50 protein-coding genes (1 of these 50 running past the window's edge) are annotated in these 57671 nt (G+C 55.1%); 30 read left to right on the forward strand and 20 right to left on the reverse strand.

The annotated features are described in order from the left end of the window. Positions 1–203 precede the first annotated feature (203 nt). The 4 genes from ACYX34_RS16525 (at position 204) to ACYX34_RS16540 (ending at position 5032) form a co-directional block, all read left to right on the forward strand. Positions 204–836 carry a DUF1353 domain-containing protein gene (locus tag ACYX34_RS16525; protein ID WP_462077679.1) on the forward strand — a complete coding sequence of 211 codons (633 nt, stop codon included), beginning with the start codon at positions 204–206 and terminating at the stop codon, positions 834–836. A gap of 85 nt (positions 837–921) precedes the next feature. Further along, entirely contained in the window at positions 922–2655 is a 1734-nt protein-coding gene (locus ACYX34_RS16530; protein WP_462077680.1) for an SUMF1/EgtB/PvdO family nonheme iron enzyme, read from the forward strand. Positions 2656–2789: 134 nt separating this feature from the next. Further along, the gene (locus ACYX34_RS16535; RefSeq protein ID WP_462077681.1) at positions 2790–3140 is read left to right on the forward strand and encodes a 4a-hydroxytetrahydrobiopterin dehydratase; all 351 of its coding nucleotides are present in this window, start codon (positions 2790–2792) and stop codon (positions 3138–3140) included. A gap of 41 nt (positions 3141–3181) precedes the next feature. Beyond that, positions 3182–5032 (forward strand): RiPP maturation radical SAM C-methyltransferase, encoded by a 1851-nt coding sequence (locus tag ACYX34_RS16540; protein ID WP_462077682.1) that lies wholly within the window; start codon positions 3182–3184, stop codon positions 5030–5032. A 15-nt stretch (positions 5033–5047) separates the two neighbouring features. Here ACYX34_RS16540 and ACYX34_RS16545 read toward each other — a convergent pair whose 3' ends face one another. The 3 genes from ACYX34_RS16545 to ACYX34_RS16555 form a co-directional block, all read right to left on the reverse strand. Next, positions 5048–5380 carry an arsenosugar biosynthesis-associated peroxidase-like protein gene (locus ACYX34_RS16545; RefSeq protein WP_462077683.1) on the reverse strand — a complete coding sequence of 111 codons (333 nt, stop codon included), beginning with the start codon at positions 5378–5380 and terminating at the stop codon, positions 5048–5050. Positions 5381–5462: 82 nt separating this feature from the next. Continuing rightward, complete coding sequence (locus ACYX34_RS16550) at positions 5463–5744, reverse strand: hypothetical protein (RefSeq protein ID WP_462077684.1); 282 nt, start codon at positions 5742–5744, stop codon at positions 5463–5465. Between the two features lie 96 nt (positions 5745–5840). Continuing rightward, entirely contained in the window at positions 5841–6731 is an 891-nt protein-coding gene (locus tag ACYX34_RS16555; RefSeq protein ID WP_462077685.1) for an inositol monophosphatase family protein, read from the reverse strand. Positions 6732–6857: 126 nt separating this feature from the next. On the opposite strand from ACYX34_RS16555, the gene ACYX34_RS16560 reads away from it, so the two are divergent. After that, on the forward strand, positions 6858–7373 hold the full coding sequence (locus tag ACYX34_RS16560; RefSeq protein ID WP_462077686.1) for a winged helix-turn-helix domain-containing protein: 516 nt from the start codon (positions 6858–6860) through the stop codon (positions 7371–7373). Between the two features lie 223 nt (positions 7374–7596). On the opposite strand, the gene lpxC is transcribed toward ACYX34_RS16560, so the two are convergent. Further along, the gene (gene lpxC / locus ACYX34_RS16565) at positions 7597–8526 is read right to left on the reverse strand and encodes a UDP-3-O-acyl-N-acetylglucosamine deacetylase (RefSeq protein WP_462077687.1); all 930 of its coding nucleotides are present in this window, start codon (positions 8524–8526) and stop codon (positions 7597–7599) included. 576 nt (positions 8527–9102) lie between these two features. On the opposite strand from lpxC, the gene ACYX34_RS16570 reads away from it, so the two are divergent. From ACYX34_RS16570 to ACYX34_RS16665, 20 genes are all read left to right on the forward strand, one after another. Then, positions 9103–11007 (forward strand): sensor histidine kinase, encoded by a 1905-nt coding sequence (locus ACYX34_RS16570; RefSeq protein ID WP_462077688.1) that lies wholly within the window; start codon positions 9103–9105, stop codon positions 11005–11007. Then, positions 11004–11879: a response regulator gene (locus ACYX34_RS16575; RefSeq protein WP_462077689.1), complete on the forward strand. Its 876-nt coding sequence runs from the start codon at positions 11004–11006 to the stop codon at positions 11877–11879. Before ACYX34_RS16570 ends, ACYX34_RS16575 begins: the two co-directional genes overlap by 4 nt. Before the next feature lie 39 nt (positions 11880–11918). After that, entirely contained in the window at positions 11919–13802 is a 1884-nt protein-coding gene (locus ACYX34_RS16580; protein WP_462077690.1) for a response regulator, read from the forward strand. Positions 13803–13841: 39 nt separating this feature from the next. Beyond that, positions 13842–15107 (forward strand): ATP-binding response regulator, encoded by a 1266-nt coding sequence (locus ACYX34_RS16585; RefSeq protein WP_462077691.1) that lies wholly within the window; start codon positions 13842–13844, stop codon positions 15105–15107. Continuing rightward, positions 15091–16392, forward strand: coding sequence for a diguanylate cyclase (locus ACYX34_RS16590; RefSeq protein WP_462077692.1), 1302 nt, complete (start codon positions 15091–15093; stop codon positions 16390–16392). The genes ACYX34_RS16585 and ACYX34_RS16590 overlap by 17 nt, the downstream gene beginning before the upstream one ends. Positions 16393–16613: 221 nt before the next feature. Next, entirely contained in the window at positions 16614–17291 is a 678-nt protein-coding gene (locus ACYX34_RS16595) for a succinate dehydrogenase cytochrome b subunit (RefSeq protein WP_462077693.1), read from the forward strand. Next, positions 17291–19204, forward strand: coding sequence for a fumarate reductase/succinate dehydrogenase flavoprotein subunit (locus ACYX34_RS16600; protein ID WP_462077694.1), 1914 nt, complete (start codon positions 17291–17293; stop codon positions 19202–19204). Before ACYX34_RS16595 ends, ACYX34_RS16600 begins: the two co-directional genes overlap by 1 nt. 66 nt (positions 19205–19270) lie before the next feature. Beyond that, positions 19271–20059 (forward strand): succinate dehydrogenase/fumarate reductase iron-sulfur subunit, encoded by a 789-nt coding sequence (locus tag ACYX34_RS16605; protein ID WP_462077695.1) that lies wholly within the window; start codon positions 19271–19273, stop codon positions 20057–20059. 152 nt (positions 20060–20211) lie between these two features. Next, the gene (locus ACYX34_RS16610; RefSeq protein ID WP_462077696.1) at positions 20212–20736 is read left to right on the forward strand and encodes a PilZ domain-containing protein; all 525 of its coding nucleotides are present in this window, start codon (positions 20212–20214) and stop codon (positions 20734–20736) included. A 177-nt stretch (positions 20737–20913) separates the two neighbouring features. Then, complete coding sequence (locus tag ACYX34_RS16615) at positions 20914–21516, forward strand: LemA family protein (RefSeq protein ID WP_462077697.1); 603 nt, start codon at positions 20914–20916, stop codon at positions 21514–21516. A gap of 33 nt (positions 21517–21549) precedes the next feature. Then, a complete protein-coding gene (locus ACYX34_RS16620; protein WP_462077698.1) occupies positions 21550–22443 on the forward strand; it encodes a TPM domain-containing protein in 894 nt (297 codons plus the stop codon). Further along, the gene (locus ACYX34_RS16625) at positions 22430–23092 is read left to right on the forward strand and encodes a TPM domain-containing protein (RefSeq protein ID WP_462077699.1); all 663 of its coding nucleotides are present in this window, start codon (positions 22430–22432) and stop codon (positions 23090–23092) included. The genes ACYX34_RS16620 and ACYX34_RS16625 overlap by 14 nt, the downstream gene beginning before the upstream one ends. 115 nt (positions 23093–23207) lie before the next feature. Continuing rightward, on the forward strand, positions 23208–23729 hold the full coding sequence (locus ACYX34_RS16630; RefSeq protein ID WP_462077700.1) for a bactofilin family protein: 522 nt from the start codon (positions 23208–23210) through the stop codon (positions 23727–23729). Between the two features lie 611 nt (positions 23730–24340). Further along, complete coding sequence (locus ACYX34_RS16635; RefSeq protein WP_462077701.1) at positions 24341–26761, forward strand: S8 family peptidase; 2421 nt, start codon at positions 24341–24343, stop codon at positions 26759–26761. Between the two features lie 250 nt (positions 26762–27011). Continuing rightward, positions 27012–28625: a murein biosynthesis integral membrane protein MurJ gene (gene murJ / locus ACYX34_RS16640; protein WP_462077702.1), complete on the forward strand. Its 1614-nt coding sequence runs from the start codon at positions 27012–27014 to the stop codon at positions 28623–28625. 13 nt (positions 28626–28638) lie between these two features. Then, positions 28639–29163 (forward strand): methylated-DNA--[protein]-cysteine S-methyltransferase, encoded by a 525-nt coding sequence (locus tag ACYX34_RS16645; protein ID WP_462077703.1) that lies wholly within the window; start codon positions 28639–28641, stop codon positions 29161–29163. Between the two features lie 3 nt (positions 29164–29166). Then, positions 29167–29616: a D-aminoacyl-tRNA deacylase gene (gene dtd / locus ACYX34_RS16650; RefSeq protein WP_462077704.1), complete on the forward strand. Its 450-nt coding sequence runs from the start codon at positions 29167–29169 to the stop codon at positions 29614–29616. Between the two features lie 117 nt (positions 29617–29733). Continuing rightward, a complete protein-coding gene (locus tag ACYX34_RS16655) occupies positions 29734–30300 on the forward strand; it encodes a hypothetical protein (protein ID WP_462077705.1) in 567 nt (188 codons plus the stop codon). Beyond that, a complete protein-coding gene (locus ACYX34_RS16660) occupies positions 30297–31181 on the forward strand; it encodes an isoaspartyl peptidase/L-asparaginase family protein (RefSeq protein WP_462077706.1) in 885 nt (294 codons plus the stop codon). Before ACYX34_RS16655 ends, ACYX34_RS16660 begins: the two co-directional genes overlap by 4 nt. Further along, positions 31178–31621, forward strand: coding sequence for a VOC family protein (locus ACYX34_RS16665; protein WP_462077707.1), 444 nt, complete (start codon positions 31178–31180; stop codon positions 31619–31621). Before ACYX34_RS16660 ends, ACYX34_RS16665 begins: the two co-directional genes overlap by 4 nt. 16 nt (positions 31622–31637) lie before the next feature. Here the strand turns inward: ACYX34_RS16665 and mtgA are convergent, their stop codons facing one another. After that, positions 31638–32447, reverse strand: coding sequence for a monofunctional biosynthetic peptidoglycan transglycosylase (gene mtgA, locus ACYX34_RS16670; protein WP_462077708.1), 810 nt, complete (start codon positions 32445–32447; stop codon positions 31638–31640). Positions 32448–32463: 16 nt separating this feature from the next. On the opposite strand from mtgA, the gene yihA reads away from it, so the two are divergent. Then, complete coding sequence (gene yihA, locus ACYX34_RS16675) at positions 32464–33078, forward strand: ribosome biogenesis GTP-binding protein YihA/YsxC (RefSeq protein ID WP_462077709.1); 615 nt, start codon at positions 32464–32466, stop codon at positions 33076–33078. A 148-nt stretch (positions 33079–33226) separates the two neighbouring features. Here yihA and ACYX34_RS16680 read toward each other — a convergent pair whose 3' ends face one another. From ACYX34_RS16680 to rfaE2, 4 genes are all read right to left on the reverse strand, one after another. Next, positions 33227–34183, reverse strand: a complete 957-nt coding sequence (locus ACYX34_RS16680) for a peptidylprolyl isomerase (RefSeq protein ID WP_462077710.1) — start codon at positions 34181–34183, stop codon at positions 33227–33229. An 85-nt stretch (positions 34184–34268) separates the two neighbouring features. After that, the gene (locus ACYX34_RS16685) at positions 34269–35123 is read right to left on the reverse strand and encodes a peptidylprolyl isomerase (RefSeq protein WP_462077711.1); all 855 of its coding nucleotides are present in this window, start codon (positions 35121–35123) and stop codon (positions 34269–34271) included. 67 nt (positions 35124–35190) lie between these two features. Further along, the gene (gene mfd / locus ACYX34_RS16690; RefSeq protein ID WP_462077712.1) at positions 35191–38661 is read right to left on the reverse strand and encodes a transcription-repair coupling factor; all 3471 of its coding nucleotides are present in this window, start codon (positions 38659–38661) and stop codon (positions 35191–35193) included. A gap of 3 nt (positions 38662–38664) precedes the next feature. After that, positions 38665–39147 (reverse strand): D-glycero-beta-D-manno-heptose 1-phosphate adenylyltransferase, encoded by a 483-nt coding sequence (rfaE2, locus tag ACYX34_RS16695; RefSeq protein WP_462077713.1) that lies wholly within the window; start codon positions 39145–39147, stop codon positions 38665–38667. A 215-nt stretch (positions 39148–39362) separates the two neighbouring features. On the opposite strand from rfaE2, the gene ACYX34_RS16700 reads away from it, so the two are divergent. Beyond that, positions 39363–42530, forward strand: coding sequence for a response regulator (locus ACYX34_RS16700; protein WP_462077714.1), 3168 nt, complete (start codon positions 39363–39365; stop codon positions 42528–42530). Between the two features lie 32 nt (positions 42531–42562). On the opposite strand, the gene ACYX34_RS16705 is transcribed toward ACYX34_RS16700, so the two are convergent. The 3 genes from ACYX34_RS16705 to ACYX34_RS16715 are packed head-to-tail and all read right to left on the reverse strand — an operon-like array spanning position 42563 to position 44797. Next, positions 42563–43249 (reverse strand): SprT-like domain-containing protein, encoded by a 687-nt coding sequence (locus ACYX34_RS16705; RefSeq protein WP_462077715.1) that lies wholly within the window; start codon positions 43247–43249, stop codon positions 42563–42565. Next, positions 43246–44235, reverse strand: coding sequence for a GSU2086 family protein (locus ACYX34_RS16710; protein ID WP_462077716.1), 990 nt, complete (start codon positions 44233–44235; stop codon positions 43246–43248). The genes ACYX34_RS16705 and ACYX34_RS16710 overlap by 4 nt, the downstream gene beginning before the upstream one ends. Next, positions 44219–44797 (reverse strand): D-sedoheptulose-7-phosphate isomerase, encoded by a 579-nt coding sequence (locus ACYX34_RS16715; RefSeq protein WP_462077717.1) that lies wholly within the window; start codon positions 44795–44797, stop codon positions 44219–44221. Before ACYX34_RS16715 ends, ACYX34_RS16710 begins: the two co-directional genes overlap by 17 nt. Positions 44798–44905: 108 nt before the next feature. Between ACYX34_RS16715 and ACYX34_RS16720 the strand changes: the two genes are divergently transcribed. The 3 genes from ACYX34_RS16720 to ACYX34_RS16730 all read left to right on the forward strand — a co-directional run bounded on the left by ACYX34_RS16720 (position 44906) and on the right by ACYX34_RS16730 (position 49387). Continuing rightward, complete coding sequence (locus ACYX34_RS16720) at positions 44906–46162, forward strand: TIGR02710 family CRISPR-associated CARF protein (protein ID WP_462077718.1); 1257 nt, start codon at positions 44906–44908, stop codon at positions 46160–46162. A 54-nt stretch (positions 46163–46216) separates the two neighbouring features. Beyond that, a complete protein-coding gene (locus ACYX34_RS16725; protein WP_462077719.1) occupies positions 46217–46630 on the forward strand; it encodes an acyl-CoA thioesterase in 414 nt (137 codons plus the stop codon). A 432-nt stretch (positions 46631–47062) separates the two neighbouring features. Then, positions 47063–49387, forward strand: a complete 2325-nt coding sequence (locus ACYX34_RS16730; protein WP_462077720.1) for an RICIN domain-containing protein — start codon at positions 47063–47065, stop codon at positions 49385–49387. Positions 49388–49533: 146 nt separating this feature from the next. Here ACYX34_RS16730 and ACYX34_RS16735 read toward each other — a convergent pair whose 3' ends face one another. From ACYX34_RS16735 to ACYX34_RS16770, 8 genes are all read right to left on the reverse strand, one after another. Continuing rightward, positions 49534–50430, reverse strand: coding sequence for a methyltransferase domain-containing protein (locus tag ACYX34_RS16735; RefSeq protein ID WP_462077721.1), 897 nt, complete (start codon positions 50428–50430; stop codon positions 49534–49536). Then, positions 50427–52607, reverse strand: a complete 2181-nt coding sequence (locus ACYX34_RS16740; protein ID WP_462077722.1) for an OmpA/MotB family protein — start codon at positions 52605–52607, stop codon at positions 50427–50429. The genes ACYX34_RS16735 and ACYX34_RS16740 overlap by 4 nt, the downstream gene beginning before the upstream one ends. Positions 52608–52964: 357 nt before the next feature. Further along, a complete protein-coding gene (locus ACYX34_RS16745; protein WP_462077723.1) occupies positions 52965–53291 on the reverse strand; it encodes a hypothetical protein in 327 nt (108 codons plus the stop codon). A gap of 634 nt (positions 53292–53925) precedes the next feature. Beyond that, positions 53926–54102 (reverse strand): hypothetical protein, encoded by a 177-nt coding sequence (locus ACYX34_RS16750; RefSeq protein WP_462077724.1) that lies wholly within the window; start codon positions 54100–54102, stop codon positions 53926–53928. A 142-nt stretch (positions 54103–54244) separates the two neighbouring features. Beyond that, on the reverse strand, positions 54245–54637 hold the full coding sequence (locus tag ACYX34_RS16755; RefSeq protein WP_462077725.1) for a hypothetical protein: 393 nt from the start codon (positions 54635–54637) through the stop codon (positions 54245–54247). A gap of 324 nt (positions 54638–54961) precedes the next feature. Beyond that, a complete protein-coding gene (locus ACYX34_RS16760; protein WP_462077726.1) occupies positions 54962–55582 on the reverse strand; it encodes a hypothetical protein in 621 nt (206 codons plus the stop codon). A gap of 46 nt (positions 55583–55628) precedes the next feature. Beyond that, positions 55629–56369, reverse strand: a complete 741-nt coding sequence (locus tag ACYX34_RS16765; RefSeq protein WP_462077727.1) for an N-acetylmuramoyl-L-alanine amidase — start codon at positions 56367–56369, stop codon at positions 55629–55631. A 142-nt stretch (positions 56370–56511) separates the two neighbouring features. Then, positions 56512–57671: the 3' portion of a phospholipase D-like domain-containing protein gene (locus tag ACYX34_RS16770; protein WP_462077728.1), read on the reverse strand. Its footprint extends 532 nt past the window's final position; the window shows 1160 of its 1692 coding nt (coding positions 533–1692); the start codon falls outside the window, past its right edge; its stop codon occupies positions 56512–56514.

Consider the following 57671-nt stretch of genomic DNA (forward strand, 5'->3'; position numbering starts at 1 on the left):
GGGTGAGTTGCGCCCAATTCTCAAAGAGTGACGACTAGTGAGATGCAACAACTAATTTATGTCTCGTCAGACCCTTGAACAGGTCGGATATTTTGGTATTGGCATGCTGAGTGCGCAGTGATGAGAGTTGAGGTTCGAGGTGAGTCTGGAACCCATCTTTCGCATGAGCTTCATCTGATCATCCATCACGAGGATCTGCAATCATGCTGACACGACGTAACGCACTTAAGTGGGCTATAGGGGTGAGCAGCTCTCTTCTCAGTGGGGTAGATGTGCTTTCGCGAGCTAGCTATGCCCAGGAGCCAGGCCTGCCTGCCACTGAGATGTCCATGGAGGACTGGATGACCGAATGGATGAGTAATGAGAAGGCAGTCAGCGGAATGCTCAAGATATCCAGATTCCGGGAACCGATGTACTTTCTCACTGCCCCGATTTCGTGGACACCCAATCCCGGGCAAGAGCGCTATAAAGCGGTGACCGTCCCTAAGGGGTTCGTGACCGATTTGGCCAGCATCCCACGGATATTTTTTTCGGCTCTGCGTCCTGATGGGGAATATGCCTATGCGGCAGTGGTCCATGATTATCTCTATTGGACCCAGACACGATCACGGGACGAAGCCGACGACATTCTTAAGATAGCGATGGAAGATTTTAAGGTTGGAACGGTGACGGTCGGTGCGATCTATACCGCAGTTCGTGTAGCTGGGAAGACGGCCTGGAATGGCAATGCTGAGAAAAAGGCGCAAGGGGAACAGCGCATTCTCACTCGATTCCCTCAGGATCCTCGGATCACATGGGAAGACTGGAAACAGCGTCCCGAGGTGTTCGGCCCGTAAGTGCAGGGAAATGCGACATACACTGAGAACTTCCACTGGGTATAAAATGTGGGTCCACGCGGTCTCTCTACTGGCATTTCTTGTTATGTCGGCACCGTTATTGGGGGCGGCAGAAGGCAAGCGAGTCGCCTTTGTCGTAGGGATTAGCAAGTATGACAATCTTGCGGCTGACAAACAGCTCAAGAATGCAGTGAATGATGCGGAGGGTGTTTCAGCCAAGCTGACGGAGATCGGATTTCAGGTGACGAAGGTGCCAAATCTTACTCGCCCAGCCTTCAATGAGAAGTGGCAAAATATCCTCGATGCCCTCACCAGAGACGACACGTTCGTCCTGTTCTTCTCCGGACACGGCGTCCAGATAGACGGCCAAAACTATCTATTGCCACGGGATATTCCGTACATTGAGTATGGTCGGCAGGAACAACTCAAACGGGAAGCGATCAGTCTGAATGAGCTGTTGGCCGACCTGTCTACTGGCGACCGGCCCCACCCCAAGAGTTCAGTTGTTATTTTAGATGCGTGCCGGGATAACCCGCTCATCCCTCCAGGCTATACAAAGAGCGCATCGACTCCTAAGGGCCTTGCGAATGTGCCGGAATCCGATGGAATTTTTGTCATGTATGCTGCTGCAAACAACCAGACTGCGCTCGATCGCCTTTCATCTGTCGATAAGGCCCAATACTCCGTGTTTACACGAACGCTACTCCCACTCATGGGGCGGACAGATCTGAGCATTCAAGAATTGGGCACCCAACTGAAGGATCAAGTTTGGGAACTTGCCCAAAGCGTAGGACGTAAGCAACGGCCAACGCTCTATGATGGAATTATTGGGCGGTTTTGCCTTCCTGGCTGTGCGGCGAAGGCCAATAAAGGAACTGCGGGAGTTAACGAAAGCTTCACAGCGACTGTTCATCCTGCCCTGACGAGCGCAATCACCGGCAAGGATGGTGTGCCGATGGTGCTCATTCCGGCTGGAAGCTTTCTGATGGGCAGCACCAAAGACGAAGTGGATCAAGCGATCCGCGCCTGCGTTAAGGAGCTGCAGAAAGATCAGCAGACCTGCGAGAGCTGGTATAAATCTGAACTTCCTCAACACAAGGTCCGAATCGACGCGTTCTATATGGATAAACACGAGGTGACCAACCGGCTTTTCCAACAATTCGTTCAGCAAACCGGCTACCGAACCACGGCGGAGCAGAAAGGCAGCGCATGGGCGTTCGTGGAGAGCAAAGGATGGGAAGACGTGAAAGGCACCAGTTGGCGGAAGCCGGAGGCCGGCGCAACCATCTTTGAATCGAACCGGGCGGAGCATCCAGTGGTGGTGGTGTCATGGGACGACGCAGAGGCATACTGTCGATGGGCGGGGCAACGGCTCCCGACCGAGGCGGAGTTTGAATATGCCCTCCGCGCCGGCACCACGACGAAGTATTGGTGGGGGCCTGGGAATCCAGAATCGCGGCGTGTCGAGAATATCGCCGACGAGTCGGCGAAGCATCTCTTGAACGTGATTATGTCGGGATATACTGACGGCGCGGTTCGGACGGCCCCTGTCGGTAGCTATGAGGCCAATCCCTGGGGGCTGCATGACATGAGTGGGAATGTCGCAGAGTGGACAGCGGACTGGTATGGCGACACCTATTACGCCAAGAGCCCGGAGCGCAATCCCACAGGGCCTTCAAGTGGTGAAAAGCGCGTGGTCCGCGGTGGCTCCTGGACCGATGAACCGGTCGGCGTACGCTCCGCATTCCGGAACAGGTACCTTCCGACGCAACGGACCGACGATATTGGGTTCCGTTGTGCCCAGGACATTCCGAACTAACCTTTTCGCTTTGACCCTGTTCCCTTTTCTCCCGATTTATAGATTTTTATCACACAGGGTCGATTGGTCCACCTTGCCCTTGCGCACAACGCCCCTTTAGAATGTGACGGTGATTCTGTTTGTAGGGAGGAATTATGAGTCTTGCCGATAATAAATGTATCCCTTGCCGTGGCGGGGTGCCGCCGGTACCGAATGATCGGGCGCAGGCATTGCTGAAAGAACTCGGTCGCGGGTGGGCGTTGAACGAACAAGGCCACCTTGAGCGGCTCTACACATTCAAGGATTTTGCTCAGGCGTTGGCCTATGTAAACAAGGTTGGTGCCATTGCCGAGGCGGAAGGCCATCATCCGGATCTCTATCTCGCCTGGGGTAAGTGCAAGGTCGAAATCTGGACACACAAGATCAACGGCTTGACCGAGAGCGACTTTTATCTGGCGGCCAAGGCGGACCGAGAATTCGAGCCGTTCCGATCCGCTGCCGAGTAGCCTGTAGCATTGTTCCCAGCCATGAGCTTACGAGGCAGTAGATGAGCGAAGGAACACAAATCGCGCTCGTCAATATGCCGTTCAGCTATGCCAAGTATCCCTCCATTCAACTCGGTACGCTCTCCGCGCTGCTGAAAGCCAACGGCATTCCTGTCGACTGTCACCACTTAAACGTCCGGTTTGCTCACCTGATCGGCGTAGAGTTGCATGAGTCCATCTGCGAGAAGCGAGCGCTCTTTGGTGAGTGGCTGTTCTCTTACTTACTCTTTAGGGAGAATCCAAACCGAGCAGAGTATCCGCAGATCTTCAAGCCGGTCTTTGAGCAGGCCGCTCAAGAGAGCGGGAAGCCGATCGGCTATTTCGAGGAGATGGCGACACGCATCGCGCCGCAATTTTTGACGTGGGCGCTACGGTCAATCGATTGGGGGCAGTACAAGCTAGTTGGGTTTACCTCGACGTTTGATCAAAACGTCGCGAGCCTGACCATGGCGAAGTTGATCAAGGATCTCTATCCGGAGGTCGCGATTGTGTTCGGTGGTGCGAACTTCGATGGAGAAATGGGACTTGAACATTTGCGAGCCTTTCCCTTTATCGATTACGTGGTGATCGGGGAGGGTGAGCAGACCTTTCTCCCGTTTGTCCGACAGATTCTGGACGGCCGCACGGACCACATTCCTGATGGTGTGGCATATCGACAGGATGGCCAAACCCGGTTCACGCCGAATCCGGCGCTCTTTTCGGATTTCGCGAAGACTGGCCCACCTGATTACGACGATTACTACCACCTGCTTGCCGAACTCGGTCAGACGGCGCAGGGGTTGGATCGTATTCTCCTGTATGAAGGCTCACGAGGCTGTTGGTGGGGTGAGAAGCATCACTGCACGTTTTGTGGACTCAATGCGCAGAGCATGCAGTTCCGTGCGAAGAAGCCAGCGCAGGTCTTAACAGAGATCGCCGAGCTCTCGCAGCGGTACGATGCTGTCCGCTTTCGGTTGGTCGATAACATTATCGACATGGGGTACATCGAGAATCTATTCGGCAGGCTGGCAGAAGATCATTGTGATCTGGATGTCTTTATTGAAACCAAGAGTAATCTGCAGAAGCGCCAGATCAAGACCTTGGCTGCGGGTGGTGTGAAGTGCATGCAACCGGGTCTGGAAAGTCTCAGTCTCAACCAACTGCGTGCGATGGACAAGGGCGCCACACCGATGCAGAATATCGTCTGCCTCAAGTGGAGCCAGTACTATCATGTGACGGTGCTGTGGAATATCTTGCTGGGGTTTCCGGGTGAGACGAACGAAGATTATCAGCGCCAGCTCGACCTAATTCCGTCTCTGCTCCACCTCCAACCACCAGAGGCGACCGGCAAGTTCTGGCTGCAGCGCTTCAGCCCCTACTTCACCAGACCGCACGAGTATGGTGTCCGCATTACTGGGCCTGGGGTGGCTTACGAATATGTGTATGATGCGCGGCAGGTTGATTTGAAAGAAATCGCCTACGATTTTGAGTATGAACTCGATAATTGGCTGGTTGATCCACATCGATATCAGGCATTGGTCGCCACGATCGAAAGTTGGCAGCGGATGCATACGTCTGACGACAAGCCGTTCTTCTACTACTCCAAGGCACCGACCTACATAACCATCTACGATGGACGCAATTCAAAGCAGCCCACTCGTCGACGATATGAAGGTTTAGCGGCGATGGTGATCGAGATCTGCAATGAGGCAGCCAAGAGTGTGGAACAAGTCAGAACGGCAGTGGCGGGCCGAGTCGATGCAGGCCATGAACAGCTTACTGCCACCTTGAGCGAACTTACGGCAGCACGAGTCCTCTACGAAGAACGTGGCAAGTACTTCACGCTGGCAATTCCAGAAAATCCGTACCTTTGATTTTCTCAACTCTGGTTACATCGACAACTTCTCTGCTGCGTTCCGCATCTGCACGCCGTGGACGAGTGAGGCTCCGCCGCGGATGGCGCAGGCCACATGGACGGCTTCGGTCATCTCTTCCACGTTTGATCCCTTCTCCAATGATGCCTGTGTATAGGCATCGATGCAGTAGGGGCATTGCACGGCGTGGGCAACGGCCAGGGCAATGAGGGCTTTCTCCCGTTCGGTTAGGGCGCCTTCAGTAAATACGGCGTCGTAATAGCTCTTGAACTTCTCCCATAAAGCTTTGTTGCCTTTGCCGATCTCTGCAAACTTTCCCAAATCATGCGAGTGATAATACGAATCCATAGAAAGCTCCCTCCTCAATCGTGGTTGGTACGGAGTGGTAGAAGTTGGATCGAAACGCTATGGGTTATGGGTAGGGAAGTACTCAGGCATTGCCAGGAGGAATCGGATCGATTTGAGCCAGGGATTTGGAGAATCGCTCACCGACGATGTCGGTCGCTTTGGCCATGAGATCCACCACTTCTTGCCATTCCGTGGGCAGCAGGTCCTGCTTCAACTGCGGATGGATGGCCCATTGGGCTTCAACCTGTGTACCCTTGCGACTGACGAGCACACGGAGTAACTCCACCTCCCAGCTCTGGTCGCTCGGAGCGTCACTGGATGCTGGTGTGTTCGGTTGTTCAGACGGAGGAACGGCGCGTGCCATAAGATCCCTTGTCGATAATTGTCCGAGTAGCATACCGCATCTTCTGTCGGATTGTATATCCGCGTTATGGACAAGCGGTGTAGGTTTCTCGTAGCTTCATGTTTGGGAGGGAGCTTGATTCAAGACGGCAAGCATTGCTTCGTGGATCCGCCCATTGCTGGCCACGAGTTCCTGTCCATAGATGGAGAGGTCTTTTCCCTCAAAGTCGGTCAAGTGCCCACCAGCCTCACGTGCGATGACTGAGCCGGCTGCCATATCCCACGGATTGAGCCGCACTTCCCAGAATCCGTCAAAGCGTCCAGCCGCCACATAACACAGGTCCAACGCAGCCGACCCTGTTCGTCTGAGCCCCTGGGCCTTCAGGGCAAATTTTGCGAAATGATCGAGATTGTTCCGTTTTGTTTCTCGGATGTCATAGGCAAAGCCGGTGACTAGAAGACTGCTGTCGAGTGTCTTTGTCTCGGATACATGGAGAGGTCGATCGTTTACGTATGCCCCATGATGCTCGATGGCCGTGAACAATTCATTCCGTGAAGGATCGAAGACGACACCGAGGATGCACCGCCCATCGTATTCGAGACCGATGGAAACACAATAGGCTGGATAGCTGTGCGCAAAATTAGTGGTTCCATCGAGTGGATCGATGATCCATCGATAGGGAGAGGAGCCGTCCTCGTAGCGACCTTGCTCTTCGGCCAGGAATTGATGGTCGGGAAAGCGACTCCTTAGATGGTCGACAACGCACTGTTCAGCGGCACGATCCGCGTCGGTGACCAGATTGATGGGGTTCTTGTATTCAATTCGAAAGCCGGTTTCTGCATATCGCAGTAACAGGGCCCCAGCCGCTTGACCAGCTTCGACTGCAGCCTGGAGAAGGGTGTCGTGTGAGTGTGATTTGCAAGGACTTGGCACGCCCGATTGTAACACGACCAGACTTGCCTCCAGCAAAATTCCTGCTACTCTTGTCAAAACAAGCCTTATGATCATCGATCATTCAAGGATTACTTGCTTGCAAGAGACACAACTGAATAGACAATGTATTATTCAAATACTGAGTCTTGACAAGGTTTCTAAGCAATGATATAAAGCAAGCATGCTTTATGTGAGGAGATTGTGGAGGAGTTAACAGACATTCTCGTTGGTCTGGAACAGCGGATCAGCGCCTATAAGAGTCGGTATCAGGAACTTGAGAAGAAGCGTCGCCGGCTTGATGACGAGATTGCTACTATCAAGAAATATCTCGAGCTTGCAGAAACTCTCTATCGAGTCGAGGCAGATAAGGCCAAGCTTGCCAGTCTTTCGAATCAAATTATTACCACAGATGACGCCAAGGGGATTCGACCGGTTCCGGTTATGGATGTAACCGATCAATCTCGGGAAATTCTCCTTGGGCGGAGTAAGTACGTGGGAAAGAGTGTGCCTCAGGCTGCCTACGAAATACTTCGTGAGTCAAATCGATCCATGCACGCAAAGGAGCTCGTTCAGCGGCTAATCGAAGGTGGGTTACAGATTAAAGGAAAAACGCCGCTGACGTCGATTGCCACCTCGCTCAAGCGCGACAAACGTTTCAGAAAAGTCGGTCCTAATACGTTCGAAGCGTTAGACGATATGTTGATTCAAGCCGTCTAGTGGTTGGTGTTCACGGGCCAAACTTGACAATGCGAAGGGGGGTGAGGCTCTTGGCAACGAAGAAGGCAGCAAAGAAGAAGAAGAAGTAAACCCCATTGTGATGTGATACGCCGGGGGTGGGGTTCCTCACCCCCGGCGTACCATCCTGCGCTGGCTCTGATTATCCTGCGTGGGTCCTACCTGAAAGATTGCAACTCGTTAGACACATGAAGAAGTCTGTGCGTTAGGAAGCCTGAAGCGCCACGGCTGGTTGGAGTGGAGTGCTGTACGGGGTTGAATGCACTTCCACCTCAGAAGAATCGGTGTTCAGCAACATCCATTTGTCTGGCTGGGCCAGGACTTGCTGGACGAGCCTGGTATGGAGTGCATGCCCTGACCGATCTGCGACAATGTGTCCAATGAAGGGCATCCCTAAGAGGGAAAAATCACCAATCAGATCCAGGATCTTGTGCCGGACAAACTCGTCATCAAACCGAAGCCCAGATTGATTGACGATGCCATCGCCGGAAAGAACGACGGTATTGTCGAGTGTCCCGCCTTTTCCGAGTCCGCGAGCCCATAAGGCTTGAACCTCTTGGAGGAACCCAAATGTCCGGGCCTCTGCAATCTCATTTTCGAACGTGCCAACCGAGCAATCGTAGTCATACGTCTGCGTCTTGATCAGTGGATGCTCGTAGTGAATCGAATAGGTGATGCGCGGGGTAGGCGAGGGCTCAATTCTCACTCTCTTCGACCCGTCAGTGATTTCAATCGGCGCCATGATTTTGAGAAACGGCTGTTTTCGGTCTTGCGACACCACGCCGGCAGACTGGATGAGTCTGACGAAAGGCGCAGCGCTTCCATCCATGACCGGCACTTCAGTGGCCGTCACCTCGATGAAGGCGTTATCGATATCCATGCCGGACAGAGCCGCCAGTAAATGCTCAATGGTTTGGACTTGAAATCCATTCCCTTTGATGGCGGTGCATAGTTCCGTTGGGATTTTATGCTCGATGGAAACAGGTAGATACGCATCAACGTCGGAGCTGCGGTTAACGAAAACGATACCGGTGTCTGGCGGTGCAGGCCGCAGCGTGATTGACGCCGATTGACCTGAGTGGAGCCCTACGCCGGAACAAGTGACCGTTGATGCTAAGGTTTGTTGATTCCGCACAAGCCCTCCCTCGTTAGAATCTCATTCCCAAGGCACCATTCGCCCAAAAAGATACAAGCAATTAAAGTGCCATAATTCAATTAACATAACAGCATGATTTTAAATGTAAAGTGTTAAATCAATAAAATGTCACCCTGTATCAAAAAAGGCACATCTGTGTATTTCACAAACCTTGCAGTGTAGACAAACGTGAATTTTGTCAATGAATGGACAAAGGGTTATCAAGTCCCTGTCACGGGAGCTGATGACCCAAGCAGAGACCGCATGAAGGATAAGCTGATTAGATGGGAGGAGAGAGGTTTTCCATCTCAAGGCTGACGTCAGTCTTTCCTCTGCAAGATATTCAGGCTCTCAATCAATCTACCCAATTCGACCGGTGCCCAAAAAGGAAAAAACAGATGACAGTTGAGGAGGGTGGGGTACGCTCATCGGGGAATCAATCAACGTAGGCTCTGGTCAGGCTCAATCGGAGAATGCTAAGGCAGCATGTGCTGGGTAGGGATCTGGCCTTAACTTCTTCAGGCAACAAACCGAATAAGAATCGGAAAATCGCCTAACGGGTAAGCCACTATGAATGTGAGTCCCTTAGTCTGGATCAGTTTCGGTCTCATGAGTCTCACGCTCAGTATCATGCTGGCCGGCGATGCGTTGGTTGATCTTGTCCCCAACCATGATCGTCAGGACTTTGAATATCGTCGTGACGTGGCTGAGGCCTTAGCGGTTCAATACTCTGCCCTGGCGGAGCATGATCAAGTTGAGACCATCAAATTGTCGATGGAGCGCTTGATTCAACGGAATTCTGAGATCCGTTCGTTGGCGCTGATTCTTAAGGGGGGGGAGGTTCTTGCGCAGATTGGTGACCATACCCACAGTTGGGTGCAGCCCTCTGGGGATGCATCATCACTGGAGTTTCTCCAAGTCCCGATCTTTGCTGGAGATCAGCAATGGGGGGTGCTCCAAGTCGCATTCCGCAAGTCGGATGTGTCAACGGTAGAGCGCTTTCTGCATGATCCATGGATGCGCTTCCTCGCCTTCGTCAGTGTAATGGGATTTATCGGCTATCTTGTTTTCATGAAGCGCACCCTGCGTCAGCTGGATCCCTCCGGCATTGTTCCATCCCGAGTGAAGGCTGCACTGGATGCTTTGACACAGGGTGTGGTCATGATCGATACCCGAGATCTCATCGTGCTTACCAACGATGCATTCAGTCAAGCGGTTGGCAAATCGGTGCAGGCGTTGATCGGATCAAATCTTGGGTCGCTCTCCTGGAAACCTGTTGATTCAGCGGAGGTCCTTTCTGTGTATCCATGGACCCGAGCGGTCATGGACCGACAGCCTCACGATAATATTCCACTCCTGTTGACGCAGTCGAACGGGGGGGGGCGGAAGTTTATCGTGAATACCGTGCCGATTATAGACGAGGGGACAACCGTAAGAGGGGCGTTGGTCTCGTTTCACGACGTCACGGAGTTGGATCGGGCCAATTCGCAACTCAAGGAGGCAAATAGTGAATTGGAGGCGTCCCGCGTTCAGATTCTGCAAAAGAATCAGGAGCTCGAGGTAACCAACACTAATTTGCACCTCGAGATGAATCACCGCAAGAAAGCTGAAGCGGAAAAGGAAAAGCTGTACCAACAACTGATGAATGCCTCCCGACAAGCGGGTATGGCGGACGTGGCGTCGAGCGTGCTTCATAATGTCGGGAATGTGCTCAACAGCATCAACGTTTCGACGGATACCTTGCTCAAGACGCTCAAGAAGCCAATGGTGGGTGATGTCTGCCGCATTGCGGCAATGTTCAACGAGCATCAGGACAATCTGCAGTCATTTTTAACGGCTGATCCTAAGGGGAAGCAGATCCCCTCTTACCTGGGGTTGGTCGCCGAATCGCTCAGTGGAAGCCATCAGACCATCCAACAGGAACTCGACTCGCTGGTGAAAAAAGTCGATCACATCAAGCAAGTGATCATGTCGCAGCAAGATATTGCACGTGCGGGGAGTATTCGGGAGCCTGCCTCGGTCGAAGACATGATGGAACAGGCGTTGGTGATGGCGATGCCCGAGCCGGAGAAGTATCACATGCAGGTGGTGCGGGAATATAGTCCCATCCCTGCCATCATGACGGATCGGCACCAGGTGCTGCAGGTGTTGGTCAACCTCATCACCAACGCCAAGAATGCCATGGTCGAGCACTCGGAGAGCACGCGCCGCCTCACCCTGCGGGTTGGTGTGCCGACCGGCAGCGCATTCGCGCGATTGGAAGTGATCGACACCGGAGGGGGAATCAAGGCCGAAAACCTTCCTAAGCTGTTTGCACAGGGCTTCACCACGCGAAAGGCTGGTCATGGGTTGGGGTTGCATAGTTCCGCCATTGTCGCGAAGAACCTGGGCGGCGCGTTGCAGGCGCAGAGTGCCGGTGAAGGACAGGGTGCAACATTCACGTTGGACCTGCCGCTCGTCCTTGTCGAGGCTGCGGCATGACCTTCGACCAAGATGCCCTCAATCGTCGGATTCTCGTCATTGACGACAATGTCAATATTCACGAGGACTTCAGGAAAATACTGTGCCCGCCGATAGAATCTGGAGCACTGGACCATGCACGGGCGGCCCTGTTTGGGGAGACCCCGACCATTCCGACGCAGCTGTCGTATGACTTGGAGTTTGCGACTCAAGGACGAGAAGGATTTGGCTTGGTCCAGACGGCGCATCAGAGGGGGACGCCCTATGCGGCGGCCTTTGTGGACATGCGTATGCCCCCTGGCTGGGATGGGCTCGAGACCATTGAGCATCTTTGGTATGTCGATCCTGAGATTCAGATAGTGATCTGTTCGGCCTATTCGGATCACCCATGGGAAGATGTCAGTCGTCGCATCGGCGATACCGATAAGTTACTCATCTTGATGAAGCCGTTCAGTAGTATCGAAGTCGTTCAGATGGCCAATGCCTTGACCAAGAAGTGGAACCTGGCGCGTGCGGTGAAGCAACAGATTGAGGGCCTGGCGCAAGACGTGAGCCGACGAACGACGGATGTACGCACTGTGAATCAACGACTGCAGGAGCAAATTGCCAACCGAATGACCGGTACGAGTTCCGGTGAGTCACGGGAGCCAGTTGGGGCAACTCTTCGCCAGAAAGAAGAGTTTCTCGCCATCGTGAGTCACGAAATCCTGACGCCGATGAACGAATTGATTACGAAGGTGACTCTGCTGCTCGATAGCCCGCTGAATCCTGTTCAGCGTCAGCATGCATCGACCCTTGAACACTGTGCACAGGACCTGCTCTCCTTGCTTAAGGATATGAATGAGTTTTTGACCAGTCGTAGACAAGAGCCTGGCGCGTCGGATCACTCCTGAAGGTGAGAGACTCTCGATAGGGAGCAGGCAATCAATCATATGGGTAACCACAGTAAGAATACTCGTGTCTTGATCGTCGACGACAATCAGGAGATCCACGAGGACTTTCGCCGGATCCTTCAAGTTCAACCAGAAGACGAAGGTCTGAATCAGGCACGCGCGGATTTGTTTGGTGAGGTGCCGCTTGTCGAGGCGCTGGATCGCTTCGAGTTGGACTACGCGGCTCAAGGGCAGGCTGCTCTCGCATTGGTGCAGATGGCTCGGCAGGAGGGGCGCCCGTATGCCGTGGCATTCGTCGATATGCGGATGCCGACGGGGTGGGATGGTTTGGAAACGGTTGAACGACTTTGGCAGGTCGATGGTCGGATTCAGGTCGTGATCTGCACGGCCTATTCGGATCATTCGTGGGCGGAAATTGCGGCACGATTGGGCATGAGCGATCGGTTGCTGATCTTGCGCAAACCGTTCGATGCGATCGAGGTTCAGCAGATCGCCGCCGCACTGACGCGCAAGTGGGAATTGGGGCGCGATGTCAGGTTACAGATTGACGACCTTGTGGCACAGGTCAACGCCCGTAATCGGGAACTCCTTGCGACCAACCAGCGCCTCGAACAGCAGGTTGCCGAGCGGACGGTCGAGCTGCAACAGCGCAATAGCGAACTGCAGAAAACCGTGGAAGCGCTGAAAAAAGCAAAACTAGTTGCGGACAACGCCAACCAGGCCAAGTCTCAGTTTTTAGCACATATGAGCCATGAGATCCGAACCCCCATGAACGGGATGCTCGATATGAATGAGCTGTTGCTCTTCACCCCCTTGAACGATCAGCAGCGGCATTTTGTTCAGACCGTCCACAACAGCGGCGAGCAGCTGCGTCAAATCATCAACGACATCCTCGACCTGTCGAAGATCGAGGAGAACAAAATGGAACTCAATATCGCAGCGCTCAACTTGGTCGCAACGGTACAGGATGTCGTCGACCTGTTCCTTGAGCCATCACGGAGAAAAGGGCTTAGCTTGGAGTATCACCTTGCCCCTGACTTGCCTGCCCTATGGCGAGGGGATGCCGTGCGCCTCAGGCAAATTCTGACCAATTTAGTAGGGAATGCGGTGAAGTTTACGGAACGAGGCAGCATACTGCTGCACGTTGAATGTCTTGAGGATCGCCTTGATGATGCGTTGTTCAAGATAACGGTATGCGACACAGGAATAGGAATTCCACTCGATGCCCAGGAGAAGATCTTTGATCCATTTGCTCAGGCCGATGGGACGATGTCGAGGCGGTTTGGGGGGACGGGTTTGGGACTTGCCATCGTGCAACGTCTCGTCCGATTGATGGGTGGTGATATCGGTCTCACGAGTATCCCAGGACAAGGGTCGACATTCTGGTTTACGGTTCGCCTTCAGAAGCAGAGCGCACAGGATACCGCTGTAGTGGAGAATCAAGCGTCTGAGCAGCCCATCCCATCCGTTACATGCAGTTCGAGTCTTGCGAAGCATTCCGGCGGCTTTCTCTCCCAACCTCGATCGCGCGCGCGTATCCTCTTGGCGGAGGATAATGCAACCAATCAAGAGGTGTTCTTGCACATGTTGAATCTCTGCGGCGAATCAGTCGATCTGGTCAGTACGGGCAGGGAGGCGATTGAAGCGATGGAGCGAGTTCAATACGATCTGGTTCTCATGGATTGTGAGATGCCGGAAATGGATGGATTAGCAGCCAGCAAAGAGATTCGCCGACGTAACTTGGCCAGGCCGGACGGTACCCCTGTTCGGATTGTCGCGCTGTCCGGCTACGCTGTCAGCAGTTATCAAGAGGCTTGCCTTGCTGCCGGCATGGATGGGTTCCTCGCCAAGCCGGCGGGGCTGAAAGAGATTCGCAAGGCGCTGAGACAGTGGTTGCCAACCACCGAATCACTAGCGGCGTAAGGAACGGGATCGATCATCCCGTCTTGATCGAGTCACACTATGGCGACGAAGATCACGGATCGCTCAGAAAATCGTCGACTCTTGGTCATCGATGACAATGTACTGATCCACGATGATTTTCGAAAGATTCTACAGCCTGGGCCTGAGATGCAGCGTTTGGATGAAGCGCGCATCGCAGTGTTTGGTGATAGTCCGCGTCCGAAGCCGCTGATGGATTTCGAATTAGATTGCGCGGATCAGGGACAAGCGGCAGTAGCCTTGGTTCAGAAGGCGTGTCAGGAAGATCGACCCTACGCCGTGGCGTTTGTGGACATGCGCATGCCCCTGGGCTGGGATGGGTTGGAGACGATCGAACATGTTTGGGCTGTCGACCCAGAGATTCAGACGGTCATCTGTACGGCGTACACGGATCATTCCTGGGAAGACATCATCCATCGATTGGGGTATGACGATCGCCTGCTGATTTTGCAAAAGCCATTTTCCAGTGTGGAAGTCTCGCAATTGGCCACTGCCTTGACTGCCAAGTGGAATTTGGCACGCCAGGCACAGCAACGATTGGAGGTTGCTGAGGCAGCCAATGTCGCCAAGTCTCAGTTTCTGGCCAATATGAGCCATGAAATTCGTACGCCGATGAACGGGATTCTGGGTATGAGCGAACTCTTGATGCAAACACCACTGAATGACAAGCAGCGGCGGTACGTGCAAACGTTGCAGAAGTCCGGTCAGACGCTCATCCAAATCATCAATGACATTCTGGATATTTCAAAAATCGAAGCTGGAAAGCTGAAGCTTGAACACATCTTGTTCGACCTTCGTCAGTTGGTAGCGGAGGTGCAGGAACTCTTTACGGGGCCGGCAGAGAGCAAGGGACTTCGGTTGATTGTGACCCTCTCGGAATCCATTGGTCAAATGTATGTCGGCGATCCGGTACGCATTCGTCAAATCCTTACGAACCTCATCGGGAACGCGATCAAATTTACCGTACATGGCCAGATTACTGTTTCTGTGGTGGTGACCGATGATGTTGTCGGGCAAACGGCGGTGTGTCTGAAGGTCCAAGATACTGGGATTGGTATAGAACCTGAAGTTCACGGCAAGCTCTTTGCCCCGTTCACTCAGGCCGACGGCAGTACCACGCGCAAGTACGGTGGCACGGGGCTTGGGTTGGCCATTGTGAAGCAGTTGGCAGAGATGATGGGCGGAAGGGTGGGCGTTGAGAGTGTCCTCGGAAGCGGGTCGACGTTTTGGTGTACGATGCAGCTCAGGAAGCCGGCCGCGACGTCGGTGTATGCAAAAGCGAGTTAATGCATCTTTGGGAGAGTTGTCGGAGGAGTTTCGAGTGACAAGTGAGGAGATCAATCGGCGTATTCTCGTCGTGGACGACAATGTCTCGATCCATCAGGACTTCCTGAAAATTCTACAGCCGGAAAGGGGATTGGAGGGCCTGGAGCAGGCACGGGCCACTCTATTCGGTGAGCCCACGTCGGTTCGTGTCAGCGATCAGTTCGTAGTCGATTGTGCAGATCAAGGGGTCGTCGCGCTGGATTTGATTGAAGCGGCGGGCAGGGAGGGGAACCCTTATGCGGTGGCATTTGTCGATATGCGGATGCCGTCGGGGTGGGACGGGCTGGAGACCATCGAGCGTCTCTGGGGAGCTGATGCTGCCTTACAAGTCGTGATTTGTACCGCCTATTCCGACCAACCTTGGGATGAGATCAGAGACCGAATTGGGCGAACTGATAAGCTGCTGATTCTCCACAAGCCGTTCAACAGCGTCGAGGTTTTGCAGCTGGCTACCGCATTGTGTTGGAAGTGGGACCTTGCAAAAAAAGTTTCAGGACGAGTGAGCGAGTTGAGACACCTTGTTGACGAGCGGACCACGGAGCTCCGACACGCAAACCGACAGCTCATGGAATTCAATGACGCACTGATGCGGTCTGTCGCGAGCCTGGAGGCCGCACAGACCGAAATCTTACGGCAAAACGGGGAGCTAGAGCGTCTGGCTACACGTGATTCGCTGACAGGATGCCTCAACCGTCGCGCATTTTATGCCCGGTTTGAGGAGGCGTTTACTGTGGGGTGCGAGCAAGGGAATGAGCTCTGCTGTCTCATGGTCGACATCGATCTTTTTAAACGCGTGAACGACGAATTCGGGCATGCCGTCGGGGATCAAGCGATCCAAGCCGTTGCGGATTGCCTTCAGTCAGGGGTCCGGTTGACGGATATGGTCGGACGTTATGGAGGGGAAGAGTTCTGCCTGATGTTCCCACGGACGACATTGGATGAGGCGACGGTTTTGGCGGAACGTCTTCGTATCCGTGTGGCCGCGGAAGCTGGTAACCGTGTGCGAACGGTGTCCGGTATGACGCTGACGGTGAGTGTCGGCGTATCAACCAGCGCATTTGGAGCACGAGCCCCACTGGTGTTGGTTGATCAAGCGGATCGGGCGCTGTATGCCGCGAAAGAGAGCGGCCGCAACTGCGTCATGGCGATGGATGTGCTGGTCCCAGGGCTCACTCCTTCTGAACAGCTGGACCTTCAGGTCCGTCGAGTCACCCCGCGCGAGTCGACTCCTGCCGTCATCAGATAAGCAGTAGACCCGAAGAATTGTACCGATAGCGCGGACATCGTTGCCTGCGTCTCTTTCATATCCTTATTGAGATCCGTAGAGCGAACAGGGTGTCATGCGGCTTGGAGTGTCGTGTGTGATAGATGGCCAGGTATGGAATGCCATTTGAGTCAAGAGTGTCGGATGTGACGTCGTCCGACGAAGTGATCGTTTGTTCATGGTTCATTGTATAATGCCCGTTGATGATGCGCCTCTTGAGTCATTTCCAATCTTCAGTTGGCAAGAAAATGGTCATAGCCCTGACCGGGCTAGGCCTTGTGGTGTTCGTCATGTTTCACATGCTGGGGAATCTTCAGCTGTTCGAAGGGCCCCACGCACTGAACAGCTATGCCGCCTTTCTCCGGGATATGCCGATCGTGCTCTGGACGGTCCGCATCGGCTTACTGAGTATGGCGGTGTTTCATGTTGGGCTCGCACTCCAGCTGAGTATACGAAATCGTCGTGCTCGTCCCGTTGAGTACACGCTCCATCGCTATCGACAGGCGTCGATCGCTTCCCGCACCATGGCGATATCCGGGATGATCCTGTTGTTATTTGTCGGTTTCCATCTCCTGCACCTCACGGCTGGCGTCATCGATCCCACGTTCTCTGATCGTCGCGACCCCGATGGGTATCGGGATGTCTACGGCAAGGTGATTCATGCCTTTCAAAATCCCTTTATGGTTCTCCTGTATCTTGCCGGCCAGCTGGGGCTTGGTCTTCACCTGAGCCATGCGATTGCCGGTAGCGTACAAACGATGGGGTTTGAGCATGCGGCGTTGACTCGCCTCTTGAAAGCGCTTGGTCCGATGATCGGGCTGATTGTGGTCCTAGGGAATGTTGCGATCATCCTAGCCGTCTTTTTAGGGATCGTGCGCTGATGACGAGACTGGATTCAAGAATTCCGTCTGGACCCCTGGAAGCCAAATGGGATCGGCATCGATTCAGTGAAAAGTTAGTCAGCCCCAACAACAAGCGGAAGCTCACCGTAATCGTCGTCGGCACCGGCCTTGCCGGCGCAAGTGCGGCGTCGACCTTGGGACAACTCGGTTATCACGTGGAGTGCTTTTGTTTCCACGATAGTCCGCGTCGCGCTCACAGTATTGCCGCGCAAGGGGGAATCAACGCGGCAAAGAACTACCAGGACGACGGAGATAGTGTCGGACGATTGTTTTATGACACGATCAAAGGCGGTGATTTCCGCTCCCGTGAGGCCAATGTGTACCGGCTTGCCCAGGTCAGCACACAGATCATCGATCAATGCGTGGCGCTCGGTATCCCCTTTGCGAGGGAGTATGGCGGTCAATTGGCGAACCGATCGTTTGGCGGTGTACAAGTCTCCCGGACGTTCTACTGTCGGGGACAGACGGGGCAACAACTTCTGTTAGGTGCCTATTCTGCGCTCTGTTGGCAGATCGAACGCGGTCAGGTCACGATGCATCCGCGCACGGAACTGCTCGACCTCATTCTGGTCGAGGGGCAGGCGCGAGGCATCGTGGCGCGGGATTTGGTCACCGGGCATATCAGTACTCATACGGCTCATGCCGTGGTACTGGCCACGGGTGGGTACAGCAATGTGTACTATCTCTCGACCAATGCGAGCGGATGTAACGTGACGGCTACATACCGGGCGTGGAAGCACGGGGCGGCGTTCGCCAATCCATGTTTTACCCAGATTCACCCGACGGCTATCCCACCGGGTGGGGCCCATCAGGCTAAGTTGACTCTGATGTCCGAGTCGCTCCGGAACGATGGCCGATTATGGGTGCCGAGGGTCCCATCGGATCAGCGGTCTCCCGGCGACATTCCTGCAACGGATCGCGATTATTTTCTGGAACGGCGATACCCGAGGTTCGGGAATCTCGCCCCGCGGGATCTCGCCTCGCGTGCGGTGAAAGTTGTGTGCGACGACGGTTATGGTGTCGGGCCAGGCGGTCAGGGCGTGTATCTGGATTTTTCGGACGTCATCGAGCAACAAGGGCTGGAAGTCGTCCGCGAACGCTATGGCAATCTCTTCGACATGTACCATCGGATCACAGGAGAGGATGCCTATCAGGTTCCCATGCGGATTTACCCGGCGCCGCATTATACGATGGGGGGGCTCTGGGTGGATTACAATCTGATGAGCACCATCCCGGGACTCTTCGTCATCGGTGAAGCAAACTTCGCGGACCATGGTGCCAACCGGTTGGGCGCCAGCTCATTGATGCAAGGGCTGGCCGATGGGTATTTCATCCTTCCCTATACCATTGGCCATTATCTGGCGACGGCAACACTCCTCCCTATTTCCGACGATCATGCGGAAGCTCGCGAGGCGATTCAGCGTGTGACGACGCGGATCAACCGTCTGCTGACGGTGAAGGGACGTCGGACCGCTGCCATGTTTCATCGAGAGCTCGGGACGCTCTTGTGGAATTATTGTGGTATGTCGCGCAACGAAGGTGGGCTCACCTCGGCGTTGCGATCGATTCCCACGCTTCGTGAGGAATTCTGGCGGGATGTGATGGTGCCAGGGTCGGGCGAGTCCTTCAATCAGGAACTGGAGTATGCGGGACGAGTGGCGGACTATCTTGAGTTTGCCGAATTGCTCTGTCACGACGCCCTCCATCGTCGGGAGTCATGTGGCGCACATTTTCGGGAGGAGTATCAAACAGAAGATGGTGAGCCACGCCGCGACGATGCTCACTTTGCCTATGTGGCGGCATGGGAGTATCGGGATGGGGCTGTGCCGGTCTTGCACAAAGAGCCGTTGGCGTTCGAGTTCGTTCCTCCGACCCTGAGAAGCTATCAGTAGCCGGTAAACGGTGAGGGGGGAGAGGTTAGGGGTGAAAGGAATAGGAGTCGGATTGCTGCACGCGTCATGAAATTCACCTTGAAGATTTGGCGACAGAATAGTCCGTGCGAACAGGGTCGATTCGTGACCTATGAGGCGCACGATGTGAGCCCCGGTATGTCGTTTCTGGAAATGCTCGATGGCGTCAATCAGGGACTACTCGGCGATGGGGAGGAGCCTGTGGCGTTCGAGCAGGATTGTCGGGAAGGGATTTGCGGGAGTTGCTCACTGGTCATCAATGGGATCCCACATGGCCCGGATCAGGGTATCACGACTTGTCAGTTGTACATGAGGCGGTTTCCTGATGGGACGAGCATTACGATTGAGCCCTGGCGGGCCAAAGCCTTTCCGGTCCTAAAAGACTTGGTGGTGGATCGCAGTGCGTTGGATCGGATCATGCAGGCAGGCGGGTATATCTCCGTCAATACCGGGGGAGCGGTGGACGGGAACGTTCTCTTGATCGGGAAGGACCAAGCAGAAACCGCGATGGATGCAGCGTCGTGTATCGGCTGCGGAGCGTGTGTGGCGGCCTGTAAGAATGCCTCGGCCATGCTGTTTGTTGCGGCAAAGGTGTCCCACCTGGCCACCCTTCCACAAGGAAGGCCCGAGCGAGCGCGCCGTGTGAGTGCCATGCTGGAGGCGATGGACCGGGAAGGGTTCGGCTCCTGCGGTAATCAGTATGAGTGTGAGGCCGTTTGCCCCAAGAATATTAGTGCCCGTTTTATCGCCAATCTCAATCGTGAGTATCTCCGTGCAGGCATCGTCGAATCCGGCCTTCCCAGCGAGCCGGAGTCTCCACACGCAGAGTCCTCATAGCAGAACTCTTTGCAGGCAGTGCCTCTTCTCAAGTCGACCCTCCACTGACGGAAGCTGATTGGCGCCGGAAAGCAATGAGCTTGACTGTGAAGGAAACGCCTTTATAGTGCGATCAAGGGCTGTGAATAGGTTGGTGTATGCCGGAGGGCAGCATGGAACGACAGATCGTGTGTCCTCAGTGTCGACAGGGCGGTGCGCTTCGTGTGCAGGTGCGCTCGCCACGTGAGTTTGTTGCGTCGCTGCTGTGGATGGCACCTTTCCAATGTCAACGGTGTGACTGCCGGTTTCTCGCCCGTCGCATGAGTTCCGCGAGCTTCCCGCGGCTCGCTGAGCGTCGGGAACATATGCGTATTCCGGTCAGGCTCTGCCTCTCATTTTCCGGGGGACGAGTTCGGGGAGAAGGCATTGTATTGGATCTATCGTTAGGGGGCTGCATTATCCAAAGCGAGGCCCATGTGCGGGTTGACGATATCTTTTACCTTGAGATCAGCCTTGCCAAGGACGAGCCGCCCATCGAGGCTGCAGCCATTGTTCGCTCCGTCAGCGCCCGTGGGATTGCGTTCAAGTTCCTGCGCAGAGCGCAGGAGGATAAACGCCTGATGGCGTTTATCCAAACACATGCCGGATCCAACCCTTCGGTCTCGATTGAGGTTGCCCAGTCATCTCTCTCCAACTAGTTTCTTTCTTCGCCGCCATCTGCATCTCCCGTGTGATCCGCCGGTTCGATCGAATGATGCGCTTCTCGGCATGGGGCCCCTTGACCGACATATCTTCATGATTATCCCTCATGGTAGCATGCAAGCAGGATTGGGAGGGGGCACAGCGTCCTGAGGGTATGGCTGAAGGAGGAAACAATGGGACGTAGTTGGTGGCAAACGATGGCGATCGCAACAATACTGGTCACGGCGTTGTCTGTGTCCGGGTGTGGTTACAATGATTTGCAAGGCTTGGACGAAGATACGAAAGCTGCGTGGAGCGAGGTGATCAATCAATACCAGCGCCGTGCAGACCTGATTCCCAACCTCGTGGCGACGGTCAAGGGGTATGCCGCGCATGAAAAAGAGACCCTGGAGGGCGTCGTCAACGCGAGGGCCAAAGCCACCGGGATGCAAGTGACGCCCGAGGTCTTAAAGGATCCGGCAGCATTCGAGGCGTTTCAGAAGGCTCAAGCAGGGCTGGCATCAGCGTTGGGGCGCCTGATCGCGATCGCCGAAAACTATCCCAACCTCAAGGCCGATCAAAATTTCAGAGATCTTCAGAGCCAGCTGGAAGGGACGGAAAATCGAATTACCGTGGCCCGTAAGCGCTACATCGATCGAGTGGCGGAATACAACAAGATGGTTCGATATTTCCCCACGAACCTGACGGCGAAGTTCCTCCTGCATCTGGAAGAGAAGCCCAACTTTACCGTGGCCGATGAAAAAGCCGTGGCAAAGCCGCCGGAAGTAAAATTCTGAGCATAGGGTGAGGCTCGGGTCGAGGGTGAGACTGTGGAACGGAAACAAGCAGTCCCAGTTCTCGGATGGTTGGTTTCGTGTTTGAGCGTTGCCTCAACCTTGATCGCAGCCTCTCACGCATTGGCACTCGATGTCCCGCCGTTGACCGGGCGGGTTGTGGATCTCGCCCATGTCTTGCCACCGGCAACGGTGGAGTCCCTCACCGCTCGTCTCACGGCGCATGAAGGGCAGTCCAGCGATCAAGTCGCCGTCCTAACCATTCCTTCCCTCGAAGGTGATTCCCTTGAGGAATTCACGCATCGTGTGGCCACGACCTGGAAACTTGGTCGGAAAGGGACGGACAACGGAGTGCTGTTATTGGTCGCGCTCAAAGAGCGGAAGGTGCGAATCGAAGTCGGGTATGGGTTGGAGGGTGTCTTGACCGACATTCGATCGGCACAGATCATCAGAAATGAGATCGTACCTCGGTTTCGCACCGGTGATATGTCCGGCGGGGTCATGGAGGGGACCAACGCAATTTTGAAGACGATCGAAGGCACCTATCAGGTGCCCGAGCATTCTCCTCCGCAGCAAGACGGTACGGTTATCGAGCAGGTTGTGATAGCAGTCATTGTCGGGCTCTTCGTCGGACTTCTGTTCACAAATGTTCATCGCTTCATCGGCCCGGTTGCCGGCGCAGGAATCTCGGCGTTCCTTGCGCCTTGGGTGGGGCCTGCACTGCTTGCGAGCGGCGTGACGGTGGTCTTGCTCCTGCTGCTTGGTGCTGCGGGGACGGGAGCTCGAACCGCTCGATCCCGTGGGCTGGATGATTGGATGTGGTATAGCAGCCGTAGTGGCGGATGGGGCGGAGGGTCGTTCAGTGGTGGGGGAGGATTCAGTGGCGGCGGTGGCGATTTTGGGGGAGGGGGTGCCAGTGGAAACTGGTGAGTACCTTGCGCTGACAGAGGAGGAGCGTGAACGGATCAAACGGACGGTGCATGCCGCGGAGCAACAGACGAGTGCTGAAATCGTTCCCATGATCGTCAGCCGTTCCGGACTCTACCGCGATGCCCAGCATCGTGCCGGGTTGTTGCTCTCGTTAGTGGTTCTGACGCTCATGCTCACCACGGAAATATTCTGGCTTCCGTGGGGCTGGCATGGTTCCAACGCAGCCTGGCTCGTCCTGGCGACGATTGTGGCGTATGTGGCTGGCGCATGGCTGGGAACGTTGGCTCCTTGTATTCGCCTGCTGACACCGACGGATCGGATGCATCATAAGGTAAGACTTCGGGCCGAACGAGCGTTCACGACACATGCGGTCTCGCAGACGCGCGAGCGCACCGGTGTGTTGATCATGGTGTCATTGTTGGAACGCCAGATCTATGTGTTGGCGGATCGATCCATTGTCCCACGAGTTCCACCGGAACATTGGTCCTCGGTTGTCGAGGCTGCTGTCAGTCAATTGACCAGGGGAGATATCGTCGGCGGGTTGTGTCAGGGGATTCAGGTGTGTGGCACGTTGCTTGCCAAGGTCTGTCCTAGCCATCCAGGCGACAATCCTGATGAATTATCGAATGAATTGGTCATTGAGTCGTAAACGGTTCATCTCCCTTCCCTGCCACTCAATAAAACCTCGCGATCAGCCGATAGAGAAGAGACTCGGCGGGACTGCGCGTCTGGCTGGACCAATCTCGACAAGGAGGGGGCACACGATGTGGAAACATGAGGAGACCGTAGGGGGCGAGGTGGAGCGGGGGCCGGAGCGAGAACGTGAACAAGAGCGGTGGGTGGAGGACCGGCGGAGTTCGTTCTCAAAACACAACGGCCCGATTCTGCCGGACGAGGTCGCCTTTGTCGGCAAAGATGTCGAGTTCAAGGGCATCATCACCTACTCAGGGACCGTACGAATCGATGGGGCGTTGGAGGGAGAGATTCGCACTGATGGTGGGTTGCTCGTCGGTCCTGAGGCCGTGATTAAAGCCAAAGTTACGGCAGGAGCTGTCGTCTGCCACGGCCATATCATGGGAGATATTGAGGCGACCAGCCAGATCGTGCTCTGTGCTCCGGCGGTTGTGGAAGGCAGCCTGACTACGCCGGTGTTGTCGATGGAGGAGGGTGTGGTCTTCAATGGAACCCTGGAGATGAAACCTCAGGCCAAGGCCGAAGTGTTGCGCGACACGGATGCGAATTCCACGAGTATGACCAGTCGGCCACCTATTCGACTAGCTGCGTAAACGATTGCTCGAAGACTCCTGGCGTGATGTGAAGTCAGCGCCAGGAGTTGTTTGATGGGTTTTGTCGCTCGCCTCTCTCCTTGTTTCAGAACCAGGGATCTGCAGTCGTCGAGGGCGAGTTAGAAAATATAGTCTTCCCTCGCTTCAAATTTTCCACACATTTTTTGAATGCCTTGGTGAAGTAGTTCACTCAACTCGTGAATCACCAGGTTGGAGTCCTATTCTACGACGAGCTCCCTCAATAACTGGTCTATTGAGGACATGTCTCTGGCGAGAAGATATTCATCCCAAAAGGAGTAGATGGAGCCTCACTCGTCAAGGATGAGGTGTCAACATATCAGTTTGGCTTGTATCTTTTTGTCTCTCGGTCGTATCTGATGAGATACGCTTTCAAGCTTCTAATTGCTGGCCTAATCCGCTTTTCGACCGTCCGGTTTTGATCTAGTCATTGAGGAATAGCCCGGGAGAGCATACCGATTAACAGCCATTCGCTGATGGTATGGATGTTGAAGTCGAAAAAACCCAGAGAAGGTCATTGATTTGCCGGTTCGATTAAACACGATCTGAAGCTGGCTCGCGCACTACCTACATTCTTACTAGGGAGGCTAACCATGATCGTAACTCATATCCGCCGCTATTGTGAGCGTTGTAAGGCATGCTCTGCCGGCAATGGGTTTAATGGTGCAACATTACTAGGGACATTCTCATTGCTGATAGGGATGGGCGTGTTATCAGGTCCAATGGCGATAGCTCTGGATGGCAAGCAAGCGGTCATGCCCGACCGCGCTGACCAATCCAGCCAGCCTGGTACGAAACCGAAACTGACGCGTCCCCTCGCGATCAGTAAGTTAAAGGCAAGTGGCATTTCCGGAACAGAACGGATGGCGCTCGCAACGAAATATCCGGTCAAGAAGCCCGTGAAGGCTGAATATAGGAAGGGATTGCGACGCGATGTCGTCATCGTCAAGTTCATCGATGGTGCCAAGGTTCGTGAGGACAATGCCTCAACGGAGCGACTGGCGAAGACCGACAAGGCGACAGTTTTCTCACGTCTCGATGAACTGAAGCCTCAGCTGACGACACTGGATGAATATGATCGTGAACTCCTGAAGCGACGGAATATGACCCCTGCCGATGCAGACGGCCAAATGCACAAGGTGCGTGAGGCGCTCAAGAAGCGCGGCATTCGTCATTGGCGCAAGGTGTTCAGGATTGATGACGACCTGCTCGGCAAGTTCCGCATCAATACAGAAATACGCAAGAAGCGGCAGAGTTCTGACTTGTCGAACTACTACGTCTTTCATCTGGAGGAGGGCGAGCAGGGTGAGTTGCTTGTAGATCGCTTGAATGAACTTGACGTTGTCGAGCTTGCCTATCTCCCTCCGATTCCCGAAGACGCTGACGTCCCACCGGTGACGCCGAGTTTCCAAAGTCGACAAACCTATCTCGATCCATCGCCAGGTGGGATCGATGCGAAGTATGCTTGGACCATTCCTGGTGGCACGGGAAGCCAGGTGAAGATCATCGACGTCGAGTCGGGATGGAATCTCAATCATGAAGATCTGCCCAGTGTGTTTCTGAACGATGGGCGCATCGACGATGACGATTCGCGCCAGCACGGTACGGCTGTACTAGGGGTGATGCTGGGGCGCCAAGACGGCATCGGCGTCAGCGGCATTGTGCCTAATGCCAGCGGCGGAGTGGTTTCCGTCAATCGCGGGCTAGGCCTCTCCTACTACAAGAATGTCGCCGAAGCCGTGCTTATCGCGAGCATGAACCTGTCCGAGGGGGATGTAATCCTCATCGAGCAGCATTCGCGTGGTCCGGGCAACGATGGAGACTGCACGGCATGTATCACGTCCGGCACACCGCGCGATCAGTGCGGTTTCATCGCCATGGAGTACTGGAACGACATCTTCGACGCCGTCAATGCAGCGACTGCGTCGGGCATCATTGTGGTAGAAGCTGCGGGAAACGGAGAAATGAATCTAGACAATGAACGTTACGACGATCGGTTTAATCGGATCATCAGAAATTCCGGTGCACTGTTTGTGGGGGCGGGAGATTCAGTTGCACACAAGCCTTGGTGTTGGTCCAATCACGGCAGTCGTGTGGATGTTCAAGGGTGGGGCGATAGTGTCATGACTGCGGGATATGGCTCGGCCACTATGTTCAAGGTGAATGGTGCCGACGACAATCAGTGGTACACATCTAGTTTCAGTGGCACGTCCAGTGCGACACCCATAGTCGCGGGCGCAGTGGCTGCTATCCAGGGAATACAAATAGAGAGGAACAATCGCCCGCTTGATTGGTACGAGATGGTGGATCTGCTTGTCCAGACTGGTACGCCGCAGACCGGAGAGAAGAATATCGGCCCATTGCCTGACCTCAAGCAAGCGATTGCCAAGCTCAGTCCGCCTACTCCCGAAAACGCAGTTTACGAGACTGTCATCTCATTCAATCCTGCGTCGGTAGATGCTGATCGAGCCGTATCAGGATTCAAGGGCGAGCGCACGAACACCATCGGTAACACCGCACAGGTAGCTGCAATCGAGCGGTTACAGTTCGGAGAGCATAGTGACGAGCCATGTTATGTCAAAGTGGAAAAAGCCGACATGGTCGCGCACTCTATTTCGAAACCGCATGCAGAATTGAATATTTGTGACGGTAACGGTCCGACTGATCGATCGCTGCAATATGTTCCTACCGTAACCCCTGACCACGACACCTTTGTGCGAGGAGTTGCAGCCTGCAACTCGACGACCAAGAACAGTACACGTTTAAAAGGTATCAAGGTCTATCGAGCCCGGGTTGAGGACGATGGTTCCTTCAGCATGATCTCGAATCCTTCGACATTAGAGCGTCCCAACTGCGACGGCACTTGGCATGAACCAGCCATGTGTCCGTCTGGTACGCTGGCAACTGATCTGGTGGTGCATATCAGGCCGGATGGAAAGCAAGATGTCTTTACCGGATTGTCGCTTAAGTGCAGAAAGGTCGAGGTGACGAGGGCATGCATTTCTGGGTGTTAACAGCCGCGCTCTGCCGGGAGCCGATCGTCATCGGCCAGGCGCACGTCTTTCATTGAATGACGTGCGCCTGGTCTGTCTAGTTGAGGGCCGTAGTAATTGGGGCCTCCAAAACGGCGATGACTCATGTTAGCTCGAAATACGGCTAAACATGACCAGGGCGAACCTCTAACTGATGCCCTGTGCTTAATCTACTGTCGGGAAAGGGAGCCTTCCATAGACTGCGTAGCGTCGTTCCGCTAGAATCCGGCCCATGTCAGAGCCGACCGTCTCCCCCGCTGTACCCCCGAAACCGCAGGACGAGAATCAGGCCGTCATCAAATCAGCTGGTATCATCGGCGTCGCCACGTTTTCCAGCCGTATCCTTGGGTTTATCCGGGACATGCTCATCGCACGACTCTTTGGTGCGACTCCAGCGGCGGATGCGTTTTTTGTCGCCTATCGGATTCCGAATCTGCTCCGCGAGCTTTTTGCCGAGGGCTCGATGTCAGCTGCGTTTATTCCGGTCTTCACTGAATACCACACGTTGAAATCGAAACAGGATGCGTGGGAATTGGCGAGTGCCGCCTTCACGACATTACTGACGATCGTGACGGGCATTACTCTCATCGGGATTATGGGATCGGCAGGTATTGTGTGGCTTCTGGCACCGGGATTTCATGACGATCCGACCCGGTTAGAAATGACCGCGATGCTCACTCGCATCATGTTCCCCTATCTCATTTTTATCAGTTTGGCGGCGCTGGCCATGGGAGTGCTCAACTCTCTACGGGCCTTCGCGGCTCCGGCGTTTTCACCGGTCTTTTTTAATCTGTTCATCATCGGGTGCGCCCTGTTCTTAGCCCCGACCATGCCGGAACCCATCATCGGTGTTGCGATCGGTGTGGTGGCCGGTGGGGCTGCCCAGTTTGCCATGCAACTACCAGGGCTCAGACGACGAGGCATGTTGTTTGGATTTATATTCAATCCGGGCCATCCAGGGGTGCGCAAGATCGGTCGGCTGATGATTCCGTCGTTACTTGGGTTGTCGGTGACACAGATCAATATCACCGTGAGCACGATCCTGGGCTCGTTCTTTGTTGGTGGGCCCACATATCTCTTTTACGGCATGAGATTGATTCAGTTTCCGCTTGGCATCTTTGGCGTGGCGTTGGTCACCGCCATCTTGCCTACTTTGTCGGCGCAAGCAGCCAGAGGCGCGCTGGACGAATTGCGTACGACGCTCGGGTTTGGACTACGCATGATCATCTTTATTATGCTACCGGCCATGGTGGGGTTGATTGTGTTGCGGACTCCGATCGTGCATCTGGTGTTTGAACATGGCACCTTTACGGCGCATGATACTGCTGAAACAGCCTTTGCCGTACTTTGCTATTCCGTCGGGTTATGGGCGTTTGGTGGAGTGCGCATCATCGTCTCGGCCTTTTATTCATTGAAGGACACCACGACACCGGTCATTTCAGCGACGATTGCGGTGGTGGCGAATATTCTGTTCTCGTTGGTCTTGATGTCGCGCCTGGGAGCGGCCGGGCTTGCCCTGGCCACGGCCCTTGCGGCGATGGTCAACGGTGGAATCCTCGTGGCTGTGCTCAATCGGAGACTCGGTGGAGTCGACTGGTATTCAGTGCTCCGTTCGGCTAGTCGAGTCGTGATTGGGTGCATTCCAATCATACTGGCCTGCTGGTGGGTAGCCGGGGCGCAGGTCTGGACCGATCCGGGTGAGTGGATTGAGAAAACTGCAATGTTGATGGGAGCCGTTGGAGCGAGTATCGGTGGGTATTTGGGCGTGCATGCCCTGTTTCGGTCGGAGGAACTCGGGGTCCTGTGGTCGATTGTCAGAAAAAAACTGGGTCGAGTATTGGGGTAGCAGGGAGTTGACTATGCGCCAGCTTATCATCTTTCAGTCACCATGGGGTTGGATGGGGATCGTCGAATCTTCCAAGGGGATTCAAACGATTGTCTTGCCGAAGCATTCGAAACGAGCGGTTGAATCAGAACTCATCGAACAATTGAACGAGCCGTTGCCGCGAGGAGAGTCCACAAGACTTGAAGCGGCGCGGTGTCAGCTGCTCGACTATTTTGCGGGCAAGCGACAGACCTTTGATGTGCCGTTGGATCTTTCTCAGGGGACGACCTTCCAGCGGCAGGTCTGGCGGGTGCTCCTACGTGTGCCATACGGTAAGCTCCGTTCTTATCAATGGATTGCTGCTCGTGTGGGCGGACCACAGTATGCCCGAGCAGTCGGTAACGCGGTTGGTGCGAACCCGATACCGATTGTGATTCCTTGTCACCGGATTGTCGCCCAAGATGCCACGCTTGGGGGATTCTCGGGAGGACTGCCCATGAAGCGCAAATTACTCTCCCTTGAAGGCACCTTGACCCAACTCCAGGGAAGCTTGGCCTAATCGATGAAGGCTGTTTTGCAGCGTGTCACCAGTGCCTCGGTCGAGATCGACGGACAGATCGTCGGTCAGATCCAACATGGCTTGATGGTGCTATTGGGCGTCGCGAAAGGCGATGACGAGTCGGACAGTCGCTACCTGATCGACAAGATCCGGAGCCTCCGGATTTTCTCAGATGAGCAAGGGAAGATGAATCGATCACTGGCAGATGTGGGCGGCGCTGTGTTGCTGGTTTCACAATTTACGCTGTTGGGTAGTACTGCCAGCGGACGTCGTCCTAGTTTCGACGAGGCGGCTTCTCCAGCGCTGGCCAAGGGACTCTATGAACAGGTCGCGACCGGATTGCGCGAGAGCGGGACAAGAATTGAAACAGGGATCTTTGCGGCCCATATGCGGGTGGCCTTGATCAACGATGGGCCGGTAACCTTTGTATTGGATAGTAGGGAGGGGCGCTAGGCCAAACTCAAGATCTTACGGCGGAGCGCCGATAGGGTTTGGGACGGTAGAAGGCGGCTTGTCGTTGGTATCTGTTATACTGAAGTGACGGCTCATCGAACTTTCCAGGAGGGAGAGATGAGTGCTTCAGTTCCCCTACAACATCCGCTCCGGCAACTGTTCGGGGCTTTGACCGAGAAGAGCTTTACCGAACATCTCGGTTGGCCTGATGAGAAGGTCACTTCCTACGTCTCAAATCTGCTGGTCGATTTCACCCATACGGATCACCTCTATAAGATCAAGAATCGACAGGACCACGCCGTCGACAGTGTCGTCGATTTGCTGTTTGAGTCGGAGGTGATGTTGGAAGCCCAATCATTGGATCGAGAACGAGACGTTCACCGCCACATCGGGGATTTCACGCTGTTTATGGCCGGACTGTTTCCTGAATATCTGCGTCGGCTCAAAACGGTGGGGCGGATTTACCACAAGGATTTTCTCGTCGATTACGTGAAGACCGGGAAGCGGTCATATGGGATCGTGGCACAGATCGGTCGTGAGGATGCCGAAACCAGCTTGCCGTTGTTCAAAAAACTATCCGAGAATTTTGAACTCTGTGTGACCGGTCTGGGATTTGTGCGGTCCGATCTCGATCGCATGCAGGATCCGGCCTATCGGAGAACCAGGGATTTGCTGTTGAATTGAAACCTATCCACCCGATCATTCTCGCGCATGGAGGAGCCGGCTCTCGTGGCATGACGTCCTCGCAAGCGGCCTGTCTTCGAGCAGCTCTGCAAGTTGGCTATCATCTCCTGGATCGAGGCGGCTCTGCCCTCATTGCCGTTGAACACACGATACGGGTTCTCGAACGTAGCGGGCTTTTTAACGCCGGCAAAGGCGCGTATCTTCAGCTGGACGGAGTGCGAAGGATGGACGCCTCCATCATGGAAGGGGAGGGACTGCATGCCGGGGCCGTGGCGTCCATTGAGAGCATCGTCCATCCAATCAGTGCCGCCCGCCACGTCATGGAGGCAACGGAGCACGTGTTGCTTGTGGGGCCGATGGCGACGAAGTTTGCTCAACATTTCAAACTGGAACCTCAGAAGCGTCCGGCCCCACGACTCACGTTGTCATACGATTTGGTGCTCAAGCGGATGAGAACAACGAAGAATCGTCATGGAACGGTTGGTGCGGTTGCTGTGGATCAGACCGGCACAGTTGCTGCCGGCGCGTCAACCGGGGGGATTGATCAGATGCTTCCAGGACGAGTCGGCGATACGCCGATCATCGGCTGCGGAGTCTATGCTGACAATGAAACCGGTGCGGTGTCCATGACAGGATGGGGCGAGAGTATCATCCGCTTGGCGGTCGCCAAAGAAATCTGTGACCGATTAAGACGAGGGAGCACACCTGGTCAGGTGGTACGAATGGTGTTTCAACGGCTTGTGAAAAAAGTCCACGGTTCCGCTGGTGCGCTGGTCCTTACGCCACAAGGGCGATTTACGATTGTGCATGTGACGCCGCACATGGCAGCTGGGTGGTGGGATGGGAAGGGAGAACCTACCGTGAAAGATAGGTTTCAATGAGCCGCGTGCTCTTCCATCTTGCCTTTCCGATTCATGACCTGGAAGCCACGCTTCGGTTCTATGTTGATGGCCTCGGTTGCATCGTTGGGCGGCGATCGAAGCATGCGTTAACGCTAGGATTGGGAGGTCACCATCTTGTCGCGCATCTCGTGCCGGAGCAGCCTCTTCAACAGAAAGGTATTTACCCGCGCCATTTCGGGCTGGTCTTTCTTTCTCAGGAAGAATGGCAGGCGCTGGCGGATCGTGCGAAAGTAAACGACCTAACTTTCTATCAGCAACCTCGCGTGCGCTTTCCTGGGACCCGCATTGAGCACCGGACATTCTTTTTGGAAGACCCATCGCACAATCTGCTCGAGTTCAAGCACTACACCCACGAATCGGCCATCTTTGGGGAACAGGATCACGGTCAGGTCGGCGACTCTTCGGAGTATGCAGAATAGCCACAACTTGGCAGTTCTACTCTTCGGTGACTGGTACGGGAGCCGAGGACTGCCGATCGATCCATCTGAGAATGCGTTCGTGGCGTTGTGTGAGGAAAGTTGTTTTTCGCAGAGGATCGTATCGACGCGGCGAGGGCAAGATGGCCGCCAGCCAGGCGGCTTCGTCGACCGTCAGTTCGAGCGACGGTTTGCCGAAGTGATGACGGGCTGCGGCTTCAGCACCATAGATCCCCTGTCCCCACTCGGCGACGTTGAGATACAGTTCCAGAATACGATTTTTCGGGAGATGTTGTTCGAGGTGATGCGTAATCAAGGCTTCTCTTGCTTTTCGAAGTAGAGACCGTTCGGAAGAGAGATAGAGATTCTTGGCCAGTTGCTGCGTAATGGTGCTCCCGCCACGCTTGAGTTCGCCCGCTTCGATGTTGTATTTAGCCGCTTCCTTGATTCCTTCCCAGTCGAATCCATCGTGGATGAAAAACGAGGCATCTTCTGCGACCACGACCGCATGGCGAAGGTGCGGGGAGATGCGGGAAAGCGGGACCCACACCCATTGGCGTTTGATGGGACGTCCCTGCTCCTTTGCCTGAGTCTGCCGGGTTTCCATCAGGGCGGTGGATGTCGGGTTGGTTCGTGTGAGATGTTCGACATCCGGCAAGGTCATGAACCAGCTCAACATCAGGATACCCAATGGAAGTCCGATGAAAAGGGTGCCCCACAGAAACATCCGTCGGATTCTGCTGCGACCGGTTGACTTGAGCGGAGGAGGGTCGTATGTGTAAGGACGGAAAAAGATTGGACTCTGACTCGCCTTCTGCTGTTCATCCATCGGGTAGCCTGACAACATGAAAATCTTCGCGGCCGAGTTTATCAAAAGTTGTGTCGATCCAGAACAGTTTCCTTCCGGTGATCTCCGGGAGATTGCCTTTGTCGGGCGCTCAAATGTGGGTAAATCGTCTTTGATCAACTCCTTACTGAATCGTCGAGAACTGGCCAGGGTCAGTCGAACCCCTGGGAAAACGCAAGCCGTGAATGTATTTCTCATCTCCACCTCGGATCCCCATATCTCGCGATTCTACCTCGTTGATTTGCCCGGCTATGGGTTTGCAAACGTGCCGAAAACCGTTCGCATTCAGTGGGGGCCTTTGCTCGAACGCTATCTCCTCGGCCGTGCTGTGCTGCTCCGAGTTGTGTTGCTCGTGGATGGTCGTGTCGTGACCGATCAAGATTGCCAGACTATGGCCTGGCTCCGTTCGATCGGGCACGATCCCCTTATCGTCGTGACGAAGGTTGATAAGCTGAAGTCACATGAGCGGGTGAAAACCCTTCGCCGGATCCATCAAAGTTTTGGACTTGCCGAGGAAGACGCCGTGATTCCCTATTCGTCCGTGACGGGGGAGGGACGAGACAGGCTGTGGGGGGCTCTCCGTGAAACGGCGAGGCAACAGCATGGTGGTTGATGATCTCTGTCTCTTGTCGGAGCGGACTAGGAATGTGGGGGATAGGGTCGTGGGTTGGTGAGCCTGCGTGGCTGCAGTGAACCCGCAGCCAGGCCTGTCGCAGCAGCGTGTCGACGGTTGCGGTAGAAGCGGTTATGAATCCTGCGGGCTAGAATTTAATCTCGATATAGGATTTATTCTTCAGTTCGACGAGCCAGGATTGGAACATGTCCTCACTTTTCTGCCGATAGACGAGTTCTTGGAGTTCTCGATGGACTTCCTCGTACGTCCGAAACCGTTTGGGCTTTCGATCGTCCATCCGAATGATCTGGATCCCCTCAGGACTCTCGATGATGTCGGAGATTCCGCCGGGTACTAAGCGTGCGATGGCCTGATCAATGATGGGGATGAGCTCGCCCTGTCGAACTAAGCCCAGCCGTCCGCCTTGTGCGGCATTGTCGCCATCGGAGTATTCCCTGGCGACATCCTCAAACTTTTCCCCTTGTTTCAGATCATTCATGGCGCGGCGAGCTCTGGTCAGTGCGTCGGCCAGCCCATCTGAGGAGCGAGGGCGGATCAGAATGTGACTCAATTCATACTCCTCGGAGAGGGCGAAACGGTCGCGATGATCTTGGTAGTACCGCCTCAGCTCAGAGTCGCCGACCATGATGTTGCCGCGAATCTGCAGATCGGCTACTCGCATGAGCAAGAGTTGATCGCGCACGATCTGGATGTCGTTGGGGCTTGTGGGGTCGAGAGGGGTCCCTTGCCGTTTCATTTGTTCAATGGCTTGCTTGATCTCGCCGTCTGACACTTCCACTTTTTTGGCTTTGGCTTCCTGGAGCTGCAACTTCCGCTCGATCAGTTTCGTTAAGGCCATGTATTCTGCGGTCTTGAGTCGCTGGGCCAGCTCGGTTCCTCGGTGCACACGGGAGAGACGCTCCTGCTCCGCTGCAAACTCACGCTGGACATCGGACAGCATAATCAACTCGGAATTGACGATCGCGACAATACGATCCTGCAGATGAGCTGAAGCCTGATACGGGGACAAGTTGGGAAATATGAGCAGAAGGAGCACCGAGATGAGGAGAGGATTCCAACGGGATGTGTGAGAAGCGGTGGTCATGGTTCCTGCACTCAGGAGCGGAAAACCCGCATCACTGGTTCGATAATTCTACACGAAGCGGCGGGTTCGTGGAAATGAGCAGAGACTAATGCTTGCCGGTGTCCGTATTAATATATCGAGCGGCTTCAGCGAAACGAACTGCGGCGTTGGTCCGGATGTCGGCGATTACTTCGTCGAATCGCTTGCGCCGCTTATCGGCCAGGAGTTCCTGTCGAAGGCGTTCCTTTGTCGCCAAATCAGTTTGGATAATGGTTTCATCCAGAGGGGACAGCATGACGAGATAGTAGCCATGCTCGGTCTTAATGGGACCGCTGACCATGCCTAGCTTGAGCGTATGAATTGCGGCATCCAGCTCGGGAAGAAGCATTCCCTTCTTATAGGGGCCCAGATCGCCGCCTTTGGACTTTGTCTTCTCGTCAATCGAGTATCGCTGGGCGAACTTGGCGAAGTTCCCGCCTCGATTGATCTGTGTTTCAAGATCCTTCGCGGCATACACGTTAGGCAGCAGCATCACCGAGATATTGGCTTTCAGCGGGTCCAGCAGTTCGGCGGCATGCTTCTCGTAGTAGGCATCAAGTTCAGCTTGCGTCAGTTCGACTTTGGATTGGAGCTTGTCTTTCAGAAGTTCGTCGAGGATGAGCTGTTCCTTATACCGTTGTGTCTTGTCCCGGATGACATCACTATGATCCAAGCCTTGTCGGCGACCCTCCTGCATCAGGAGCTCTCGGGTAATGAGCTCTTCGAGGAATTTCCGTTTGCCGCCGTCCTTCTCATAGCGGGAGCGGGTGGCGGGTGAGAGCTCCCCCCATCGAAGGTCGAATTCGGTCTGGGTAATAGTACGGCCATTGACCAACGCGACGACCGGTTCTTCCTGCCGCTCGCCACAGCCGGAGATCGCCGGCCCGATACAGGCCACCATGCCGGCAAGCAGCCCAGGCATGAGATATGTTCGGCAGAAGGTCGGGAACCGGAAGGATATCATAAGTGGTGGTATATGCGGGTGTCGATCAAGAACCAGTCGCATCCGTCCTGATCGTCTTGGTATCACAGAGATCAAGGCTTTGCAAGATTGCATTGAGTTCTGAAAACAGCGACGGCCAGTCGCTCTGACGCATGGAGATTTCAAAAGAGACGGGACTGAGAAACTTCAGCCGCTTCTTCAGCTGGTCCATCAAGCGATGAACGGCCGATTCAGGGATCGTCGTCTTCGGTTGGATCACGATCGTGACCGATTGGCCGTGTACGTCGAGTGAAGCCAATCGGAGGCGTTTCGCATGGGTTCGGAGCTGCATCACCTCGAGCAGCCGTTCGACCGGTTCCGGAGCGGGCCCGTACCGGTCCTGGATCTCCCCGTGCAGGAGGGCGAGCTCGCCGACTTGGCTGCAGGCCGTCAGCCGTTTGTATAGGGAAAGCCGGTGGTGGGGATCCGTGACGTACGGCTCGGGGATAAAGGCTGAAACGGGCAGTTGCAGAGTCGGGTCCGGTTCTTCCTCGATCACATGCCCCTTCAACCGTTGAACTGCCTGTTCGACCATTTGCATGTAGAGATCCAGTCCGATGGCCGCAATATGCCCGGACTGCTGTTTCCCTAACAGATTACCGGCGCCTCGGATCTCCATGTCTGCCGCGGCGATGCGAAAGCCGGATCCAAGCTCGGTAAACTGCTGAATTGCGATCAATCGTTTCTGCGCATCGCCGGTCAGTGTACCTTCATCGGGAATGAGGAAATAGGCATAGGCCTGGTCACCCCCTCGCCCGACCCGTCCACGCAACTGGTACAGTTGCGCAAGTCCAAAGAGATCCGCGCGGTTCACAATGATCGTATTCGCGGTCGGGACGTCGAGTCCGGACTGAATGATGGCCGAGGCGATCAGGATGTCGGCCTCCCGCTTCAGAAATTTCAGCATCACGGCTTCCAAGGGCTTGGCGTCCATTTGGCCGTGTGCCATGACCATTCTGGCTTCAGGAATCAGCTGATGCAACCAGGCTCCGATCCGCTCCATGGTTTCGACCCGATTGTGGACAAAATAGACCTGCCCGCCACGTCCAAGCTCGCGCAGGACGGCATCCCGTACAGCTTTGTCGCTGAACCGAACCACCTCTGTTTTGATGGCCAACCGACCAGCCGGGGGGGTATCGATGATCGAGAGATCTCGCACACTCGACATGGCCATTTGAAGGGTGCGAGGAATGGGAGTGGCGGTCAACGTCAAGACGTCGACTTGCGTCCGAAGTTGCTTGAGCCGCTCCTTGTGCTTGACGCCGAACCACTGTTCTTCGTCGATGATGACAAGGCCGAGATGGCGAAATATCACATCTTTCTGCAACAGGCGATGAGTGCCGATCACGACGTCGACGGTTCCCGACGCGACGTCCTTCAGAATGGCTTTCGTTTCCCTGGATGATTGGAATCGCGAGAGCAGCGCGACTCGCATGGGAAAGGGCGCAAAGCGTTCAGCGAAGTTTTCATAATGTTGGTGGGCCAGCAGTGTCGTTGGAACCAAGACCGCGACCTGACGATCGTGCTCCACCGCCTTGAAGGCGGCACGCATGGCGACCTCGGTCTTTCCATACCCCACATCACCGCAAACCAGCCGGTCCATGGGTTTCGTTGATTCCAGGTCTCGACTGATGTCCGCGATGGCCTTCAGCTGGTCTGCGGTCTCCTCATACTCGAACGCGGCCTCAAATTCGTGGTAGAGGGTCGTGGTCTCGCCATACGCATTCCGTTTCACCAGCTCGCGGTTGGCGTAGAGGTCGACTAATTCTTGGGCCATTTCTTCGATGTCTTTCTTGACCCGCGCGGTCGTCTTGGCCCAACTGGTGCCGCCTAAACGATCGAGTCGAGGGACATGGCTCTCGGCTCCGCTGTATCGTTGCACTTGATTCAACCGATCGAGCGGAACGTACAGGGTATCGCCGCCGGCAAACTCAAGAATCAAATAGTCGCTCTCGAAGTCTTGCACCGACAGGCGTTTCAGGCCCCGATACTTCGCGATGCCATGTTGCATATGCACGACGTAATCGCCGACGTTCAGGTCTTCCAAGGAGGACAGGAACGTGGCGGTTCGACTCTTGGGTTGCGGCTTATGGCGTGCACCTTTTGCGAAGAGTTCCTCTTCGGTGAGGAGGGCGAGCCGGAGTTCTCCGGACAGAAACCCGACCGAGAGATCGCCGTGCAACACATAAAACGGCAATTTGCCGGTCCGCTGGTTTGACCAGGTCGAAGGGGTCCAGGATTCGGCCGGTAAATCATGTTCTCGCAGGAGGGCGAGCAAGCGATCGACTTGTCCCCGGCTTCGGGCAACGAGGGCGACCCGATGCTCATTGCGAAGACTCTCCAGTAGGCTCAGTGTCTGGCTGAAGGCGGTGCCCCTAATTCCGAGTCCGATGCTGCCTGGAGGCTGGGTGGAAAATGAAAAGGTCGGCTCCCAGGAAGAGTCCTGGGCTGCCAGAGGCTCCAGCGCCATCATCGGGCAGGTGTCAAATCGTTGTTGGATGCCGTCCCACGTGAGAAAGAGACGCTCAGGAGAGGGGTAGGGGCGAGCGATGTCGCGATCGACATGGCGGAGGTATCCGTCATCGATTTTGCTCCACGCGGTCTCACAGGCCTTTTTCAAGCTCTCCGGTTGATCGAGGACGAGGGAAGGATCCGAGCCGAGGTAGTCAAACAATGTGTCCATAGCCTCATAGAGGTCTGGACTCCGCCATTCGGCATCGGGAGGAATGACTGCCGTCGCGTCCTGGGCCTGTAACGATCGAATGAATTCCCGTGCCGGTAAGACCCACCCCTCCTTCAATTTTTCAATCGACGTTTGAGTGGCGGGGTCAAACAGCCGCATCGATTCGACGTGATCTCCCAGAAATTCCACACGGACCGGGTTGGAATAGGCGGTCGAGAAGATATCGACGATTCCACCGCGGATACTGAATTCTCCTGGAATTTCCACCACGGAGACCCGCCGGTATCCAATCCGAAGCAGGCTCGTGATCAAAGATTCCCGTTCGAAGGTTGCGCCTGTCTTGAAACCAATCACCGCCTCCTCAAAAATCGAACGAGGGATCACTCGATGCATGGCTGCGGCGACGGAGGTCACGAGAACGGCGGGTGGATTGACCAGCAGGCGATGAAGCGTCGTCATCCGGTGTGCAATCAACCCGACATGCGGTGCCGTTGCCTCGTAGGGGAGAGTTTCCCATTCGGGGAACCAGGCGAGACCGTCGACAGGTTGCCCCATGAGTGCATGGAAGAAGTGCAAGTCATTGAAGATTCGCTCGGCAGACTCGTCGCTTGGGGTGATCACGACCCATGGGCCGGCGCAGCTGTGAGTAGGACGGCGAAGACGGTCCAACAGTGTGACGGCGCAAGCCGAAGTCGGGCCATGTGCTCCGAGCAGGCACACCCGCGCCTGTTTGTGATCGAGGGCCGATCGAAGCGGGACAAGCCAGGAGGGTATGTGAGCAGTGGTATCAGACACGAATTACGTCGTGGTTGAGCGGATACGTTGAAGAAGTCCTGTGGTCGACAGGCCGGGAACCAGCGGAATTGTTTTGACGATGCCGCCATGGGCTTCGACTACATCACGACCGACGATCCGGTCGATGGCCCAATCTCCGCCCTTCACCAAGACGTCCGGTCGGACAGCCGTGATGAGTGCAAGGGGGTCCGGCTCGTCGAAGATCCCGACATAATCGACGCATGCCAAAGCCGCCAGCACTTCGGCCCGTTGCGTTTCCGGAACAATCGGCCGGTCCGGAGCTTTCTCCAAACGACGAACGGATGCATCGCTGTTCACTCCGACAACAAGGACGTCACCCAGGGTTTTTGCAGCCTGGAGGTATCTCGTATGTCCGATGTGCATCAGGTCGAAACACCCGTTTGTGAACACGATGCGTTTCCCGTTCGCCCGATCCATGGCCAGAACGCGGAGGAGGTGCTCTCGTGGCAGGACCTTGGAGTTCATGGCTCCATCATACCTGGCTGCCGGTGCGAGTGAAAGAGTGATTCCTTCCGTGCGTGGGCGGTGTCTGGCCGGAGATTCCCGGATGGTCGAGAGTCCGATCAGGCGGCGGTCATCGGCTCAAGTTCTCACATAACGAGCCGATACGGCACATAACGGAGTCTAGGGGTCGGCACCAGCCTGGCCGTGGGGATTTAGGTGTGTCCGGAGTCTCACCAATGAGTGATGGTGATGTAACCCTCATCTGGGGGATTGGTCTTATCAATCTTCTGTTGGTCGTTCCTCTGATCGTCTTCCTGGGGAGAATGTTGCGACGGGATCGGGCCCGTCGACTTCAGGCAGAACAGGAAAAGGTTCGGCTCCAAGAAAATGAGCAAAGGCTCAGGAGTATCCTGGAGGCTGAGCCGCAGGGGATTCTGGTGTCGGGGCTCGACCACCGGGTACTCCAGATTAACCCGGCCGGCTGTTTCCTTTTTGGCGCCGGTTTTTCAGAAGAAGTTCTTGGTCGAGATCTCCGAGACTTTGTCCACCCGGGTGATCATCAGCAGCTTGACGTCCTGCACAAGGCCGCACGAGAGGGGCGTGAAACCCGAGGAAGGTGCAGACTGGTCGGATTATCCCGTCAGATCCGCTGGGTCGAGATGACGGCCGTTCCTCTTCCGGCTGAAAATGGGTCAATCGGATCTATCTTGAGCGTACTCCAAGACGTGACCGAGCAAAAGCGTGCCGATCGTCGTCAAGCTCTTCAACATGCAGTGGCAAAGGTGCTTGCTGCATCCTCCATTGTTGAACAAGCCATTCCCGACCTGTTGCAGGCGATCGTGGTTGGTCTGGATTGGCAGGTCGGGCTGTTCTGGAGAGTGCAGGACGATCGGCGATCCCTCACCTGTGCACATGCGTGGTCCGTTGACTCGACGATCGTCCAGGACTTCTTACGCAACAGTCGGCAAACGGACCACGGTCCTGGCTCCGATCTGCCCGGGTATTGCTGGGAACGGGGCGAGCCCTTGTGGATTGAGGATGTTGTAGGAGCTCCTCTCTTTACCCGTGAGTCCATTGCGACACCGGGAGGGCTACATGGAGCCTGTGCTTTTCCTATTTGGCTCCGGGCCAATGTCTACGGCGTGATGGAGTTCTTCAGCCAAGAGGTTCAGGCAGAGGATTGGGACCTGTTACGAGCCTTAGGGACGACCGGAAGCCAGATTGGTCTCTTCGTCGAGCGTGCTGAAGTAGAAGCAGCATTACACCAGAACGAAGCCCGTACCAGCTTGATCATAGACACAGCCCTCGATGCGGTCATGACCATGGATGCAAGCGGCGAAATTACGGAATGGAATGCCCAGGCGGAGGAGGTCTTTGGATGGTCTATGCTTGAGGCTATCGGGCGAGATGCAGCCGACACGCTCTGTCCCCCATCCCATCGCCAGGATTATCGGGAGTATGTCCGGCGCCTTCTTGAGCCTAGAGGTATGCCCATTTCAAATCGTTTGGTAGAGATGATCGGAGTTCGACGAGACGGTCGCGAATTCCCCATGGAAATCGCCATGACTCCATTGACCATCGAGGGGACTACTATTTTCAGTGCGTTCATCCGGGACATTACCGGACGGAAAGAAGCGGAGCAGGCATTGAAGATCTACGCGCAGCAATTGGAGCAAATCAATTACCAACTGGATGGCGCGTTGCGAGAAGCGAAAGCCGCGACCGAGGCCAAGTCGTTGTTTCTTGCCAGCATGAGTCACGAAATTCGAACGCCGATGAACGGGGTGATCGGGATGACGGGACTTCTGTTAGACACCCAACTCACGGAGGAACAGCGTGAATACGCTGAAACGGCTCGGATCTGCGGAGACCACCTGCTGACGATCATCAATGATGTCCTTGACTTCTCAAAGATTGAGGCGGGGAAGTTGGATTTGGAAACGATTGCCTTTGACCTTCGCCTTGCCATCGACGAATCGCTGGATCTTGTGGCGGAGCGAGCTGCCTCAAAAGGATTGAATCTGGCCTGTCTGTTCCATGCCGATGTGCCGAGACACTTGCTGGGTGATCCGGGGCGTCTCCGTCAGATTGTCATGAACCTGACCGCGAATGCCATCAAGTTTACTGACCGGGGGGATGTGGTGGTGGAGGTGACGGTCGAAGCTGAGTCGGAGCAGGCGACCACGATTCGTGTGACGGTGACGGATACGGGGATCGGTATTTCCGACGAGGCTCGTGACCGGCTGTTCCAGTCGTTCAGCCAAGCCGATGGATCCACGACAAGAAAGTATGGCGGGACTGGTCTCGGTCTCGCGATATGCAAACGCCTTGTGGAGTTGATGGGTGGAACAATCGGTGTGACGAGCCAGGTGGGAGGCGGGAGTTGTTTTTGGTTTACCGTGAATTTGCACAAGCAGGTGGGTGGCTGTCGCGTAGTCGATACCGATGCCGTCATGTTGGCCGGTCTCCACATCCTCATTGTGGATGATAAGGCCATCAACCGGAAAATCCTTGAGCTGATGACGAAAAAATGGGGGATGCAACCGACACTTGTCACGAGCGGATCCGAAGCGCTGGCCGCCATGAGTCGGGTACACAGGCAACCGCCCTTTGATCTTGTGCTCTTGGACGTAGATATGGGGCCAACGGATGGAATTGAATTAGCGCGCACGATACGGAGACGAACGGAAGGGGCCGAGAGTCAACTCGTGTTGCTGACCTCGTTTGGGCGACGGGGAGATGCGAAAACCGCCAAGGCTGCAGGGGTCTCCGCGTATCTGACGAAACCGATTCGTGAACGGCAATTACACGATTGTCTCGTGGCGGTTATGACGCAACGCGCTGCGACGGTAGGCGTGGCTGCGACGAATCAAGTGGTTCCCCTGATTACTCGTCATACTCTTGCTGAAACGAAGGCTGAAGCGGACCTTCGCATACTCTTGGCCGAAGATAACGTCATCAATCAGAAGGTGGCGGTTCGTCTCTTCCAGCGATTGGGATATCGCATTGACGTGGTGGCGAACGGGCGAGAGGTGGTCGAGGCGTTGTCCAGGATCCGTTACGATGTCATCTTTATGGACTGTCAAATGCCGGAGATGGATGGTTTCGAAGCGACACGTCTTATTCGGGAACGAGAGGCGGCTGAAATAGGTTCGAGTTTCGAGGTTCGAGTTTCGGGATCAAATGCAGAAACACGTAACCAGAAACACGTAACTTTCCGTCGTGTGCCGATTGTCGCCTTGACTGCGAATGCCATGCAGGGAGATCGTGAGCAATGCCTGGCCGCGGGGATGGATGACTATCTTTCTAAGCCCATTTCAGTCGAGGCCTTGGCTACTGTTCTTGATCGCCTAAAGAAAGTACGGGAGTCGTATCGGCCAGGGAAAAGCCAGGAAGCTGCCTGACGCGGACTGTCGTTTCTGTCGACTCGTTCGTGTCACGGCAGTTCAAGCGTCAATTGCTCCGGCGATCCTGTGAGATTGTTCAGTGGTTCCAGTGGGGAGAGTGTGTCAGAAGTCTGATCGATGAACGGGCTGTGCTGATCTGTGCGCAGCTCTGGTTCTGTGGCGAGCTCCTGCAAGGTTCCTCGACAGGCTCCGCAGTGATGTCGCTGGGGCTGGATCGTTTTCCGTTGTCGCCGGTAGAGACGTCCGCAGTTGATGCATTGCCAGATGAATCTCGACAAGGCGATCACTTCCTTCTCCAGCGAGTGATACGTCGTGACAGCCACTTCTCCCGAACGATTGATCTGTGTCATTTTCCGCAGAAATGCGAGGCCATGATTGGGTCGCCGTCTCAGGATATCGAATTGCCATTGGTGGATCATTTCATGTGCCAGAGTGTTGATCAGTTCCTGCTCCAGCTGCGGCGTGCGCGCGGCCAGTTGCTCAAAGAGTGGACGTGAGAGGCGAATCTCTCGACGACTCGGACTCGTGGGAGCGGCGTAGGACGTTCTTGGTCCACCACGGCAGGTAAACATCCCGACAGAGGAGGTCAGGCGCGTACTCCAGCGAATCGGAATCGGCGGGAGAGCACTGTCGAAGTATAGTGCGTTCAACTGGTGCCACCGAGCCTCGAGCATTTCAGGTGAAAGCGCTGTTGAAATGTGTGAGGCCGGCGTCATCCCAGTTCCTCCAGCACAGCCGCGGCGAGGAGCGGCAACATGATTTCATGGTGACCGGTCAATGAATAGCCTTGGCCGCCTTTTTGTGTAGGACGTCGCACGACGTTGGTCTGAGGGCGGTAATGGATGAAGAAATCCATGTTGGCGGTCGTAATGTTTGAGATCGGATGGCCGAGGTTTCTTCCGAGCGACAGTGTTTTGAGAAAGACTTCCGGAAGAATCACGGCGGACCCGATATTGACGTACACCCCGCCTTCCATCTTGGCAACCACGGCCGTCAGACGCCGAAAGTCGAGCAACGACGTGGCTCCGATAGCGGCCCCGTCCGCTGAGGGGTGCATGTGGATAATGTCGGTTCCGACTGCGACATGGACGGTCACCGGTATACCCAGTCGAACACCAGTGGCGAGAATGCTGGTCTTGCGATTCGGGAACTGGCGGGCCGCTTGGGCCATGTAGTTTCCAATAGCCTCCCCCAATCCTTGGCCTGCGGTTGCACCGCGGATGATGGCATCGTTCAAGATCCGTCCCGTCTCCTCCGCCATGCCGAATCGACCTTCGTCGATCTCTGCATCGACTTCCTCTGAGGTATGCCCCATGAGGGCCAACTCGAAATCGTGGATAATTCCTGCTCCGTTCATGGCGACCGCCGTCACGATCCCTCGTTCCATCAAGTCCGTGATGATCGGGGCGAGCCCTACCTTGATGACATGGGCGCCGATTCCGACGATGACGGGACGGTGCTTTCGATGGGCTTTTACGATGGCTCGGGTGATGGCACCCAATGACTTGACCGCGAGGATATCAGGCAAACCGTCGCAGAACGTCTTGAACGAACCCCCACGTTTCCACGGTGTGGCAAAGTCGGAGACTCGAACCTTGCTGTACCGTTTCTTCAATGGATAGGTCTTGAGATCCGATACATTGATCGGAGCAATCAAGGCAGGACGGCCGGTTGGAGATGTCCGATCAGGACGCGTTCCCAAGGAGATGATCCTCTATCAGCTCACATAGGACATGACCGAGCGTGATATGACTTTCCTGGATCCGAGATGTCAGGGTAGACGGCACGATAAACGGGTATTCAACAAGTCCGGCCAGCGTGCCTCCCGACCCACCGGTCCAGGCAACGGTAATCAGTCCGCATTCACGCGCCGCCGCGATGCCTTTGAGGACATTGGGAGAGTTCCCGCTCGTACTGATGCCGATGGCAATATCGCCTTTTCGACCATGAGCCCGAACCTGTCGAGCGAAGAGTTCTTCATACCCATAGTCATTGGCGATGCACGTAATAGCGGCGATATCCGTCGCGAGGGCGATTGCGGGGAGCGGCACTCGGTCGCGCCTGTATCGTCCGACAAATTCTGCGGCGATGTGTGCGGCATCGGTTGAGCTTCCGCCGTTGCCGAAGAGCAGAACTTTGTTGCCGTTGTTGAACGCGTTTGCGATGAGCTCTGCGACGTGCACGATGCGATCGGCATGCTCGTGTGCAAATTGCTGTTTTACCTTGGCACTGTCTGCAAAGGCCGCCAACACCACTGTTTGCATGGGCGCGATTCTAGGGAAGAGGGCTTAGGGTGTCAAGGTTGGAGGCATCCGTCTGTTCTGCGGGGTGAAATTGAACCGGGATGGGGGCGGTGGTATAGTCGTCCCGCAATGGCGCAAGACCAACCCATCAAGGCACTCGTAGTTGCGATAGTCGATGATGCCGCGGCAGCGGTGTATTCGATCAACCGGCTCAAGCCGGAGGCTTTATGCTTTGTCTTGCCGGAAGGCAGCAAAGCCTTGGTTGAGTCAGCAGTCCAGCCGAACATCGACCAAATGCCGAAGCGGTGGGATTGGATTGTGACGGAAGAGCTGTGTGAGTTCTCTGCGTGCTATCAGGTACTGGCCCGCTCCCTTCCTGATCTGTTGCGGACCTGGGACGTACAGTACGGTGAGCTGGTTGTAGACATGAGCGGCGCCACGCCGGCGATCGCGGCTGCGCTCACATTGGCAGCCGTCCCGTGGACGTCTCGAGTGGTCTCGTTGGTTCCGGCTCGGGAAGGTCAAGAGGATGATCGTGTTGAACTGAACGGGAAGTCCTTTATTTGGGCGCAAAGCAATCCGTGGGATGAACAAGCGGCAGTGGCGCGTCGTGAAGGGTGCGAGTTGTTCAACCGGGGACTCTTTCACGCTGCAGTGAAACTGTTCCGAGAGGTGGAGTTACGTGTCAGTGGCGGGCAGAAACCGCTGTATCGGGCGTTTGCGGATTTGGCTGAAGGCTATGATTTGTGGGAGCGGTTTCATTATCGGCAAGCATGGGAGAAGTTGAAGACCTCCGCAAAGGCGCTGGAGATGGCGTCACTCTGGGGTGGGCCGCCTGGATTAAAAGCCATCATCGCTCCGATTAAAACCAATGCGAGTTTTCTCGAAAAACTTGTGCTCGATCCGGCAGAAGTCAAGGAGTCGCTCACCCTGGATTTGTTGGCCTGTACCGGTAGGCGACTGCATACTCGCCACGATCCCGAAGCAGCCATGACGGCGCTCGTCAGGGTGCTTGAGGCATGCGCTCAAGTTCGTCTGTATAAATCATACAAGATCAAGAGTTGGGACGCGCAGCCAACACAGCTGCCCGCAGCACTTCAGGAAGTCTGTCAGACCTGTTATCTCGAAGATATCGACGGCAAGTACAAGCTGCCGCTCCAGGCGCAGTTTCGTGTCTTGGCCGGGTTGGGCGATCAGCTGGGGCAGGGGTTCTTGCGGGAATGGCCCAAGATGAAGCCATTACTGGACGCAGCGAACCATGCCGTATTAGGGCATGGGTTCGAGCCGATCAAGTCCGAGCGAGTCCAGCAGTTGTATGAGGTCGTGCTCCGACTGACTGGTGTCGCGGAGTCGTCATTGCCAAAGTTTCCTGTTCTGAGCCTCTAAATGAAATGCCCGATGTGGCTCTTCCCGTGGTCCATGCACCGCTAATGTATCGTCATGGAAGTTCGTATTTACTACGAAGACACCGACTGCGGCGGGGTCGTCTATTATGCCAACTATCTGAAATATTTTGAGCGGGCTCGAACCGAATACCTCGAACTGCGTGGGCATTCAGTAGCGGCCTTGATGGAGCAGGGCGTCATCTTTGTTGTGGTGCGGGCCGAAGTGGACTATTGCTCACCTGGTCGGTATGGAGACACGCTGGTCATCGAAACGAAGGTCGGTGATGTGACTCGAGCAGCCTTGACCTTTTCACATGTCATTCGTGAGAAGCTGAGTGGGCGTGTCGTGGTCAAAGGCTCTGCTCGCTTGGCTGCGACGGATGGTCGTGGAAAAGTCAGGCGCCTTGATCGTGGAATGGTCACTAAACTTCAGTCCGCGCTCCACTCTCCTGAATCTGCCCGCTCATAGGTCTTGTCATATGGGGATCTGCTCAGGTGTAGTCTCCTTGCCAACACTTGAGGGTTTCAGCCGGAGTACCAGTCCACAAAGCACGGCTGCCTAGGTTCAGTGATTAACCTGCCGGGTTCTATCCCCAACGGGAGTTGAAGAGCATCAGCCATCGGCTGAGTCCATTCTTGCCATAATGGCTAGACGTTGTACCCTCGTTGGAAGTCTGTGCGTCGCTGCGCTATCATTCACCCGATCTGCGTGGAACTGGACGATGCTCAGCAACTCAGCTCCTAAGGGTAGCGATCCACAATCCAGACGTTCAAGGGGATTGTAAACACGCCGCTTCCAAAATCATGACCGTTGGAATACGATTGGCCTGAGGTTGCAGAAGTACATGCAGGAGAGGCCTTTAAGCCGTTCACGTGTATTCTTCACTTAAGAGGTATCACAATGAGAAGGACCATCGGTTTGTGGTTGTTTGTTGTGTGTGCAGAGGGGCTGTGCGGCCCGGCAGTATCACAGGCGGCCATTGTGAATGGTCCCAACGTCATCAATGCAAAGCATAGCGGGAAATGCCTAACCGTCAGCGGTGGAGCCACCGGGGATGGTGCGCAGGTCATCCAATCGACGTGCGATGATAGTAATCCTCAACAGTTTAGTGTCGTGCCTTCTCAGGATGCCTATCAGATTATTGCGAAGCATTCCGGCAAATGTCTGGGTGTCTCCGGCTCATCAACCGCCGATGGTGCACAGGTCGTTCAGGGGAGCTGTCTCGGCGGCGATAACCAACTCTGGTATGCACAGATACGCACGGATCACTTCCAATTGGTTGCGAAGCACAGTGGGAAATGTCTCAATGTCGATACGGGAACAAAGAAGAATGGGGCGCGTCTGACGCAATGGGCTTGTTTGGGGGCGGATCGTCAACGGTTTGCCATCGCCGCGTTTTCGCATACGCCGATCCTCGCGAAGCATAGCCGCCTATGCCTTGATGTGAACGGAGGATCATCGGCCGATGGAGCAAGGATTACACAATGGACCTGTCATGGTAAGACGTATCAGCAATGGACCTTGATGCCGTATCATGATGCCTATCGGATCGTCGTGAAAGGGTCAAGGAAATGCATGACTGTCTCCGGTGCATCGGTCACCGATGGCGCTCAAGTTGTCCAGCAAACCTGCGGCGGTGCGAATAATGAACTCTGGTACCCGCAGGCGAATGGTCGACAATATACGTTAGTGGCGAAGCATAGCGGCAAATGTCTGACAGTCCAGAACGGGGCTCAGGCAGCCGGTGCAGGGCTCATTCAGTCCTCATGCGGCGGTGGAGATCATCAGCTGTGGCAAATTGATACGGCTTCGACGACCGGAGGGAAATGGAGTGCGGCGATTCCCCTATCCTTGGTGCCGTCGGCAGCCGCGAATTTGCCGAACGGCAAAATCTTGCTCTGGTCATCCGATAGCCGCTTGGATTTCGACCAAAACCTCGGCGGCCACACCTACACGTCCATTTTTGACCCGGCGACGAAGAGTGCCTCGGAACGGCTGGTGTCCCAAACGGGCCATAACATGTTTTGCCCAGGAACCGCAAATCTTGCCGATGGACGTATCCTTGTCAATGGCGGCATAGATAGCACGTTCACCAGCATGTATAGCTCGGTGACAGATAGTTGGAGCGTCGGACAAAAGATGAACACCGGGCGTGGCTATGAGGGCGATACTGTCCTGACGAACGGCGAGGTGTTCACGATCGGCGGTTCATGGAGCGGAGGAGAAGGTGGGAAGGACGGAGAAGTATGGAATGTGACTAATGGGTGGAGACGGACGCCTGGGATCATCGCAAGCGCGATCCTGACCAATGATGCGTTTGGGATTAATCGTTCCGATAATCATCCCTGGCTCTTTACGGTCGGCGAGGGCAAAGTATTTCATGCCGGGCCCAGCAAGCAGATGAATTGGTTCAACACCGGCGGCACTGGTTCCAGTCTGTTCGCCGGGTTTCGCGGAGATGATGATCACAGTATGAACGGCAATGCGGTGATGTACGATGTCGGGAAAATTCTCAAGGTCGGTGGTGCTCCGGATTATAAAGCTAATTTCGCGACCACCCGCGCATATGTCATTGATCTGAATAATGGGGTGACGGTGAATAAAGTTGCCGCCATGGCCTATGCCCGCAGCTTCGCCAATAGTGTGGTATTACCGAATGGCGAAGTCCTTGTCTTCGGTGGGCAATCCTATGCGTTCAACTTTGACGATGTGCAGTCGGTGCTTGCCCCGGAATTGTGGAATCCCGTGACCAAAACATTCACCACCCTGGTAGCGACGGGTATTCCGCGAAACTATCACAGTGTGGCGATTCTTATGCCGGACGGTCGAGTGTTTGTCGGTGGAAGTGGGCTCTGCGGGCCCTGTGAGACCAACCATGCCAATGCCGAAATCTTTACGCCTCCTTATCTACTCAATGCGGACGGTAGTGCGGCAGCCAGGCCGACGATTACCTCCGCCCCTGCCAGTGCCGGATATGGAACGGCCATGACGGTGAGTACTGATTCGCCGATCACTCGATTTGCATTGGTTCGATTGTCCTCGGCAACCCATAGTGTCAATAATGATCAGCGTCGGATTCCGCTGAGTTTTGAGGCTGCGGGGACCAATGTCTATTCGTTGAGTATTCCAAGTGACCGCGGCGTCGCGATTCCTGGCTATTACATGCTTTTTGGTATGAATAGCGCCGGCGTCCCCTCCGTGGCGAAGACAATCAAGATCGGCTAACACAACCTCCTGTGTCTCCTCCATGTTGTATTCAACACGTGGGGGAGGCATCCCATCGAAGATTTATTGAGGCATTTGTGATGGGAGTGAGTGGGGGGTAGTCCGGTCACCGGTATTGTTCGAGGTGCTCGGAGGGACCATCTTGTTTATGAAGTGATGCGTTGGCCTCGACAGCCATGGATCAGTGCCGTGTGAAACCAGAAGGAGGAGTCGGAGAACGAGGGGATGAGGGTCTGATATTCCTCGGCTCGTTCTTCGGTGAGGGTTCCATCCTTCTGTTCAGAGGCACGTATCCCTTCTAAGCTTTGCCGCCACCACTGCCCCCAGGGGCTTCCTCCTCGAACGACGGAGGCACTCGTCTCATGACGGATGTTGGCTAGGCCACACCGTTCAAACAGGAACGGCAGCTTTCGTCCAAATGCGGGATCGTACCCACGTGCTGCCCACCATTCGCCGTTCTTCCAGGCCCGGTGATACGGATCGTAGTGGGAGTGCGAAGGATCTACAGGGGCGACCATGCCCCAATCACCATCCTCGTCAAGAAGCCAGCCTCCTGGCCGTAAACAGTCCACCATGCGGCGGATGGCGTGTTCTTGTTTGCCCGCGAGCCAAAAGAGCAGGAGGCGTGCGCAGACAAGATCAAATGAGCCGGGACCAAGCTCGCCCAGTGGATCGTTCAGAATGTCGTGTCGGCGTATTTCGAGGTTTGGGATAGTGAGGCGTTCAAGATAGGTCGTGTCCACATCGGTGGCCAGCACACGACCTTGGTCACCGACTTGCTGAGCAAGCCACTTGGCCATGGATCCACGGCCTGCACCCACCTCGAGGCATCGCCATCCTGGCTGGACCAAGTCTCGCCGTCGACGGGAAAGCGGATCGAAGATCGCTTCAAGGAGGTTGAGCCGCTCATCTTCGACTCCTTGACGCCCTTGTGCGGACAATCGATAGCGGGGCAGTGCTCGGTCTTTACTCAAGGAGGCTGGATTGCCTGTCAGCTCGCCAATTGAAAGAGGCAGGGGATCCTGCCCTGTAGGGGAACTCATGGCCGACGAGGCGAACTCAGGGAAATGGACTGGGGTGGTTTCTTGCCCGGTTGCAACTTTCCGTGAGTGGAAGTTCCCACTGTTGCGAAGGAGCTCACGACGATTTCAATCCGTCGGTTCTTGTTCCGGCTTTCGTCCGTGTCCATTGGCTTTGTGGTCGTATACACGACGGCTTTGACACGGTCGGCATCCACCCCACTATTAATCAGGGCTTGGCTGGCATGCTCGACGCGGGCGCGTGAGAGCTCAAGATTGTCCCGAAACAGCTTTCGTGAGTCGTTGCGGATCGGCTTGGTGTCGGTATGGGTGGTCACTTCGATAGTTCGATAACGAAATTTCTGCAAGACTGTTCCAATCTGTCCGATTAATGTGTTGCCGCCTGGGGTGATGGTGGCTTCCCCTGGAGGGAACAGTTCACTGCTGACCAATGCGAGCGTCAGCGCGGTTCGTTCCTGTCGCAAGGCCACGGTGCCTCGCTTCATTTCATCTCCGAGTGTGCCGGAAAGCGCTTCGCCGATCTTGGTCAGATCGATGCCTCCCGTGTCCGTCCCGTCTCCAGAAGACGTATTGGGAATGGGGAGGTCGGTCACCGATAAATTCGTGTCGGGGGGGAGCTCGTTGAGCGGATTCTTGGTCACAGGACTCACTTCCAGGGAGGGGAGGGCTTCTTCCGGCTTCGGCAAGCTCCGTTCGAAGTCCTCCAGTACCCGTTTCGTACGGGCAATCTCGGCGTCTCGATCCATCAACATCGGACCGAGATCCGCATACTTTTGTGTCACTTGTTTGAGATTGTCCCTGATCTGCACCAACTCTTGTTCTTTTCCCACCATCTGCTGTTCGAGTTCGGTGACACGGCGTTTGATTTGTGCAGGGTCCTGCTCCTTCCCGGCCATCTGTTGTTCAAGCTCCGCGATGCGGCGTTTAGCTTGGGCCAGCTCTTGCTCCTTCCCTGCCGTCTGTTGTTCCAAGTCGGTAGCCCGGCGCCTGGCTTGGACCGATTCCTGTTCTTTCGCGACCATCTGTTGCTCGAGGTCGGCGAGACGCCGCTTGGCTTGAGTTGGGTCCGGCAGTTTCCCTGCCGCCTGTTGTTCCAGCTCGGTAGCCCGGCGCCTGGCTTGGGCCGATTCCTGCTCTTTCGCGGCCATCTGTTGCTCGAGGTCGGCAAGCCGACGTTTGGTCTGCACCAGCTCCTGTTCTTTTCCGGCGGTCTGCTGTTCAGCTTCGGAGGTCCGGCGCTTCGCTTGGGTCAGGTCCTGCTCTTTCCCGACCAGTTGCTGCTCGAACTCGGTAGCGCGGCGCTTGGCCTGCGTCGATTCGTACTCTTTCCCGACGATCTGCTGGTCGAGTTCAACGACACGACGTTTGACTTGGGCCAGATCTTGCTCCTTTCCACTGATCTGCTGTTCCGCTTCGGTGACCCGGCGTTTGGCTTGGCTCAGGTCTTGTTCTCTTTTTGTCAGCAACTGCTCAAGGTCGGTGACCCGGCGTTTCGCTTGCGCCAAGTCCTGTCCTTTTCCTGCGGTCGCCATTTGCTGTTCGACTTCAGAAACTCGTCGTTTCGCCTGGGTGAGTTCCTCAGTTTGTGCGGCAAGATCGTCTCGAAATTTCTTGGAGCTCTCGTGGGCGGCGGCTCGCAGGGCTGCGATCTCACTCTCCTTGGCATGGAGCTGGATCACCAGTTCGCCGATTCGACGTTTGGCATTTTCCAGGTTGCCTTCAGCAAGTTGTCGCTCGAGCTCATCGATGCGTTGTCTCGCTTGCTGGAGATTATTTTGTGTGGTTGTCAGCTCCTGTGATAACGCTCTTTCTGAATGTCCTCGGGAGGTGCCATCCTGTTCTCGTTGCTGAGGTAACTGAGCGAAGAGTTGGTGAGGCCGGTCCGGTGTCTGCATCGGGGCTGCTCCCCCCACGACGACCTGGATGGGAGAGGTCGGTTCGTCCAACGGGAAGCGGTTCACTGTTCGAGGTACGGGCTGTTCATTGAGATCGAGAGGAACCCCGGCTGCTGGAGCTGGGAACGAAACGACATGAGTTATCGGAGTCTTGTGCGCGCGATCCGATCGTGACGCCGGTGAGGCCTGTATCGCGATTGAGGGAGTGGCAGCAACCGCAAACAGAGGATTCCCATCGAGCAGGACCATGGATCCAAGAATAAAACCGAATATCGTGCTGATCATGTCTCACCCCCAACGGTGCGGTGACGGTCAATGAAGTCAGATCCTGCTGGAGAACGTGTCATGCCACAGGATGTGTCCTGCAAGAGACCAGAGGGCATCACCAGTCATCGTACCTGACACGAACGGAAAAGCGGTGTCGGGTATACGTGAAAATAGACAGATGCTAGGCGATCCTATCGTCTTCCTGATTGGCTTTGCAACTCAGGAACCCTCACACTGTGGTTTTAAGAGAGACCTCTGTCAGCGGCTCTAGGTTGAGCGTGAGCAGCAGCACATTATTTGGTGAGTCGTGACGGGCAGGAATGGTTTGTATGACGCCGGAAGGTATTGGCGCGTTCAGCTCCGATGCCAACACGATCAATCAATAGGGTACAGATTGTCTCGCATGGTCGGACGTTTCCGCCGCTCAACGACCACTCCAGTGCACTGATAGGCTTCTTGATTCAGAAATGGAAAAATCAGCAGGAGCGTGTTGGAGTTCAACGTGACTTCGTCCGGGTTCAAACGAACGCGTTGCTCTCGTGCCGCCAGCTTCAGATTCAGTAAGCACCCTTCTTTCGTGTAGCCATTCGCAGTGACTTTGCCGAGTTGTCCTGCACTTCCTGAGACCTGATCTGCCTGTGAGGCACAGGATGAGAGAAACATCGAAGCGAGCATGCCCAACACTCTGACCGCTGGACTCATAGAGACCTCAACTCAATTTCAATGTGTCCTATGCCTAATGATTCGAGCGAACCGTGCAGAACGTCGGGTCCCGGTTTGGCCTTACCTGGGCTCTCGTACGCGAGGTCTGACGCCCATCTTCAGAAACCCCATATGGATATGGATTCTCAGAGAAAGATCAGGAGGGAGTCAAGCGAAGAAAGACCTTTGCGGCGCAGGGGAGCGGGTTCCTCGTTCAACACTCTTCATACAAGCCAAACATGTTTCAAAATACAGTCCCCACCTTCTGTGGATAAGATTGTGGATATCCTATGATTTTTGGGAAAGATTACGCCTGAGGCAAGTTGATTTGTCATTTTGCCTATTTATTGGGCATCCGCATCAAATTGAAGACCCCACAACTAATTGTGGTTCAGGTCGTGCTTGTGGCGAATTTCACGCATTCCTAGATGTGGAGATGGATGATGCAAGGCTGTCTTTATGTGAGACAAGCGAATACAACCATTCATGAGGCTATCCACAGGATTGCTGGATTTGGGGGGGTCATATGTCTCTTGTATATACCCAGAGCCAAGTTCCCATCTGTCAAGAGCCTGTCAAAAGAGAAACGGCCTCTGCTCGGTCAAGGAGATAGGGCCGGATGACTGAACCAGTCCTACTTTTTCCGATACACATTGAGCCCGATTTTCTCTTGCCGATCTGGGATGGTCACGTTGCCTTCCGTTGACGCGACAATGATAGTTTTACCCGTTGAGGATGGGCCAAATTCTTTCGAAAGATCCACCTTGATGGTTAAGACAGTGCCTTCGACGCTCATCTCGACGTTCTTCATGATCTGATCCTTTCATAGCACGCATAAGGTCTGTTTTCCCCCGTTCTGGGGAATTCGACAGCAGGGAGCTGTCTAGTCTTGTCGTTTCGCTAGTTAGGGGCAAGAGGAGACCTTTTCGTATGTGGTCTGCAGAATCCTCGGGTTAGCGGGCGAACGCCGTGCCGGCGAGTTTCTTGGCGATGCCGGGTAAATGGTTTTGGGCGTCCGCCCCTTGAAAGCTGAACGTTAGGACAAAACCAGTACATTGGGTATAGCCGGTTCCACCAGGACCCTTGCCGTTTCGAAAATCACCGACAACCATGTCGCCCTCCGTACAAATCGGGAAGACCGTTCGTTTGAAGGCCGGATTCTGCAAGTAGGGGGCCATCATTTCCTTGGTCCCTGCCATGGTTTCATTCTGCAGATCACGGTGCACATAGACCGACAGCGCTTGGCCATTGGGCCATTGCCATGCACACCCTTCACCGGTCCCCATTCGAGACTGGACCGCAACCAACTTTGGGGATGAGAGCAGGCTACAGACTTGAGCTGCCATGGGGCTCTCTGCATGGCTCTGGGATGCGATCAGTAATCCACACATGACAATGAACTGTCGCAGCCTCATATTGTGTGTCCCCATGAAAACGTTACCGGATGTGGTGGTGTTGAACGGCGGCCACCAGTCGTGGCACGGGACGAATCATATGTGGATTGTAGTCTCTCGATGCTGCTCGATCAATGGCCGTCTATATGCGTAGCTCCGCGCGTGAGCCGGACTCTGAGCCTGCTCGATTCTAGAAAGGTGTGTCGTAAGCAACGGTCCAAGATCTACCCTCCCTATGGATTTCCCTGGTGATTGGACCACATATGCTTGTGGGTGTTACGGCCTCGGCTTGGAGAATGAGTCCGGTTGGTTTCTGGAGATCAGCATGACCCTGGTGGTCCTAGGCTCGTCGGTGGGCCTCTCTTTCATACTGAGGATGACCTCACGAGGCTCAAATCCCCATTCTGCAAATGCGAGATGAGTGGCGGAACGGTAGTGGGTCCGGGATACCACCAATCCTTCGCCGGATTGGAGATCATAGCCCCGTACACGTTGGTAGCCGCTTGCCGGCCGGTAGTCGTACAGGAATAGATGACTGTCGGGTGCCCAATGAAAATTTAGGACTTCCCCCTCCGTGACCACGTCGATTTCCTGTACCACCATCGTGGAAAGATCGAGGAGCCCCACGAGCGTGTGGTGATCTACCGTGGAAAATGCCGCATATCGTCCATTCGGCGATACCTGCACAAGACCGAATCGCTTTGGACGGAAATACAGGCCAGGTGCAATCGTCGATTCAGGCGGTAGGCTTTCTAACGTGAACCGACGAGGTGCTGTCGGATCAGCGGAGGTGATCACAAGGGTTTGCTGATCCGGGGAAAGATTCACAGGTGGGGAGGTGACGGGAGTCACCGTGCTGCAAGCCAACAAGCATCCCGTGTACACGAAGATGTTCACTGAAGGCCACCTGTAGGGACAACCGGGCTTTGCAAGAGCACGTCGCTCAGAGTCCAGGGATGGGCCGCGTTGTCGCACCAGCCCAAAAATAGTTCCCATCCGCATCCTTGTACCAATGGGCATTGCCGTTGACGTTGAGTCCATTGCTTGTCCAGCCTTGATACGAGAGCTTCTTGCCTCCCTTGACCGTGCGGACAAGGGGAGCTGCGGATGTCGGGGCCATTTCTCGAATATTCACGTCGACGCGAGTCTGCACGATACCTGGTTTCTTCACAAAATTAAACGTAGCCGGACTCTGATGGATGTCATTGGCCATGTCGACGAGCTTGTCGAGATCCACCTCGAGGCCGGGGCAGGTCTTATCGGCCCGGATCTCACGATGGCCGATGATATGATCACGATCGCAGGAGATCGTCCATCGTCGGCAAATCTCCTCGATCAAACCGGCGCTGGCCTGATATAGCGCGTCCGACCAAGGCGTATCCTCCGATCCCTCGTGCTCAATTCCGATTGTATACCAATTAGGGCTCACATCGGCCTTCAATAATCGCCATGTGGGAGAGATGATGCGGCCTGCATGCCAGGCTCGATCACTTTCCCCCACATATTGATGAATCTCCCCCGTCTTTCCGATTCCATAATGAGCGGATACACCCGATTCCTCATTCGTGAACCACGCATCCGTCCCCTTGAGGGTGCCCTCCATGATATGAATAACGACGGCTTCCGGTCTGTACCCCTCCCGCCCCTTGTCTTTGTTTGGACTGCCGATCCAGCGGATTGCCATGGGTTCCCTCCTTGAGTGTTGCCTCATTTTTTCTGCCGACTCCTGCCCTCAGTCTCGATCCAGGGCGGCAGTCACGGTCGAGTGTGAACGAACCTCCCTGCCGGTCTATTCCTTGGTCGGGATATGAAACAACATCGTCGTGCTAGTTCGCTTCATGGCTCCCGACGAAATAGCGCCGTTTGATGTCATGTTCTGAACCCTTCTTGTAATGGATTGGCACCCACTTGCTCCAGTCCTCGTACAGATCTTGTGGTTTCCAAGTATTGATTGCCGCTGACCCGAATTGTTCAATGTGACGCTTGACGGACTCACGGAATCGATGGTGGGCAAACAAGCGCATGAATTCACCGAAGTAGATATCTGCCACGCGTTGATTACCTCGGATCACCACCATGTTTTCGTCGTTGGTACTTACGCTGGCTTCGCTGAAATTTGCGGACCCTGTCAACGTGAGGGGGGCATTGCCCAATGGGTCGATGAGCATGAACTTCGTGTGGATCCAGTTCACATTGACACCGATACCATTGCCTTCCTGATGCCACCCATCGATCCAGTCCACAAATATGTTGTTGCCTAATGCCATGCCAACATTTGGCAAACGGCGGATGCGCTCAATCTCAGCAATAGCTGCCGCACGTGATGCTGCATTACCTCCATTGACGTATTTGTCCAACATCGCGAATCGCAACACGCCATCGTTCTTGTCAAATACCGGGCGAAAGTCCTTAACGATACCGAATGGGAAGGTCATGAATAACGGCTTGGGGGAATTGGCCAGCTCGATCCACCAGTCAAACACTCCGCGGCCATGATGTGGAGAAAAGATGGGTGTCAGCGCATCGGACTCGTCTCTAGGAGGCAAGGCATTGTCGGTCTCCGCCCAATCCTTGAGGTTTTCGGCAGACGGGTCATCTTTGAGTTGGTCCCAATAGGCAAGAAACTGCTTGGCCAACGGGCCATCGTGAATCACGTGTCCGACGTTGAGTTGCCCATACAGTGCATTGCGGCTGATATTGGTTGAGCCGGTCCAGACCGAAGTGGGTCTGCCGTTCTTACTGAGTACGATGAATTTGTTGTGCATCAGTTTCGCATTGACGCGCGGAAAGCAAATGCTCTTGATCTGTGCGTCAGCGATTGCCTGTGCGTTGGTCTTGCCGGTGTCGTCGTCCAACCCGTGATAAACGATCGCAATATCTGCACCGGCCTGCTTGGCCGTTTTGAATGCCGTCAATACGTCTGTCCATGGCTGTTGTTCGGGTCGGTGCAGCTCATAGAAGGCGGCGCGCAAACTATAGGTCCTGT

It is taken from the genome of Nitrospira sp. CMX1 (assembly GCF_054902215.1).

Bases quoted from the DNA above. Each gene is read 5' to 3' on its own strand.
- ACYX34_RS16525 (WP_462077679.1), top strand. From the start codon at position 204: ATGCTGACACGACGTAACGCACTTAAGTGGGCTATAGGGGTGAGCAGC.
- ACYX34_RS16530 (WP_462077680.1), top strand. From the start codon at position 922: ATGTCGGCACCGTTATTGGGGGCGGCAGAAGGCAAGCGAGTCGCCTTT.
- ACYX34_RS16535 (WP_462077681.1), top strand. From the start codon at position 2,790: ATGAGTCTTGCCGATAATAAATGTATCCCTTGCCGTGGCGGGGTGCCG.
- ACYX34_RS16540 (WP_462077682.1), top strand. From the start codon at position 3,182: ATGAGCGAAGGAACACAAATCGCGCTCGTCAATATGCCGTTCAGCTAT.
- ACYX34_RS16545 (WP_462077683.1), bottom strand. From the start codon at position 5,380: ATGGATTCGTATTATCACTCGCATGATTTGGGAAAGTTTGCAGAGATC.
- ACYX34_RS16550 (WP_462077684.1), bottom strand. From the start codon at position 5,744: ATGGCACGCGCCGTTCCTCCGTCTGAACAACCGAACACACCAGCATCC.
- ACYX34_RS16555 (WP_462077685.1), bottom strand. From the start codon at position 6,731: ATGATCATAAGGCTTGTTTTGACAAGAGTAGCAGGAATTTTGCTGGAG.
- ACYX34_RS16575 (WP_462077689.1), top strand. From the start codon at position 11,004: ATGACCTTCGACCAAGATGCCCTCAATCGTCGGATTCTCGTCATTGAC.
- ACYX34_RS16580 (WP_462077690.1), top strand. From the start codon at position 11,919: ATGGGTAACCACAGTAAGAATACTCGTGTCTTGATCGTCGACGACAAT.
- ACYX34_RS16585 (WP_462077691.1), top strand. From the start codon at position 13,842: ATGGCGACGAAGATCACGGATCGCTCAGAAAATCGTCGACTCTTGGTC.
- ACYX34_RS16590 (WP_462077692.1), top strand. From the start codon at position 15,091: ATGCAAAAGCGAGTTAATGCATCTTTGGGAGAGTTGTCGGAGGAGTTT.
- ACYX34_RS16595 (WP_462077693.1), top strand. From the start codon at position 16,614: ATGATGCGCCTCTTGAGTCATTTCCAATCTTCAGTTGGCAAGAAAATG.
- ACYX34_RS16600 (WP_462077694.1), top strand. From the start codon at position 17,291: ATGACGAGACTGGATTCAAGAATTCCGTCTGGACCCCTGGAAGCCAAA.
- ACYX34_RS16605 (WP_462077695.1), top strand. From the start codon at position 19,271: ATGAAATTCACCTTGAAGATTTGGCGACAGAATAGTCCGTGCGAACAG.
- ACYX34_RS16610 (WP_462077696.1), top strand. From the start codon at position 20,212: ATGGAACGACAGATCGTGTGTCCTCAGTGTCGACAGGGCGGTGCGCTT.
- ACYX34_RS16615 (WP_462077697.1), top strand. From the start codon at position 20,914: ATGGGACGTAGTTGGTGGCAAACGATGGCGATCGCAACAATACTGGTC.
- ACYX34_RS16630 (WP_462077700.1), top strand. From the start codon at position 23,208: ATGTGGAAACATGAGGAGACCGTAGGGGGCGAGGTGGAGCGGGGGCCG.
- ACYX34_RS16635 (WP_462077701.1), top strand. From the start codon at position 24,341: ATGATCGTAACTCATATCCGCCGCTATTGTGAGCGTTGTAAGGCATGC.
- murJ (WP_462077702.1), top strand. From the start codon at position 27,012: ATGTCAGAGCCGACCGTCTCCCCCGCTGTACCCCCGAAACCGCAGGAC.
- ACYX34_RS16645 (WP_462077703.1), top strand. From the start codon at position 28,639: ATGCGCCAGCTTATCATCTTTCAGTCACCATGGGGTTGGATGGGGATC.
- dtd (WP_462077704.1), top strand. From the start codon at position 29,167: ATGAAGGCTGTTTTGCAGCGTGTCACCAGTGCCTCGGTCGAGATCGAC.
- ACYX34_RS16655 (WP_462077705.1), top strand. From the start codon at position 29,734: ATGAGTGCTTCAGTTCCCCTACAACATCCGCTCCGGCAACTGTTCGGG.
- ACYX34_RS16665 (WP_462077707.1), top strand. From the start codon at position 31,178: ATGAGCCGCGTGCTCTTCCATCTTGCCTTTCCGATTCATGACCTGGAA.
- mtgA (WP_462077708.1), bottom strand. From the start codon at position 32,447: ATGGATGAACAGCAGAAGGCGAGTCAGAGTCCAATCTTTTTCCGTCCT.
- yihA (WP_462077709.1), top strand. From the start codon at position 32,464: ATGAAAATCTTCGCGGCCGAGTTTATCAAAAGTTGTGTCGATCCAGAA.
- ACYX34_RS16680 (WP_462077710.1), bottom strand. From the start codon at position 34,183: ATGACCACCGCTTCTCACACATCCCGTTGGAATCCTCTCCTCATCTCG.
- ACYX34_RS16685 (WP_462077711.1), bottom strand. From the start codon at position 35,123: ATGCCTGGGCTGCTTGCCGGCATGGTGGCCTGTATCGGGCCGGCGATC.
- rfaE2 (WP_462077713.1), bottom strand. From the start codon at position 39,147: ATGAACTCCAAGGTCCTGCCACGAGAGCACCTCCTCCGCGTTCTGGCC.
- ACYX34_RS16700 (WP_462077714.1), top strand. From the start codon at position 39,363: ATGAGTGATGGTGATGTAACCCTCATCTGGGGGATTGGTCTTATCAAT.
- ACYX34_RS16705 (WP_462077715.1), bottom strand. From the start codon at position 43,249: ATGACGCCGGCCTCACACATTTCAACAGCGCTTTCACCTGAAATGCTC.
- ACYX34_RS16715 (WP_462077717.1), bottom strand. From the start codon at position 44,797: ATGCAAACAGTGGTGTTGGCGGCCTTTGCAGACAGTGCCAAGGTAAAA.
- ACYX34_RS16720 (WP_462077718.1), top strand. From the start codon at position 44,906: ATGGCGCAAGACCAACCCATCAAGGCACTCGTAGTTGCGATAGTCGAT.
- ACYX34_RS16725 (WP_462077719.1), top strand. From the start codon at position 46,217: ATGGAAGTTCGTATTTACTACGAAGACACCGACTGCGGCGGGGTCGTC.
- ACYX34_RS16730 (WP_462077720.1), top strand. From the start codon at position 47,063: ATGAGAAGGACCATCGGTTTGTGGTTGTTTGTTGTGTGTGCAGAGGGG.
- ACYX34_RS16735 (WP_462077721.1), bottom strand. From the start codon at position 50,430: ATGAGTTCCCCTACAGGGCAGGATCCCCTGCCTCTTTCAATTGGCGAG.
- ACYX34_RS16740 (WP_462077722.1), bottom strand. From the start codon at position 52,607: ATGATCAGCACGATATTCGGTTTTATTCTTGGATCCATGGTCCTGCTC.
- ACYX34_RS16745 (WP_462077723.1), bottom strand. From the start codon at position 53,291: ATGAGTCCAGCGGTCAGAGTGTTGGGCATGCTCGCTTCGATGTTTCTC.
- ACYX34_RS16750 (WP_462077724.1), bottom strand. From the start codon at position 54,102: ATGAAGAACGTCGAGATGAGCGTCGAAGGCACTGTCTTAACCATCAAG.
- ACYX34_RS16755 (WP_462077725.1), bottom strand. From the start codon at position 54,637: ATGGCAGCTCAAGTCTGTAGCCTGCTCTCATCCCCAAAGTTGGTTGCG.
- ACYX34_RS16765 (WP_462077727.1), bottom strand. From the start codon at position 56,369: ATGGCAATCCGCTGGATCGGCAGTCCAAACAAAGACAAGGGGCGGGAG.